The following is a 57,671-nucleotide window of genomic DNA, read 5'->3' on the forward strand; positions in this document are numbered from 1 at the left end:
TTCGAAATACGGCCACTTGAATGGAGCGACCTCGTGTCGCACCCGCTTGGTTCTCACGGATGATCTTCGTTGAGAGCTGATGGTGAAACTCGCGCAGCGCGTCGGCCACCTGCGCATGAGCGCGGGCCACCTTGATGCGGGCCTTGTCCCGGTTGTTGCTGCCCTTCGTCTTACGGCTCAGGGCCCGCTGTGCCTTCTTGAGCTTCTTCTCGGCACGGCGCAGGAAGCGCGGGGCTTCGATTTTCGTTCCGTCGGAGAGGACCGCGAAGTGCCCTAGCCCCAGGTCGATGCCGACGGCCTGATCCGATCCGGGCAGAGTGACCGGCTCGGTCTCGACCACGAACGATGCGAAATACCGGCCGGCGGCGTCCTTGATCACGGTCACCGTGGACGGGACCGAGGGAAGGCTGCGGGACCACTTCACCCGCACGTCCCCGATCTTCGGCAAGGACAGGTCCCCGCCGGCGGTGATCTTCCACCGGGCGTTCGCGGTGAACCTGACGGCCTGCCGGTTGTCCTTGCGGGATTTGAACCGGGGCGCGCCCATGTGCGGGCGCTTGCCCTTCAGCCCGTCGAAGAAGTTCCGGTACGCGGCGTCCAGGTCCCGCAGGGACTGCTGGAGCACGACAGCGGACACCTCGCTGAGCCAGGCGCGCGCCTCGGTCTTCTTGGCTTCGGTGATCAGCAGCCTGGACAGGTCCCCGGTCTTCGGGAACGCCTCACCGCCGGCGCGGGCGGTCTCACGGGCGCGGAGCGCGTCGTTGTAGACCACCCGCGCACACCCGAACGCCTGGGCCAGCGCCGAGCGCTGAGGGCCGTTCGGGTACAGGCGGAAGCTGTACCTCAACTGCATGCGATCACCGTACTACCGTTGGTTATGGCCGAGTATCAGAACATCCGCACTGGTCGTCACTGTGCTTTCGCTCTTCACGCGCACTTGGTTTTCGTGACGAAGTACCGGCACAAGGTCTTCAAGGACGCCCACCTGACACGCATGGAGGAGATCATGCGGGCCGTCTGCGCCGACTTCGAATGCGAACTGGTCGAGTTCAACGGCGAGAACAACCACGTCCACCTGCTCGTGCCCGGACGAAATGAGCCGCTGCACATGGTTGTTGGCAAGCTGCCCGTCGTCCTCCAGATCCTCCGCGAACTCCCGCAGGGCGTCCGCCATCTCCCGGTACGCGTCCTCGTCCACATTCGGCCAGGACACGCCGATCAGATCCAGCAGAATGTCGGCCCACTCCGGCACCGTGACAGCCACGACCCCAACCCCCCGTACACGTTGGCGCGTTCACAGAAATGCTCGCGCGAAGAGCCTGACATGCCCGCGTCGAACGGATCAAGGCGACGTGGCCCGGGCGGAGAGCGTGGTCTGTAGGACCTCGTCCAGGGGCGGTTTCCAGGAGGGCCACGCTCGACCGGGCGAACAGGCCTCTGCCATCGACCTGGCTGTAGGCCAGCGCGAAGAGGCGGCGTCCGCCTTGCTGGAGTACCGCGACCGTGCCGACCGGGTGGCGGGTGAGTTTGCCGTAGCGCTTGGTCTCGCGGTGCTCGTCCTGTCCGCGCATGTCGAGGACAGCTACGCCACCGAACTGCTGGCCGACGGCAGAGGCGGCGTGGGATATCTGCTCAAGGAGCGGGTGGGAAAGGTCGCGGATTTCCTCGAAGCGCTGGAACGGGTGGCCGCGGGCGGTACGGCGATGGACCCGGAGGTCGTCGCCCAACTGCTCGTACGCCGCCGCACCGACGACCCGTTGCACAGTCTGACTCCGCGGGAACGCGAGACGCTGGCGCTGATGGCCGAGGGCCACTCCAACGCGACGATCGCCGGCCTGCTGAAGGTCAGCGACGGTGCGGTGCACAAGCACATCGGCAATATCTTCAGCAAGTTGGGAATGCCGACGACGGATGCCGGCCACCGGCGGGTGCTGGCGGTGCTCGCGTATCTGAAGGCGTGAGTTCAGAAGGAGCCGCTGAGGATCCATCCAGCAGCCGCTGAGGAGCCGCCGAGGAGCCGTCGGCGAAGAATCTTCGCGAGAGCAACACACAGTCGACGCACGACCTCCCGCGCGTGCCGTTACGTTGTTGCCCGCTCGATCCTGAGTGCGAACTTGAACAGGTCGCCGGATTCCCTGGTGGCGCAGTCAGCACAGAAAGATCGCGGATGGACTACTGCTCCTCGTGCCGTCGGACTCTCAACGGGGCACTGGTGTGCCCCGGGTGCGGCGCGTACGCCCCGGACATCGCGCCTCCTGGCCACCGTCTCCACGACCCCCACGACCGCAACACGGCGCCGGCGACCGTGCTGGCGACGGAGGTGTGGCCCACTCAGGAGCCCGCGGCGGCCTGGGCGCCTCACCTCGACGCGGAGCCGACCGTATCGACTGCATCGACCGTGCCGGACACGCCGTACGCCGTGCCGTCGAGCGGCGCCGAGCACACCGATCCCACGACACAGGGCCGCGCCGCCCGGCGCCGCCAACTGGCGCGCTGGAAGAAGCAGCGCCGCCGGGCGGCGGTCGCGTCGACCGTCGCGCTCGTCGGAGGCGGTCTGACACTCGCCGTACTGCCGTCCCGCCCGTCCACCGGCCACGACGCGCAGGCATCCTCGACACCGGAGCCGCAAGCCACGGCCACCACCCTGGCGGACGCCACCGACACCGACTCGTCCTCCATACGGCCAAGCACCCGCGATCAGCAGGACTCCACCACCGTCACCGGCACCGGCACCGGCTCCCACCTGTCCGCGATCACGGGCCCACCACGGAAGACCACCACCCTGGTGGCCTCCACCACAACAAAGAACCCACGCCAAACCACCGCTGCTGCCGCCGCCCGCACCACCGCAACAACAGTCCCCCAGCCACGCACCACCACCCCCACAGCCCCCACCGCCGCCCCCACCACCAACCCCGCACCCCCACAAACAGCCACACCCACACCCCCACCGCCGTCCTCGCCACCCAACAACTCCACCGCAGACACCCCACCCCCACCCTCCACCCCAACACCCCAGCCCCCAGACCGAATCTGCGTACTGGTCCTCTGCGTCGGCTGACCGACGGCAAGCCCGGTCATCGGTCATGGCGCCGCTGACGGCGTGCACCACGATGCGACCGAGAGAGAGTTCGGCACCGTAGTAGCCGACGGCGTAAGTAGCCGGAGGCGTGCGAATCACCGAGCCAGTCGCCCCGCAAGTTCCGTGCGAGCGGTGGGATCATAGGCCCGTTCAAAGTCACGAACGGGGGGTCCGTGAAAGAGGCCAGTCGTACAGCACTGCTCATCGGAGTGGGCGACATCCCAGCGGCGGCGCACCGCTTCCGCCCGCTGAAGGATGCGGTCACCGCGGACCTCCGTGAACTGACTGCCGCTCTGCGAGGTGCCGGTTATCAAGTCGAGATCCTGCGTGACCCTTCGCGTAACAAGATCACCGAGCGCATCACCGAGATCTCGACGCACGCTCCCACCGGAAGCACCCTGCTCCTGCACTTCACCGGCCATGGCGTCCGCATCGGCGACACCGACTATCTGGTACCCGCCGATGCTCGCGCGCCCCTCGACGACAACCCGGCCGCCTGGGAGCAGCCGCACATCCGTGAGTCCCTGCTCGATGCCGACATCAGCAAGTACTTGACCTGCTGTAGTGCGGGCACGGTGCTGTGGCTGATCGATGCCTGCCGTTCGCCCGAGGACGGGGGCGCGACCGCCTTCGGCAGCAACGTCACCAAGGGCCCGCCCAGTGGTGGCTTTGCCGTGATGTCGGGCTGCGCACCTGGGCAGCGGAGCGGTTACTCGGGGACAGGCAGTTTCTTCACCCTGGCCTTGGCGGAGGCGTTCGATCCACTGACCGAGGCCACAACCGTGGAGGACGTGTACCAGACGGCCCGTCGGCTCACCCGGCAACTGGCCCTGCGCCGAGGAGCGGAACCACAGGATGTGCGGATCCACTACGGAACCGATCTGGAGCAGGAGACCAGAGCCCTGGTGGTCGCCAGAGGCAGACGGCTGCTCGAGTCATGGCGGGAGGTCGTACGTGAGCCGGCGCTGTGGGAGCGCGTACCGGAGTCAGACGCCGATAACGTTCCTCGCTTCCAGGAATGTCTGATCACGCTCGCCTCGGAGGCCGCCCGCCAGGTCCACCGCGCTCAGGAGCGGCTCCCCGACCCATGGGCCGACGACGACTTTCCGGTACGTCTGCTGCGCGACCGGCTGCCCCGGCTCCTGGCCAAGGACGCCGAACTGTCCGCTCTGGAGGTCACCTCACTGATCGCGGGGGTGTTCCTGCACGAGGCGGCCTGGGCCAGCCGGCTCAGCCAGGCCGCCGAGGTCACTCCCCACTCCGTACACCATCAGGACGACGGCAACGACCAGCGTCGGCACTACGAGCAGATCGTGGAACATCACCCCCAGATCGCGGAGAAGCTCTCGGGTCGCCTTTGGTGGCGCGACGACCCGGCTCACGAGCTGGAGGCCGTCACGCTTTGGCTGGTGCACCGTTGGATCGCCGAACGCTTCGAGACCGACGAGCAGGCCGTGCCGCCCGCCGTGGCCGACGGATTCGCCGCACAGCTCTTGAACGCGGGTGCGCCCAGCAGGGACGGACGGACCAATGGCCGGGCGGCCGAACTGTCGACGGCACTACGGACGGTCGCAGGCGGCCTCGCCCTCGGGTCTCCACCCGACGACCAGCAGCTTTCCTTCCCGGACCGATACAGCGTGTCGGACAAGCCCCAGAGACTACGAGTGCGCCCTCTCGCGGCACTGTTGCACCTCGCCGCGCTTCTGGCCTTCGACACCCGTACCCTCCCCGAGGTTCTCGCCGAGCATCTCGCCGTTTCCGACCCTGTGCTGCCCCGCGAGGTGATCGCAGTACTGCGGGACGCCTTCTGGAACGCCGAAGACGACGGGACTACGGCCGAGGACCTGCACCTCGACGCGGTGTGCCCGCATCCTGCGGTCCATGCCGCGCTGGGCACGATCGTCGAGGACGCCGACGAACTGGGCTACGCGCTGATGGAGACGGCACGCCGGCTGCCCGCACCCGAGGCCGCGCTGCTCAAGGCTCTGCCCGCACGGGTGACGGACCGACGGCTGAGACCGCACGAGGATCGAGGGCGACGCGCGTACGACGTGCCTTTGCTCCGCTTCTCCCTCGCGCAGACCGAGGTCCGCCGACTGCTCATGGGCGAGAAGCTGTACGACGGGGAACCCGCGCTCGCGGTGCGGGAGTTGTATCAGAACGCCATGGACGCCTGCCGCTACAGGCAGATGCGCACACGCTATCTGCGCGGGCGCGGAAAACAGCCCGCGCCATGGGCGGGGAACATCCATATCGAGACGGGCTCGGACACCCGCGGCCGGTATGTCGAGTGTCGGGACAACGGCGTGGGCATGACGGTCGACCAGCTCAAGAACACCTTCACCCGGGCCGGCCGCCGCTTCGAACAGTCACGGGACTTCCGGCGGGAGCAGGCGGGCTGGCTCCGGCAGGATTCGTCGCTGCGGCTGTACCCCAACAGCCGCTTCGGCATTGGAGTCTTCAGCTACTTCATGCTGGCCGACGAGATGACGATCGTCACCCGGCCGGTTGACGTGCACGGGATTCCCGCCCGGAAGGCACTGCGAGTGGACATTCCGGGGAGCGGAAGTCTTTTCCGGGTTCAGGAAGACGATGGACAGAGCGGCGAGGTACTTCCGGAAGGTGGCACACGCGTACGGCTCTATCTGCGCGACACGAACACTCTGTCCGGGGCCTCATGCGAGTCGGTGCTGCGCGCACTGGTGCTCATCAGCGAGTTCCGGCTGGAGGTGCGGAGCGAGTCCGGCCGAGAGCGAGTGTGGTTGCCCGGCATTCTACAAACCGGTACCGGTCAGTTGAAGATCGCAGCAGACACAGCTATCGAGGCCGTGCCGGGAACGCTGTGGTGGGTGAAAGGCAACGGGGCAATCCTGTGCGACGGCATCGCCAACAATGAGCGGCCCTTCGGCTATGTCCTCAATTTGACGGGCCCACACGCAGGTGAGCTGAGCGTCAATCGCAAGAAGCTGGAGAATTACGACGTTCAATGGGCTCGGCAGCAATGGCGCTTGGGGGCCAGAGCCCTCGCGACCTGGTCCGAGCTGGACCTTGCATGGCTTCACGAATTGGAATCCTACAATCTCTCTGCGGCACGTGTGATCTGGCAGAAGTGGAGCGGCAAGGGCCTTGGTGTCAAGGCTGACTACAGCAAGACGGTGGACCTCGATGCAGTCGGCTGGTTCCGCTTGGACGAACTCGTCGGCGATGAGGAGTCCGACACCAACGAGGAACGTGCTGTCCAGGATGCCGTCCAGCCTTGGCGTTCCGCAGCGCTCGGGAGCGCTTACCGGACGCCTGGCAAAGAAGCAGGTCCACTGTCCTTGGCAGGTCATCCGGTGCCTCAGCCAGGCTGGGCAGACATTGCGACAGAGATCAGGAGGGACTGGCGTTCCGTGATCTCGCTCGCCCATGACCAGCAGATCACAGTGGCGGAGGCGCTGCGCGTGGCCCGAGGACTACGTATCGTTCATCCCCGGCTGGCCGGACCGGCTGTATTCGATGGCGACCTGGACTGGACGCCGACCTACATCGACGCGCGAATCATGAGAGGACTGCTGGGTCCGGAGCAGAGCTGGCAGTTCCGCACCGAGAATAATTACCGTCACGCTCCCGGAGACCTGAGCGGCATCGTCCGCGCTTCCGCCGACAGCGCACAGTCCCTCGGCGAGTTGGCCGCTGCCTGCGGACGGTACGCGCCTCTCGTCAGGCAGTCGCTGGGCGAGGTGCCCGGGTACCACCGAGATCATGTCTGTGACGACAGCGATCTCGTCCTGCTCTACGTGCAAGAGGATGGAGGGTCCTGGAGGCCAACTTCAAGACCCTGGGATATTCCAGGGGTAGCCGACCGCTTGAGTATCACTCCCCTCACAGCGCTGAAGCACATCTCTCAGTTCGCCTGGCTGGGTCAGCAAGCACCCGACGCCACCCTGGTCGCCCGTTGGGCAGACGCTCCGGGCGACCTCCTGCCGATCCTTCTGCGCTACGTCGACGACGCCAAGGGTCGCCCCCTGCTGCCCTGGGCCGCCACCATCGCCCTTGCCTCGGAGTGGAAGATCCCCCTGCGCAAGGCGGAGAAAATACTTGCTCGGGCGGCCGAGCACCTGGGCCTGGCCCATCAGCGACGGTACACATCTGGATCAGCAGGGCATGACTTCGTCCCTGAGCCCGGGATGGCGTCGCTCGTCACCCACCTCCACAGCGCGGGGCTGCGGTTGGAAGCAGGCGTCTCCCTCCGCGATCTGACCTTTACCCGCTCATATCAGACAGAGCGGGAAGAACTCGCCCAATCCGTCAATGATTTGCGTACCGCTGGGGTGGACGCCCCTGACGCTGCAAACCTGCTACGGGCCTGGGAGGAACTACCGATGGCCAGCCGGTACGCCTTCTCCGGCCAGAATGCCTCCATCGACGCGACTGACTATCCTGCACTGCCGACCTCGGATGTGCTCTTCACCGCGAGCCAGCAATTGCGCGAGAAACTCTCATTCACGTGGAAGACAACACGGAAAGAAGTCCGACGCCTGGGCCTCGGCCCGGAGTTCTCTTCACCCGTCCTGGCCGATGAGCTGAAAGAGTACCGGCCGACACGGGACGAGACCGAGGTATTGATCGAGTGGGACTACGATGAATACGGGTGGATGAAAAGTCCTCGCTGGACTCCGCTGACCGCGGAGCGGCTCATCGGCTACGCCTGCGCCAAATATGTCAGCACGCGCAAAGCCTTTGAGCTTCTGCAGCCATTACGCGCCATCGGTGCGTTGGTACCCGAACTGACCATGGCGGCCGTCGCCGGTCTCCCTGACAGCATGCCGGGCCTCCATGACAAGGTAGCCCTCGACCCGGAGTACCGCGTGTCCGGACCGGGCGAATCGCTCGTGCCTCTTGACCTCGTCAGCATCGCCGGCCGCCTCGGCGAATCCATCGCCCGTACGTGGCAGCGCATCACACCGTATCTGGCCCTGGAGCCCGCGCCGTCCCTGATCACCGTGGCCTCCGATGTCCTGCCTCTCTGGCAGGATCTGGCGATCCTCTCCGAAAGGCTCGACGGCATGCTCCCAGCGATCGCCGGCCGGATCACTCCCGAGCGACTGGCCTTTGCCGCCGCGGGAGTCGGGGAGTCGACCGAGTGGGTACGGGAACGGCTCGGGCTCTACGCCGAGATGTTCGGACTGGAGCTCCCGCCTGTCGACGAGGACAACGATCACTCATGACGCAGCAGCAGCCGCACGACCACGACAAGCCCTACTCCGAGGAAGATCTCGGGGAACTCGACGCCCCCGCGTTCACCCAGCGGCCCTCCCCGGACGGCGGTGGGCTGACAGTGACGGGGACATGCCCGCGCTGTCGTGGCCGTACGGAGACGGAATTCCGGCGAGGGCTGCCGGGAACCGGGTCCAAGGGGCTGTTCGACCGGCTGACCCGGCGGAGTCCCTCCGTAACCGAGCCCGAGCCGCTGATCGGAGAAGTGCACTTCTGTGCGTGCGGGCACGCGCATCCGCAGATGCCTACGGACGCCCTCTTCATCGGGTGCGGTGCGAGCTGGCGGATCCGGCCATGAGCGGGCATTCCGACCGCCGTTGGGCACAGCTCGCGCGCGATCTCGAGTTCACTCGGCTTCCGGAACTGCGACGGCAGGCCGAGGGCTGGCGGACCGGACTGACAGGGCTGACGGCGCTGCTCGCCGTACTAGCGCTGCTGAAGGGCCGGGACAACTTGGCAGAGCTGCCAGCCTGGGCGCGGAACACGGCGACCGGCCTGCTGGTGGGAGCATTCGTACTTCTGCTGGCAGGGTCTCTGCTGGCAGTGCGGTCGGCGCACGGGATTCCGGGACAGGAGATCCTGCTCGGCGGCCAGTCACTGCGACGGTGGACCGAGCGGGAGGTGTCCCGGGTGACCCGAGCCCTGGCGTGGGCTTCGGCATGCTGTGTTCTTGGGCTGCTGCTGGTCGTCGGGGCACTCGCCCTGGCCTGGGTGACAACCGGGGATGCGCAGACGCATCTGATCAAGGTGAGTACGAACTCCGGTGATGTGTGCGGTGAACTGGTGTCGGCAGACCGGCACCAGGTGGTGGTCCGTACCGAGGCGACCAGTGGCAGCAAGGTGGCCGTACCGCAGGCGTCGGTGGTAACTGTGCGGCCCGCCAATGCCTGTAGCGTCGCGCCCTGATGTCTCCTGGCCCCCGGGTGTCTCCGTGTCCCAACTTGCGACGGGGTGAAGGACTGTTGCTGGTTCGGGTGGCCGGTGGTCAACCGTCGAAGCGTCTCCACGCGTAAGGTCCGGCATAGCCTGGGGCTTGCTGGCGAGGTCGGCGGGCAGGGGGTCGGCGGGAGCGAGTTCGGGCCTTTCGCGCTCGTAGGGCGCAGCATCGGCTCTCGTTGGTGAAGCGGCGGAGCATGATCGAGGTGGGGCGCATGACCAGCGCGGCACGCACCAACCGGTACGAAGGGCCGTGTGTCGGGTGCGGTGGGACGGTGGCTCCTGAGACCGGTGTGTTGCTGCGGAGCCGGTCGGGGAGTTGGGTGGTGTATCACCCGGCTCATGCGCCGGAGGCCGAACCAGGCGGATTCACCGGAGACGTCGCCGCGATGCGGAAGAACCAGCGGGACGGTGAGTGCGAGGTCTGCGGCGAACCGGTACCAGCAGGGCTCGGCGTACTGCTGTCGACTCAGTACGGCGGCTGGGAGGTGTGCCACCCGGACCATGTTCGCGAACCCGCGCCGCCGCCCCGCGGTACTCACCCCGGTTGGTACCGCCGACGCCTCATGGCCGTGGACATCGCCACGACCGGCAATCGGTACGGCATCGACCGAATCCTCGGAGCAGCCGTACGAAGCACGGACGGAACAAATCGAAACTGGCTGATCGATCCCGGGCCGGGCCCACTGTCTGTCGCGCCTCGCAAGCATCACGGCATCACGGTGGAGCAGGCACGGGCGGAAGGCATTCCCGCCGCTCAGGCCCTGGACGAGCTGGCCACCGTGCTTGCCGGTCATCTGACCACGAAGGAGCCGCTGGTCGCCTGGCACGCGCCCTTCGTGCTGACCACCCTGGAAGCCGAACTGCTGCGGCACAGGCTCGCTTCTCTCGCCGACCGCGTACCTCACGGCCTGTCACCGATCTGCGATCCTCTTGTCCTCGACCGGCACGCCGACCCCTTCCGCTCCGGCGGACGCGCCCTGGAGACGGTCACCGAGTGGTACGGCATACCGCACGACCATCCCGGCCGGCCGCATCACGACGCCGAGGCCGCGCTCGTCCTGGCGTACACCATCGGGGCCTGCTACCCGCCCGTCGGACGGCTGTCCCGCCCGGCCCTGCACCGCGAACAGGTGCGCTGGTACGAGCAGTACGCGGAGGAAGCCGAGGCGCGAAATCCTGGCGTGGGCAGAGACCGTCAGTGGCCCCTCGGGACTGTCGAAGTCTTGCCTTGGCAGGACCACAAGGCCGAATAGCCCCCTGGGATCCCTGGTCGAGCCCTGGCTGAGCCCTGTGTGGTGCCTTCTGTGCGGTGCCCTGTGCGTGGCCGGCGGACCGGCGGTGGCTCGGGCTTCTTCCTGCGATAGCGTCCCGCAGCATGCGGAGACACTGGGTGGGGCTCCTGGTGGCCGGCTTGATTGCCGTGCCGATGGTGATGTTCGTCGGGGAACCGATCAGGTATTTCCTGTTCACCTATGGGTGCAGGGAGGAAGAGGACCGGCTCGCGGAGGCGATCGCGGGGGATCCGGTGCTGGACGCGCTGCCCGCGGGCGCCGGGAAGGGGGAGACGTACAAGGGGTGCGACGACGACGATCTGTTCGTCTCCGTCGGTACTGAATTCCCGTACGACGCCTCTCGGCAGAGCGTTCTCGTCCATTACCGGGAGACCGCGCGAGCGAACGGCTGGCAGCCGCAGGCCACGGACGCGGACGGCTCGCCGTCCGACTGCTTCACCAAGCGGATCGGCGGCACAACCGCCTATCTCAGCGTGTACGGCCCGGACAACGGAAAGGCAGGGGTGGAGATCACTGCGGATCACTCCGGTTCGGAATGGTGCTGACTCTGTACGTGGTTTCCGTCCGGTTTCCGAACTCCACCGCACCGCCGCAACGCCGCCTCCTGGCGGACGTACTGGCCGCAGGCGGCACGTATCCTCTCGTACTCGCCGGTGACTACGCCGTCCACGCGCACGGCCTGGTCAACCGGCTGAGCCGGGATCGGGGCCGGGACTGGGACCGGTGTCGGGACCTGAGCGTCGCGACGGAGAGCCCGGAACGCATGGAGACCATCGCCACCGCCGTGCGAGCAGGGCTGGAGCAACGCGGTTGGCACGTAAGGGCCCTGGAGACGGATCCGTTGTCCGCGCAGCTGATCGTCACCGATCCCGCCACCAGGCAGGAGCGGCGGTGGCAGGAGCAGTACGAGGTCGACATCCGCAAGGAGACACTTTGGCGACCGCCCGTCCCGACCGAACACGGCTTGGTTCTCTCCCTCGAAGACGTCATCGGCACCAAGGTCCGCGCACTGGCCGACTACGGACTCGCCCGTGACCTGATCGACGTACAAGCCGCCGCACACCACTGGAGCCACCCGGAACTCGAAGAACTCGGACGCCGCCACACCCGCGTCCCCTTCGACCTCACCGACCTTCAGACACGTCTCTACGGAGCCGACTGGATCGACGACACCGACTTCGCCGCCTACGGACTGGACGAGTCCGCGACCACCGCACTGCGGCAGTGGGCACAGGAATGGGCCGCCGACATCGCCGAACGACTCCTGGAAGAGGAAGCACCCCACGAAGACTGACGCCCAACTGGCGCTGACAGAGGAGCTGTGGCCGCAATCCGGGGAGGAGCACGACGGCTTCGCCACGACGGCATTGGCCGTCGCGCTGGGCAGTCGGGGTGAACGGCCGAGTTCTGCTCAGTATCGCCTCGATATAAGGTAGTTCAGGCGTCTATGCCTCCAAGGAGGTGCCTTGAATCATGACCCTCGCACCACTCAAGCACCGCCTCAAGAGTCGAACCAGTAGCTTCGGCGCTCAGACTCACCTGAATGAAATGACACTTGACCGCTGACAAACGCCCAGGCCAACAGGGTCGGTCCCGCGTATGCGGGGATGGTCCTCGGCGCGGCGGTTGACAAGAAGTTGGTGCGGCGTCGGCCCCGCGCATGCGGGGATGGTCCGGCGTTGCGGGACATCTTCGCGGCCGGTGGCTGGTCGGCCCCGCGCATGCGGGGATAGTCCGCTGTCGTAGTAGCGGCTGAGTGCCTCCATGCCGTCGGCCCCGCGCATGCGGGGGTGGTCCTTCGAGCTGCACCGTGGCGACGGGGTTGTGAGCGTCGGCCCCGCGCGTCTCGGGGGGGGGAGACGCGTGGTGGCCACCTCGCGGGAGAACTTCGACCGGGTACCTGCTTGGGTCGTTCGCGTGTCACCACGCGTGACTGTGGTCGTGGCGCACAGGAGCCCCGTCACAGCCCTGCGCGAGTGTGTACCGATCCGTGGCAAGCACGAACTGGTCGCGCCTCGGTCGGATTCCGGGAAATCCCGGTCTTGGTACATGGATCAGATCAAGGGGAGGCCGGCGAACATCGAGGATGCGGCCCACGTGCTGAGGCGGCGGTCGGCGGCGTCTTCATCTGGTGACGTGCTCTGCCAGGATCTGACGAAGGTCGGCCGGGACGCCGTCAAGCGGATGAGTACCGACAGCACGGTGGCGAGGTCGTACCGCGCGAAGGTGTCACTTGCTCGCCCAGGACCACTTCGAGGTGTTCGTACCTCGCGTCCAGGAAAACGGGCAGGTCAGGTGCGTACGCGCGGACCGTCTTGCCGACGGCCTGGCAGAGAAAGCAGGAAGGGGCAGGGGCCTTTTTCCGCAAGCCCCGGGATCCCCCGGGGTCCCGAAGAGCGGCCCTTCTGCCGCCCGTCGGCCGGTTCGGGTACGTTGCGGCGGAAGCCGCTGTCTTACCGGAACCAGCGCACGCACTCGCCGCCGTCGAACCCTGCCAGGACGCCAGATGGGCTTCGCTCTCCGCCACGGCGCCTCGGACACTGGTTACGGCACCGCGACCGTACGGCTCCTGCTCGACGTCGGCTTCCACGAACTGAGCCTCCACCGAAACATCCGCCATGAACCATGCAGGCAGCCCGGATGGTCGAAGAGGGCCGCATCCGCGAGAAGCGTCAAGTGGGCGGGGCCATGGGTCCGTTGATCCAGGACGAGATACCTCTCCCCCGCGATTCGGAACGGTGAGCTGCTGATGACGGGCCAGGTGGTTGGGAGTTGCCGACCCGGCGCTCGGTGCGCCGATCACCTCCGGCGCGCGGCCCGGGCGCCGTTATCGGGTGGAAGTGGGTGTGCGGGGAACGCGCCTTCTCCGTGGGCGTCGACCGCCCGCGCCTGCTCGCGGCGTACAACGATGTGGGACGGCTGACCGGCCCACCCGCACCATGAGTGGCCGGGTGGTCTGTACACCGCAGGTCGTAAAAGCGGGAGTCCTGGGGCGGGCAAGCCGGCCTTGTCGTCCCGGACCGTGCGCCGCTTACGCTGCGGGTGGTGCCGTGCAGCGCGGTGACCTGCTCTCCGACGAGCAGCGGGCCATCGGGTCCCGGCCGGGCAGACCACACGCCAGGTGGTTGGGGCACGTCGGTGTACGCGAAGACCGGCAGCACGATCTCCCTTTGCCCGCACGGCTCAGTGAGTTCCTCCGGTCGTATGAGGCGGAGGCGGAGGCCGAGCCCCGGCACGACCGGAGCGCACGACCGGAGCGGCGGATACTCGTACGCCTCTTCCCGGCCCGGTCCAGGCATACAGCACGTTGCAGGTGCAGCCGCACAGCGGCCTTCGATATAACCCGTCTCCGTCGTGGGCGCGGCCCCCTCGATCGCGTATCGGACCGTACCTGCCGATCGGTGGCTACGGCCCGTACCCCGAGCGGCTGCGGCAGCAGTTCGAGAGCGTGATCTGGCGGTTCGCGACCAGCGGGCAGTGGCGGGAGACGCCGGGGGAGTTCGGTGCCTGGTCGACTGTCCACAACCGCTTCCGGCAGTAGCGTGCCGCAGGCGTCTTCGAGGCCCTGCTGGAGGCCCTGATCTCGGAGGCCCTGATCGCGGAGACCGCGAAGCCCGAGAGAAAGCGTGCTAATCTCACCGGCCGTGCACACTTGGTGCCAGAGGCGTGAGGTCCGCCTATATTGACATCTCAACCACAGGAGTCGGCTTGGCACTTCGTGCGGGAACCGGCCGTTGTGCCGCACTGCTGCTGACGGTTGCACTGGCGACCGGAGCTCTCACCGGATGCGATTCCCTTCTTCTGGACGCCGCGCTCGACCGGGGTTGCGAGAACACCGAGAGCCGTGTCAAGGAGCTGGAGTCGTACGACATCCTCGACTCCCGGCCCGAAGGAACCGTCGTACCTCAGGGCTTCGAGGACCTCGAGTCCGGCTGCTGGGCAGACAGCGGCGACGCCTCGGTATACGCCGATCGGACCTACGTATTCCCCGGTGAGAAGGCCGAAGTGATCCAGTACTACCGGGCGGCAGCGGAGCGCGACGGCTGGGAGTTGTCTCAGACCCTCGCGAAGTCGTCGAAGGCAGAGCGGCCTGCGGATCTATGCTTCACCCTCGACAAGGGGGACGGCACGACGATGCTGGACGTCTACTTCCTGACCGAGGAAATCCTCGACGCGGAAGGGCGCAAGCCCGGGCCCGAATTCAACTCTGGATCCGGCTACCGTGTGTCCATCACCTCCCCGGCAGACGGTTCTACGACCAGATGCTCGGACTGAAGCCAGCCCGCTACGCGGAAGGAGCCGGGGTCCGGGGATCCGCCTTGCGCATGCCCTCGAACTGCTGCCGCAGCCGCTCGGGGTACGGGCCGTAGCCACCGATCGGCAGGTACGGCCCGGTGAACTCCGTCTCCGCGTCCGTCAGTTGCACTCGCGTCATGCAAAACGATCTACCTGGTCAAGCCCCGACACACGGGCGAATCCGCGGATTGATCACGACTCGATACGCGACTTAGTTGGTCGGTCCAAGGCGAGGCGTACGCGCCGAACAGCACCTGGCCGACGGCCAGTTCGACCCAGTCCTCGCGCGTTCAGTCGGCCTGTATCCGCATGAGGAAGACCTCGGGCTTGCCGTCGGGCCTGGTACGGCCGGGCACAGTTACGGATGGCCTCGGCGAGTCGGTGCCGGAATTGGCGCAGCGCGTCCTGCCGGAACCGTCCGGTACGCACTCGCCGCCACCTTCGCCGATACGGAAGCGGCCGGGCACGAACCCGCCGTACTGCTGGCCGAGGCTGTCAACCGGCGCGAGCTGGACACAACCGCTTCGATCAGCGACGCGCTCCCGCCACCCGTCATGTGACGCAGCCTGCTACTGCTGCCGCGTCAGCCCGGTGGCCCTTGGGTAGCGGCAGGCTTGGCGGTCAGCGAAAGGAGCCGCAGTGGAACTCGGTACCCGGCGTATGCGCGCGAAGCGCGCGGGAGCGGCAGCAGGGAACCGGCAACAAGACGCAACTCCCGCCAGGTCGGCCTCAGTACATTCGCCTTCGGACCGCCATGAGTCTGCGCCGACAGCGCTCGGTTCGCGGGTGTGCCTCGCCATGAGGCCGACGCGGGAGAGCACCGTCGGAAGTAGGCTGTCGGCAGTGGATAAGGCCATGTTCACGGCACCAGGTGAAGTCGAGGACGCCAACATCACGGTTTACCTGAAATGACACTTATGACGGAATTCCTGAAAGTAAGTAAAAACGGGTCTCCGCCCATGTAAAACAGCAGGTCAGCTCCTGTGGTCCCCGCGCACGCGGGGTTGGTCCCACCTGGATCGTCACCAGCCTGGCCGTGTCGGGGTGGTCCCCGCGCACGCGGGGTTGGTCCCTTCGGTCGGGAAGAGTCCCTCTGTAGGAGTCTGTGGTCCCCGCGCACGCGGGGTTGGTCCCGGCGTCCCCGCCGGCACCCGGGCCATGGTGCTGTGGTCCCCGCGCACGCGGGGTTGGTCCCACGATCTACCAAGAGCGAGATACGTTGCGCGCTGTGGTCCCCGCGCACGCGGGGTTGGTCCCTCGCCGGATCCCATGCCCGGCTCGGTGCCGTCGTGGTCCCCGCGCACGCGGGGTTGGTCCCTCAAAGCCCTGCCCGGACTTGCCTCGGGCGTAGTGGTCCCCGCGCACGCGGGGTTGGTCCCGCCGCGCCCCGCAAATCGCCGCCGACTACCTCGTGGTCCCCGCGCACGCGGGGTTGGTCCACCCAGTCGGCGCAGTCGAGCGTCGCGCCGTACGTGGTCCCCGCGCACGCGGGGTTGGTCCCCTACCTGGTGATCGGCCGCACTCCATGGAACTGTGGTCCCCGCGCACGCGGGGTTGGTCCCCATGTTCCCAGAGCGCCCCCTTTCTCGTGTCCGTGGTCCCCGCGCACGCGGGGTTGGTCCCTCCTGGCGGACCAGGTCGAACAGTTCGTGCTGGTGGTCCCCGCGCACGCGGGGTTGGTCCCGGCAGCGTGTCGGTCGGCGGCGGCGGCGTGTGGTCCCCGCGCACGCGGGGTTGGTCCCTGACGTTCAAACCCGTGCAGGAAAGCGGGTGGGTGGTCCCCGCGCACGCGGGGTTGGTCCCCACTGCCCGGAGTGGGCTGGGGCGCAGTAGCCGTGGTCCCCGCGCACGCGGGGTTGGTCCCGCCAAGCGTTAGTCGGACGTTAATGGCCTGGTGTGGTCCCCGCGCACGCGGGGTTGGTCCCAGGCCGCTGAAGACTCCGCGGAGGCTCATACGGTGGTCCCCGCGCACGCGGGGTTGGTCCCAAGCACTACTCGACAGGCACATCCAACGCGTAGTGGTCCCCGCGCACGCGGGGTTGGTCCCGACGCCGTACGTGGTGCAGGGAAGCGGAAACTGGTGGTCCCCGCGCACGCGGGGTTGGTCCCGACGCCGTACGTGGTGCAGGGAAGCGGAAACTGGTGGTCCCCGCGCACGCGGGGTTGGTCCCTCTTCAACGTCCAGTTCACCTGCCCGCCGATCGTGGTCCCCGCGCACGCGGGGTTGGTCCCATGATGATCCGCTCGCGGCTGTCGGTCATGCCGTGGTCCCCGCGCACGCGGGGTTGGTCCCTTGCTCAGGCGTACGCTGACGCCGCGAGAGCTGTGGTCCCCGCGCACGCGGGGTTGGTCCCATCCTCGACATCCTCCGCCGCACGGACAACGGGTGGTCCCCGCGCACGCGGGGTTGGTCCCCTGTCCTACGACTGGACCGTCCTCACCCGGGAGTGGTCCCCGTGCACGCGGGGTTGGTCCCCACAAGCTCTTGCCCGCGAACGTGGCTGGTCTGTGGTCCCCGCGCGCGGGGTTGGTCCCAGGCTGATCAGGTGCGGGTACGTCCGGTCCTTGTGGTCCCCGCGCGCGCGGGGTTGGTCCCTCCCACACCGACTGCCAAGTGGCCTTGGTCTTGTGGTCCCCGCGCGCGCGGGGTTGGTCCCATCACATGCTCGTTATCGGTGTCGGCGCCCCGGTGGTCCCCGCGCACGCAGGGTTGGTCCCTACATCGTGCAGGTGGAGTTCGTGGACAAGACGTGGTCCCCGCGCACGCGGGGTTGGTCCCTCCTTGTCCCTGGAGTTGAACACCGCCGGGTCGTGGTCCCCGCGCACGCGGGGTTGTTGGTTTCTGGCTGGGGCTCGCGCGATGTGGGTCTGGCGGCACATCGGTCGATCTCCGGGCGTTGGGGGTGCGGTTGGCTCGGGCTGGCCCCGGCCCCCTGCCCCCGGCCCGAATCGTGTGGTTACCGCTGCATTGGCGGTTCGTAAGCGCTATTCTGCCGCGACGGAGTTCTGGGGGGCGACGTGGCAGCGGGGTCGGCGCGGGCGGTTTTAGTTGAGGGGGCGTCTTACAACGACCCCTTCTTATCTCTGCCACCGGGGATACGAAGAAACGTCGCCGAGGTGCGGGACGTTCTCGCGGATCCGGTGATCGGGGCGATCGATCCCGAGAACTGTGATGTGGTGTTCTCGGACAACGGTGACGAGGTCCTCGACCGGGTCGCCGAGGCGGCGGCCGAGGATGGTCCGCTCATCGTCTACTGGACCGGTCACGGAGCCCTGACCGACGGTGAGTTGTATCTCGCCGACCGGAACTCCGACGGTACCGACCTCGGCACATGGGTGTCAGCTCTTGATGTCGCCGACCGTATGACGTCGTCGTCATCTCCTGGTCGCGCCGACGGCGGCCGGGCCGATCGGCTGCTCATTCTGGACGTCTGCTTCTCCTCAGGACCCGAGCCCGGCCAGGTGCGTCCCCGTGGTATCCGGCGCGCTCTGGACCGGCTCGCCCGCGAGGGCATCGCCGTCCTCTCCGCCGTCGGGACGAGTGCGCTGGGCTACGCGGTCAACACGTACTCGACCTCCGTCTTCACCAGCCATCTGGTCACACTGCTGCGCGCGGGCATGAACTCCAGGGAGCGCACGCTCCATCTGGGCTCCCTGCACCGCCAGTTGGCCTCCATGCTGCGCAACGGCGGATATCACGCCGCCTTTCTGCGCAACGCCGCCGGCTACCGGTCGTCCCTCGTGCTGAACAGGGCCCTGAACGAGCAGGAGTCCACGTATCTGCCCGCGCGGCTGGCCGCCGTATCGCTGCGCAGGGAGAGCACACAGCGGCATGCCCTCGCTCTCGGGCTCGCAGCGCCCGCGCCATCGCCTGCATCCAGACCCGCATCCGGACCCGCGCCCTCGCCCGCATCCGTCGGCACCCCGCCCGAGCGCGGCGTCAAGCCGGTCCGGCCGGCCGAGGACGCCGGTGCGTTCTACAACGCACTGCTGCGCAGCGGTTGCGGCTTCTCGCGGTCGAGTACGCATCTGCTCCAGGAGCCGGGCTCGTGGGACGACGTACGGAACAACCTCAGAACCGTCGTGGACGAGAGCGACAACATGCTCCTCGTCTATATCGCCGCGCACGGTGTGGCCCGGATGGGCGACGGCGGGCTCGATCTGCTGCTGACGCTTTCGCAGGGCGCGACGGTGCCGCTGAGCGATGTGGTCGGTGAACTGAGCCGTTCCCTGGCGGAATCCGTCACGCTCATGGTCGACCTCAGCCGTACCGATGCCGCCGAGCACACCACCGGTTACGCCCGCGCCGGCGGCGGCAGCGGCGGCGGTTTTCCGCATTGGCGACGGCGGACCGGGCTCAGCTGCCTCGACATCACCTGGCGCAACTCGGCCGACGGTGTGCCGGTCACGGTTCCGGACGCGGTGGCGCTCGGCGGCGAGCCGCATCTCGCGATGCTCAGCGCTCCGAGACGGTCGGGCCTGTTCCTGAACTCCCTGCTCCCAGGCGGCAGAGTCGCCGAAGCCTCACCTCCGTGGGCGTTCGCGTCGCCGGGCCGGCACGTGTACGCCTTCGACCGTTCGGGCCCGCTCAGTCCCTGGAGTGCGCTGCTCCAGCTCACCGCTCCGGAGCTGCTGTCCCGTGGGCCGCTCGCGGAACGGGCCCTGGACTGGTCGGAGACGGAGACGGAGATGGAACGGTTGCTGCCGACACCGGCGACACAGCCGACACCATCAGCAGCAGAGCCTGCACACTCACCGCCATCCGCTCCAGCTCCCGGTGCCACTCCCGGTGCCGGTCCGTCGAACGACGAACAGCCCCCCGACGGCGGCGCCCCCTCCGGCACCCGCCGTCCACCCGCCGCCGACCGGCCCCGCAAGCGCGGCCATCGGGCCCGCTTACGGGTTCCCGACGACGCGCTGCCCGCCCGGCCCGGCGCCGAGATCACGCTCACCTTCGATCTCCAGCCGCTGGACGAGCCCTGGGAGCCCGATCCGGCCACCGACGCGACGGACGAGCGCCCGCTCGACATCACCGTCCGCATGGACGCCTCGTCGGCCGAGGTGAGTCCCTCGCTGATGCATCTGCGCCTCACGGACGCGCGCGGGACCGCGCCGGGTGACTTCCGTATCACGCCCACCTCCGCCGGGCCGGTCAAGCTGTTCATCGACGTCCTGCGCCGTGTCGACGGTGCCGTGATCCAGGAAATCACGGCCGAATTGCCCGCCCTCGACGCGGAGGACCTGGAACCCTCACGATGACGCGGGACATATCCTTCAATACTGGTTTCGACGGATTCGACGATTACCGCGAGGTGCCGAGGTCCAACGGCGGAGTCGCCAACCGGACCATCCATCTGTTCTTCGAAACGCGCAACAGCGCACCCGACACCTTTACCGTACGTATGCACGGTGACGCCGTTCCCTACGACGGAAACGGCGAGTGGCGCGGGACCATGCGCCGTAAGCCCTCGGAGATCGCCGCCGCGGTCCAGACCGCGCTCTCCTGCTGGTTCGACGGTGTGGTGCGCTACCGGATCCCGGAAACCCGTAACTCGTACTACTACGAATCCCTCCCGGTCGAGTCCTTCGGCGCCGCGACCGCCCAGGAACTGCTGCGGCCCGTCGGTCTCAAACTGGCCAAGGCCGGCCATAAGTTGCTGCAATTCCTGTTCACCGAGGGCGACGACGGCCTGAAGAGATTATGGGAGTCCCTGAAGGGCGCCCTGCGCCAGGGAGAACAGATCATCACGGTCCACTCCGCGGATGTTTTCATCCCTTGGGGAATGCTCTACCTTCCGCCGGATCCGGCGACGAAACTCAACGGCAAAGACGCGAAGTGGGAGCCCGGCGGATTTCTGGGCTATACGCATCTGATCGAGCACAGCACCGGGCATGCCGAGGGATATCACCATGTGATCAACGAGGACGGTGACGCGCTGCGGTCCGGGCTGCACTTCGACACCCGTATCCAGAAGCCCGGAGAGACTCCGGCGATCATCGACACCGTCCAGGGCCTGATGGAGCGGCACTCCGATGTCGCGCTGCGCACCTCCAAGGACGAGGTGGAAGAGGCCTTCTGCGATCCCGGTGTGAATGAGCACGTGCTGCTCTTCGCCGCGCACGGCAGCGCGCTCACCTTCGATGCGAACGGTCCGGTCGAGGCCCGTGTCGTCCTCAGCGACGACGAACCGATCCGCTCCTCCGATTTCGAGTACTGGCGCAGCGAACGAAGCGAACGCATGGCCAGCCCGCTCTGTTTCATGATGGTCTGCGCGGGCGGCAGAGCGACACCGGCGCTGCACGAGGGACTCGGGCTGGCGCTGCTGAATCTTGGCGTCGGCTGTCTCGTCGGACCGCAGATCGACATTCCCAGAAAGTTCGCGAGTGACTACGCCTGCCGATTCTTCGAGGAGTTCTTCAGGCCGGGCACCCGGGTCGCGCCGATAGCGCGGAAGCTCGCGCGGCACTATCTGGACGAACAGGCGACACCGCTCGGGCTGGCGTTCACGCTCCTGCGCGGTTTGGACAATCACATAGCGGCGGATCCGGCGGAGGCTGCTCCGGCGGAGGCTGTCGCAGCGACGCAAGCCGTTCCGGAGAAGGCGGGAAATCTATGAGACCCATGGTGGATCTGCTGGATCTGGACGATCAAGGGAATCTGCTCGACCCCGACGGGCAGCATTCGATCGTCCCCCGCGATGACATAAACGCCGTACTGGAAGAGCGTCTTCATCTGGACGAGGGCGCGACGGACATCTTCGTATACGTGCACGGCTGGCGCACCTCGAAGAAGCGGTCCCGGAACTCCGCCGGGCGGCTCTTCGAGCTTCTCACGGAGCTGTACGAGAAGCAGCCCGCGCGGTATCCGGAACTCGACGGATTCCGGCCGCATTACATCTGCGTACGGTGGCCGTCGTACGGCGGCTACAGCACCGTCAGGGACCGCGCCGCCGCCGTGTCGCGCGAAGGGCGGGCCGGCCGGGTGCTCGCCGGGCTGCTCGGCTATCTCAACGACCGCCGTACGCTGCCCGAGCCAGGACCGGACATCCTGCGGAACGTCCACGGGCAGTATCTGCACTGTGTGGGCCACTCCTTCGGCGGCCGGTTCCTCACCACCGCCATCATGGAGACGAGCGCACGTCTGCTGGACGGCGGTCCGGACACACTGTCCTGGCCCTGGCGCGACGAGAACTACCCATGGACGGTGGACAGTCTGACGGTCTTTCAGATGGCCGTCCCGGCCGACGCCTTCGCCCATCCACCGTTCTCCGCCCTGCTGGAGCGGAACATGCTCAACGCGCCGATCGCGTTGACGTTCAGCCCCCGCGACCGCGCACTGGGCCGCTGGCACCGGCTGGCCGAGGGCGGAGCGAACGCCGTGGGCTTCCGCGGGACGACAAAGGCGGCCGGCCCGGTCCATACGACACTGCTGCGGCCCACGACCGTCCCGTACGAGTTCCCCGATCCCCCGGCCAGGATCATCAATGTGAACGCCAGCCGCCATTACCGCAGCACGCTCGGATTCGCCGGAGCCCACTCGGACTACTTCCATCCCGAGTCGGCCCATCTCCTGCTCTCCCTGGCCGCCGCGGCCCGCTGACGGTCTCCGTCAATCTCCGCGTCGATCTCCGCTTCAATCTCCGCGCGATGAGTTCGGCGCCGCGCAGCGCCCGTCAGGACGCCGCGCAGTGCCCGTCAGGACGCCGCGCAGTGCCCGTCAGGACGCGTAGTCCTCGACCAGGCTGCTGATGAGTGCAAGCAGGGCGTCGGCTCGGTGGCGGTCCTCGCGCTGGGTCCGCAGGGCCTGGTCGAGCGCCCGGAGCCGGGCCAGGGCGGCCGGCTCCCGGTCCCTCACCTCATCGAGCAGCGGCGAGGTGACGAGGTCCATGCACGCGGTGAACAGGAGCCGGGTCGCCGGGACCGAGGGAGCCGGGTCAGGGGCGGCGAAGCCGGTGGTCAGGTACCGCGCGGGGTCGGTGAGGCTCCAGCCGACGACGGTGGCGCCCTGGACGAGGAGCGCCACGTCGGGGGCGATGCCGATACGGGCCTCCAACGGCGCGTCGAGGACGTCGAGGTCGCGCAGGCAGGTGAGTACGGTATCTCCGGGGGCGCGGCAGAGCTCCGTGCACATCTCCAGCCGGAAGTCCCGGACCTCGTCCGCACGAAGCCCGCCCGGGCGGACAGGGGGCGTGGCGGGGACACGGGCGGAGTCCTCGGCATCGGCGGCCTCATCGGGCAGCTGAAGCTCGGCGCCGACCAGTTCGAGGCTCCCTTGGTCGAACCGGAGCTCGTCCGGGATGTCCCACAGCCACGGCTCACTGCCGAAGGTGTCCCGCAGGAACCGATGGCGTTCCTCCACGTTCGCATACTCCGCGATGCGCACACGGAAGTCCCGGAAATCGAAGCGCGGGGTGATGCTCAGCGGATCGCCCGTCACCGTCGCGTTCCAACTGTCGTCGATGGTGAGTTTCATGGTGAATGCCGCCTCATCGGATCTGCACTGCGGGAGCCATGTAGCCGTTCTTGGCTGGAATCCTGCCCTCCACCACATCCGCATGCGTAATCGGCCCACCGGGGTCGGTGGGCAGGCCGCCCAGCGCTGTGGCCCCGGAGTCGCCCTTGATGCCCGACGGGCCGTATGCCGTGATGACATTGCCTGCCCCGACACGGTCACTCCGGACCACCACGATGTCCTCCCCCTGCCGGAAGAGCAGGTTTCCGCTGTTCGCCGTCGAGTGGTACACCGCGTCCGGCTTCTTGAGGACCTCAAGGACCCGCTCGTCACTGAAGCCGTGGTCTGAATCCGCGTGGTAGTTGCCAGCCTTCTTCATCTTGTCTCCCTGCGCCCTCTCGATGACCTCGTCCATGGCCTTGAGGGCGTCTTCCCTGGCCTGCTGGGCCTTCTCCTCCTTCGTGTACTTGGGCATCAGGCCCAGCGGGTCGCACCCGGTGTACGGGTTGTCCACGTAGGCGACGGGATTCGGCGCGGGAGCGAGGCCTAGGGGGTCCGGGGAGGCGTAGCGGCCGGTTTGCGGGTCGTAGTGGCGGAAGAGGTTGTAGTGGAGGCCGGTCTCGGGGTCGTAGTACTGGCCGGGGAAGCGCAGAGGCGTGTACGTGCTGCTGCCGCGGGCCCAGGCGGTGGTGCCCCACAGGGTGGCCTGGGAGCGCCACGCGATGTCGCCGGACTCGGCGATCAGTTCGGTGGGCGTGCCGATGAGGTCCGTGGCGATGGCGAAGAAACGGCGGTCGATCTCCTCCTGGCGGTCGTCGGCCGTGAGAATGCGCTCGGTCTGGGCCAGGGGGACGTCGGCACGGTGGTCCCAGGTGAGGGCGACCGTGCGCGGGACGCCCGGCTGGTGGCTGGTCTGTTCGCACAGGGTGAGGCCGTCCCAGGTGAAGCGGACCTCCTCGACCACGCTCTCGCCGTCGGCCGCCAGGCGCTGCTTCGCGCTGCGGCGGCCCAGGGGGTCGTAGCGGTACCTCCACCGTGTTCCGTCGGGCGTGGTCACGGAGGTGAGGCGGTTCTCCGTGTCCCACGCGTAGCGCCAGGTGTCGGGCTTGCGGGAGAGGCGGGTCTTCTGCCGGAGGGTGAGACGGCCGAGGGCGTCGTGTTCGAAGCGGACGCCTCCGGCGCGGGTGATGGTGGTGCCGGTGTAGGCGCGCGATCCGGTGGCCTCGCTGCCGGGGTGGCGGGACGGCCAGGACGCCGAGGTCTGGTTGCCGGCGGCGTCGTAGGCGTACCGCTCCGTCCAGCCCTGGGCGTGGACGGCGGTGACCCGGCCCGCCTGGTCGAGGTCGAAGGTGCGGGTGCCCGACAACTGGTCCGCGATGGAGGTCAGATGACCGTCGGCGCGGTAGGCGTAGGCGCGGCTGTTGACGGCGCGCGTTCCGGCGGTGATGTGCTGCGCGGAAAGCCGGCCGGCCTCGTCCCAGGCGGAGGTCACGGTGACGGCGTCGCCGAAGACGCGGGCGAGCTCCCGGCCTGCGGCGTCGTGGGTGAAGTCGACGTGGTGACCTCCGCTGGTCAGGCGGTGGCGCTGTCCGCCGGCGCCGTAGGCGTAGGAGGTGACATGACCGGTGGGTGTGGTACGGCATTTACGGCGGCCGAGTTCGTCGTAGGCGTAGACGACGGGACGGCCGTCCACCAGCTCGGTCTTGACGTGGCCGCGACGGTCGTACTGGTACCGGAGTTCGCTGTCCGGTCCGACTGCCTCCACCAGGCGTCCGGCCCTGTCGTAGGCGTAGGCCGTCACCCGGCCGTCGACGTCCTTGCGGATCACCTGGCCGAGCTGGTCGCGGACGAACGAGATGGTCCCGCCGAGCGCGTCGACACGGGCGGCGAGCCGTCCCGCGGCGTCCACCCGGTAGGTCAGCGTGCGTCCGTCGAAGTCGGTCTCGGAGACGATGTTGCCGGCCGCGTCGTACTCGTAGGTCCAGGTCAGCCCCTGCGGGTCGGTGACGCGGGTGAGGCGCAGGGCGGCGTCGTGCTCGAACTCGTAGCGTGCGCCGTCGGGCCGGGTGCGGGCGACCGGCAGATCGAAGTGGGTGTACTCGAAGCGGGAGACGCCACCGGACGCGTCGGTGTGGGTGAGGCGGTTGCCCTCGCCGTCGTAGGTCCACGACTCCGTGGCACCGTCGGGGTCCGTGCGGTGCGCGAGCTGCCCGTCGACGTTCCATCCCAGCCGGATGACTCCTCCCACCGGGTCGGTGACGCGGACCGGGCGGCCGAAGGCGTCGCGCTCCGTGCGGGTGGTGGAGCCGGCCGGGTCGGTCACCTCGACGGGCAGCCCTGCCGCGTCGCACACCACGCGTGTCGTGGCTCCGAGAGCGTCGGTGACCGAGGTGAGCCGGCCTGCGTCGTCGTAGGTGTAACGGGTGATGGAGCCAGCCTGGTCGGTGACCGCCGTGCGGTTGCCGCGTTCGTCGAACTCGTAGACCGTGCGCGTGCCGTCCGGCGCCACGATCTCCACCGGCAGACCGAACGGGCCGCGTACGATGCGCAGTTCGCTGCCGTCGGGGCGAGTGGCGGCTAGCAGCCGGCCCTCCTCGTCGTACGAGAAGGCTGTCGTGAGGCCCAGCGGGTCGGTGCGAGTCAGCAGATTGCCGCTCGTGGCGTAGGTGAAGCGGATGGTGTGGCCGAGTGGGTCGGTGGTGGCCAGGACGCGGCAGCCGGCACCGATCAGATGGCGGGTGGCACGACCGTCGGCGGTGGTGAGCGTGGTGGTCCGGTGGCCGGTCCCGGGGTCCGGTTCGGTGTACGCCAGGGTGATCTGGACGTGGCCGGCCTCGCCGCCCTCGGCGATGACGCGGTCGCGGTCGTCGTAGACGTAGTCGTAGCGGCTTGCGTTCGAGTCGATCCAGGCGATGACACGGCGGCGGTCGTCGTAGACAAAGGTGGTGGTGGCGCCGGAAGGCCGGGTGACGGTGGTGAGGTTGCCGTCCTCGTAGCCGTAGCCCATCAAGGGCAGGTCCGCGCCGTCCTCGCCCGCACCGGCCAGGGACAGGGCCGTGACCCGGCCGTCGGCGACGGACAGCTTCACCTGGTGGCCCGCCGAGTGGACCAGGGCCAGCGGCATGCCGTCGGCCGTCCGGTCAAGGGTAATCGTGTGGCCGTTGCGGTCGCTGATCTGCGCGAGCCACGCCTCGCCGTCGTAGCCGGGCTCGGCCCCGGACGGCGCGGTGAAGTGCCGTACCAGCCCGGAGTCCGGATCGGTGACGGTGTAGTCGCCGCTCTCCTCGCGGGCCAGAAGGTGCCGTGAGGTGCCGGACCCGGGCAGGGTCGGGACACCGGGCACGGGATGCGGGTAGGCGAGCAGCAGGCCGTCGGCGGTGACATGGACGACACCGTTCGCGTCGACCTCCAGGCGTTCGTCCACCGTCGAGGACCAGGACGGGCCGAAGAAACGGCCCGCCCGGTAGCCGGATTCCACCCGGCGGGTGAAGACCAGCGGCAGGATGCCCGGGAGTTCGACATCGGTCTGCGGCAGGAACATCCGGCCCGAGGCCAGGTCCACCGGGTCCGTGCCATCGGTGGTGCGCTCGTCGGGCGTGCGGTCGTGGGTGCCGTCCGGCGCGTCATCGATCAGTCTGCGGGCGCGGTTGGCGTCGGCGGCGGCGTCCGCCGCGTCCATCGCCAGCCGGGCGCCCTTGACACCGGCTCCGCCGCCTCCGGTCGCGGCGGTCAGCACCAGATCGGGAACGAGCCGGCCGAAGCCCTCGGCCGGGTCCTTCATGAAGTCGGTGACCATCTGACGGCCCGCGCCCCACGGGTCGTTCGCCACCTGCACCAGCCCGGCGGCGGTGCTGTTCAGCGTGGTCAGATACTCCGCCGGATGCGTGATGTTGTACGGATCGGTCGGGTTGATCCCGCGTACGAACGTGACCAGACCGGCGGTGCCCTTGACGATGCCCGCGCCGAAGTGGGTCCGCATCACCTCCAGTTCGTCCATGCCGTCCTGGACCTGCTCGGCGTACGAAGGTTTCGGCGGGGCCGCGTCCCGTGCCGCCCGTACCGCCGTACGGGCCGTCTCCGCCGCCGAGTTGCGCTGCCGCCGCGCCTCGGCCAGGAGCTCCTGCGCCTCCTCCATCCGTGCCCGGCCCGGATCGGTGAACTCGCCTGGCCGCGCCGGCAGGGAGGAGGGATCGCGCTGGTCGGCGGGCTGCGCGTTGTAGCGGTCGGCGGCCTGGTTGTACGCGTCGACGCGCGCGTTGTGCGCGTCCCGCGCCGACTCCGACGCCTCCGTACCCGCCTTCCACATGTCGATCGCGGTCTGCGCCTGCCCCTGCGCCCACTCCACCGTCCCCGCGAACGACTCCAGCGCACCGGCCGCCTGCTCGCACGCGTCCGCCGCCCGCAGCCACTTCGGCGGCTCGATCGACACCGTCTCCCGGAAGGCGTCCGCCGCCTCGCCCTGGAGCGCCTCCGAGTCCAGACCGCGCAGGCCTTCGCCGACCTCGGTGAACGCGCCCTGGAAATCGCGCAGATGGGAGGCCGTGCTCCGGATCTTGCCCGGACTGCCGTAGACCAGCTTGGTCCTGTCCTCGGTCTGTCCAAGATCCAGCTCATCGACCTCGGCGCCCATCCGGTTGGCCAGCGAACCGGACTGCTCACGCACCCAGTCCGCGCCGGACTGCCAGCCCACGTCGTCCAGCCGGTCCGCCGTCCACCGCCCGGCGTCCTCGATCCGGTTGCCGGCCCACTCGGTGGCGTCCTCGACCGCGTCCTCGATGACATCCGGGACGAAATCACCGATGCCCATGGCTCAGCTCCCCCCGCCCCCGTTGCCCTGCTGCCGCTGCTGCTGGGCGCGTTCCTCGGGAGACGGCCCGAACGTGTCGTCCAGTGCCTGGTCGAAGGCCTCCTGATCGACTCCGAGCATTTCGTTAAGAATCCGCGACTGCCGGCCGCCCTGGCCCTCCGTCAGCACCGTCCGCCCGGTGTCCCGCCAGGTCTGCGCGGCCTCGTCGCCCGCCCGTTCGAACGACTCCGCGCTGTAGTCCGGGCTCAGATAGTCCGGTGTGAACACCTCGCCCCAGCTCTGCCCGGTGATCTCCTCCTCGGAGGCATGCGGATTGCCGACCGCCGCGTTCACGGCGATCTTGAACGTGCCCTGGAGGTACTGGTCCTCCTCCCACACCAGCCCGGCGGCCAGTCCGAGTGTCGAGGCGATCGTGTTGGCGTCCTGGACGAGCGCCCGTACGCCCCACTCCCAGCGCTCGCAGAAGTCCTCGAAGTCCGCCGACAGACCGTGGTGTCCGCTCTCCATCCCGGTCATCGACAGGTCGGAGAATCCCTTGCCCAGCACCGCGCCCGTACCGGTGCCCACATCCCGCAGCTCGCCGACCGCGGCCCGCAGACCCTCGGTGATCCGCCGGACACTCTCCTCGTCGAACCGCAGATCCCCGACGCCGCCCATCAACCACGCACCCCGCGCGGTACGTCGGCGTCAACGGCGACCGCCTCCGGCACGATCCCCGCCACCGGCGGAAACAGCATCGACCCGTCCGGATCGGCGATATTGACGGCCACCCCGGCCGGTACACCCATCGCCGGAACGATCTCGTCCAGCAGCCGCGCCCCGCGCAGCTCAGCGAACTCCCACTCCCGGCCGGCGAGCTGCCCGTCGCCCTGGTCCCGCTGATCCCGCTGATCCCGCACACGCGCGAACCGCGCCAGCGCCGCCTCGTCCGTAAATCCGCAGATCCAGCGCACGCCGCCCAGCTCGGCGGTCCACAACCCGCCGCCGTCGAACGGCACCAGCACCAGTGCCCGCCGTAACTCCCCCACCAGCGCCCGTGGATCCCCTGTCCCGGCCCGCCGCTCCGCTATGCGCTCCTCAAGCGCCGTCCCCGTAGCCACCCCGGCCCCCCAAGCCCCGCTGTCCGCCGACCGCCCATCGGCCCGTGCCCATGCCCGTACCCCGTGAAGACAGAACGACTCGCGCGGAAAGACGGTTCCGGACCGGTCCCACGTACGGTCGGGTTCAGGTGCGTGTCGCGCGTTCGTTCAGGTGCGTGTCGCGCGTTCCGGGTGGGTGGCGTCCGGGCCCCAGCTGGCGAGGAGGCGGAGGGCCTCGGCGGAGGGCGAGCCCGGTTCGGCGTGGTAGACGACGAGGGACTGCTCCGCGTCGTCCGGCAGGATCAAGGTCTCGTACGAGAGTGTCAGCTCGCCGACGAGCGGGTGCCGCATGCGCTTGACGCCGTGGCCCTTCTCCTTGACGTCGTGCGTGGCCCACAGCCGCCGGAACACCTCGCTCTTCACGGACAGCTCCCCGACCAGCGCCGACAGCTCCGGATCGTCCGGATGGCAGCCCGCGTCCAGCCGCAGATAGCTGACGATGTCGGTCGCCTTGGAGTCCCACTCCACGAACAGTTCGCGGTAGGCGGGCGAGAGGAAGACCAGCCGTGCCCAGTTGCGCTCCCGGACCGGCAGCTCTCCCCAGTCCTCGAAGAGCGCCGCGGCCGTCCGGTTCCAGGCGAGGATCTCGGAGCGCCGGCCGCCGACATAGGCGGGCACGCCCTCCAGCGAATCCAGGAGCGTGCGCAGCGCGCCGCGTACCTGCTGGGGCCGGGAGGACGTCTGCCGCTTCTTCTTCGGCTTGGGGCTCGCGAGATGGACGAGATGGCCGTGCTCGGCGTCCGTGAGCCGCAGGGCACGGGCGATCGAGTCGAGCACCTCGGCGGACACATTGCGCCCGTTGCCCTGCTCAAGCCGGATGTAGTACGCCACGGACACTCCGGCGAGCTGGGCGAGCTCCTCGCGCCGCAGGCCCGGTACGCGCCGGTGCCGGCCGGCGTCGGGCAGCCCGACGTCCTCCGGCTTGAGCCTGGCCCGTCTGGTGCGCAGGAATTCGACCAGCTCCGCCCGTCGGTCGAGCGGCTCCGGTGCGCGGGACCTGGCTGAGACACGGGACTCGGCCGAAGCGCCGGACCCGGCCGAGGCCTCGAACCCGGACGGGCCGCCGGACCCGGACCCGGACGGGATCGTCTGATCGTCCATGCCTCCAGTATTCCTGGCCTATTCCTGGTCGTACGCATATCAGCCTGATCCCGTCAGTAGTACGACCGCTGGACGTACGTAAAGCGGTGATCTGGGCAAACGAAGGCGCGCGGGCGAGGCTGGGGAGCGTGCCCGGACAACACGGTTGCGGGCACGGAAGAGTTTCCAGGAGACCTCAGGCATGACCACCGTTGCCGCATACGCCGCTCCCGCCGCCAAGGCACCGCTGGAGCGCACCACCATCGAACGCCGCCCGGTGGGCGAATTCGACGTCCTGATCGACATCAAGTTCGCCGGGATCTGCCACTCCGACATCCATCAGGCCCGTGACGGCTGGGGCGCGGGCATCTTCCCCATGGTCCCGGGCCACGAGATCGCCGGTGTCGTCGCGGAGGTCGGCCCCGGCGTCACCAAGTTCGCCGTGGGCGACCGTGTGGGCGTCGGCTGCATGGTCGACTCCTGCCGTGAGTGCGAGAACTGCCGGGCGGGCCTGGAGCAGTACTGCCTCCAGGGCAACACCGGCACGTACAACGCGCTCGACAAGAACGGCGAGCCCACCTACGGCGGCTACTCCAGCCAGGTCGTCGTCGACGAGAACTTCACCGTCCGCATCCCGGACGGCCTCTCCCTCGATGTCGCGGCGCCTCTGCTGTGCGCGGGCATCACGACGTACTCACCGCTGCGGCACTGGAACGCCGGTCCCGGCAAGAAGGTCGCGGTCGTGGGGATGGGCGGCCTCGGCCACATGGGCGTCAAGATCGCGCACGCGCTCGGCGCCGAGGTGACCGTGCTCAGCCAGTCGCTCCGCAAGAAGGACGACGGTCTGCGGCTGGGCGCCGATCACTACTACGCGACCAGTGACGAGACGACCTTCAAGAAGCTGCGGGGCACCTTCGACATCATCCTCTCGACGGTCTCCGCACCGCTCCCGCTCGACGCGTATCTGTCGCTGCTCAGGACGGACGGCGCGCTCGTGAACGTGGGCGCTCCCGAGGAGCCCGTCTCGCTCAATCTGTTCTCGCTCCTGGGCGGCCGTAAGACGCTCGCGGGCTCGGGCATCGGCGGAATCCGGGAGACCCAGGAAATGCTGGACTTCTGCGCCGAGCACGGCCTGGGCGCGGAGATCGAGCTGATCGGCGCGAGCGAGATCAACGAGGCCTACGAGCGCGTCCTGGACAGCGATGTGCGCTACCGCTTCGTGATCGACACGGCGACGATCTGAGACGCGGCGCACATTCTCCGAGCTGCGGCGTGGTGCCCGGAACCGGCTGGTTCCGGGCACCTCTCATTTTGTGCTCCGGCCGGCTCGGACGCGGGCTCGGGCCTTGGAGCGGAGTACGTACGTCACCAGGGCTCGGACCGGCGCCGGTGGGCGGCGGACCTGGAGCGTTCTGCTCAGCGAGGCGTCCAGCAGGGACGCGGCCACCGTCGGCGCGAGTCGCGCCAGGGCGGACGGGAGTCGGGCCGCCAGGAGACCGTGGCTGGCCGAGTGCCAGAGCGCGCGGGCCTCCTTCGTGGGCGCGAAGTGACGGGCCTCGTAGCCGCGCATCCAGCGCTCCACGCCGTCCAGGCCGTCCAGATCGCCGCCGCCCGGAGGCTCGGACAGGTCCAGCGCGTCCGACAGGCCGAGATGGAACCCGTACGCCGCCGCCCGTTCCTCCTCCGTGACCGGCCGGTGGCCATGCGTGTCGATGAAACGGAGCGGGCATACGGTGAAGCAGGCCAGGACGTAGTGCATCAGCTCGGGCGTGATGTCCGGCCGGTCGTGGATCCGGCGCAGCGCGTCGACGGTCGAGCGTCCCTCCGGGCTGTCCAGCCCTTGTCCGATCAGCGTGAACATGGCGACGCCGGTCGCCTTGGCGCGGGCGCGCGGCTCGCTGGTCATACGGCCCGTGCCGTACAGCACGCGGGCGATGTCCGGGATGCCGAAGGTACGGATGAAGCCCAGGGCCAGTCCGACGCGGGACTCCTCGGGCATCGTCTCCAGGACGAGCCGTGCGTAGGCGTGGTGCGTGCCACGCGTGCCCGCGGTCATCCGGCCGCGGTGGCGACGGCCAGCGCCTCGCCGGTCAGCGGCGCGTAGAGCCGGCGGGCGACCCGTACGAGATGGGCCCGCTCCTCGGCCGGTTCCGCGTCCAGTCCCGGCAGCGGCACCTGCTCCTCGCGCGGGAGTGGCGGGATCCCGGCGTTGAGCGCGTCGACCGCGAACCGCAGCGCGGTGGCGACGATCAGGGCCGCGCGGTCCGCCTCGTCCAGCCCGGCCCGTTCCGCCGTCGCGGTGGCGGCGGTGACCACCGCGGGATCGACCCAGGGCCGCAGCGTGAGCTGGCCGTCGCGGATCTCCAGGCCGCGCCTGGCCGTACGCCACTCCAGATCCCGGAACGCCAGCCGCTCGGTCCAGGGCGACGCGGGCTCCTCCAGCGCGAGGCGCTCGTCCGCCCGGTACGCCAGGTCCCACAGCGGGCGCAGGGCCTGGTAGTCGCGGCGCCGGCGCCGCCAGGCGGCGACGGCGGGCCCGGCGAATCCTGCCGTGATCAACACGGCCCCGAGCGCGGCGAACACCGGCCCGAGGGCGGTGCTCAGCCACTCCGTACCGCCGATCTCCGCGAAGGCCGCTCCGATCGCGATCAGCTTGCACACGACATAGCCGCAGGCCACGAGCCCGCCGGCGGCGATCAGCCGGATGCCGCGGCGCAGCGGTCCGTGCGGCAGCCGGGAGGCGTGCCCGAGACAGACCCGGCTGATGTCGAGCAGGGCGAAGCCGAACAGGGCCTGGTAGAGGACGAGGAAGAGCGCGATCCCGGGAATCGTCGCGAAGCTGGTGTCGAAGGTGAGCGGAGTCTCCGGGCTGTCGGCTCCGCCCGTGAGGAACAGGACGATCATCACCGGCGCCAGCACGGCGAACACCGCGAGCCGCCCGCGCACCTGACGCCAGGTGTCCGCGCCCGCCGCGTCCCACACCCGCTCGTCGGCGCGCTCCTTCGGCGGAGTCCACATACGGGCCAGCACCACGGCGCCGGCGGAGAAGCACGTGATACCGAGATAGACGAGCAGAGTCGCCAGATTGCCGCGGTGCGCGATCCGGTCGATCAGCCGGTAGAGCACCGGCGCGGCCACCACGAACGCGGTCGACGGAGCCGCGATCGTCAGCGCGACGACGAGCAGTCCCGGCGACGGATCCCGCCGCCAGGCGCGTATCTTCAGTCCGGCCACGATCCAGGCCACCGTGCCGATACCGAGATAGACGATGTTGAACGGCGTCTCGGACACGAACGGTGCCTCGGACACGAGCGGCGCCTGGGACACAAACGACGCATCGGATATCTCGAACGCTGCCTCGGATATGCCGGAAACAGCCGTACCGGATGCGCCAGTTACGTCAGACATGCTGCCCTTTACGGTGTTCCAGCGCGGGCGCCAGTTGCGAGGTGGTCCCGGCGCCGGGCGCCAGTACGAGCGTGCGCGTCAGCTCGGCCCCCAGGATCTCCGCCTCCTCCTCCGCCGCGCCATCGTAGTGGGAGCGGCCGAGCACCAGCCGGATCATGTCGGCGTCGATGGTGGGCAGTTGGACCTCGGCGGCGGTCTCGTCCGGATCCGGAGGCTCGGCGAGATGCCCGCACAGCAGATGCGCGAGTTCATGGCAGATGATGTGCGCCTGGTGCAGGCCGGAGGTCTCCTGCTCGAAATGGATCACATCGGCGTCCGCGCGGCGTTCCACGAATCCGGACGGCTCGCCCAGCCGCATCCGCCGCGGTACCAGCCGTACGGGACGTCCGGCCCGTACGGCGACCGCGGCGCAGAGCTCCTCCACCGTGCTCATCTCCGGCAGATCGAGCTGTCGGACCATGGCCCGCATCCGGCGGCGGGTACGTCCAAGATCTCGCACGTCGTTCCCATCAGCCGGCCGCCAGTGCCCCAACGGCGTTTGCTGGTACTCAGTCACGTACTCGGTCACGCTTCCGGAGCCTCGGCGGCCCTGGGAGCTTCGGAAGACTCGGCGGTCCCGGGAGCCGCGGCGGTCCCAGGAGCCTTGATGGTCCCAGGAGCCTCAGCGGCCCCAGCAGCCTTGGCGGTCCCAGGAGCCCCGGAGGCCCCGTCGCCCTCGGAAGCCTCAGCGCCCTCGGGAGCCTCCGGCAGTCCGACCGCCTTGCGCAGTTGCTCCACCACCGTGAGGGCGGCGTCCTGCATCGCCGGAGGCAGCCCGGCCGCCCGCATCGCGATCCGCTCCACCCGGGCGTCCCGCAGCGCCTCTATCTTCCGCAGATCGCGCTCCACGGCCCGTGCGGTGGCGGAGTCGCTGAAGTAGTTCAGCGGTACGCCGAAGAACTTGGCGATCTTCACCGCGTTCTCCAGGCTGGGCTTCTGGGTGCCCTTGCGGAGATTGCCGATATAGGTGCCGCTCAGACCGGTGCCTTCGGCGATCTCCGAGTCGCGCCAGGGACGGCCCAGATCCTTCGGGTAGATCACCGAGATCACGCGCCGGAAGCGGGCCGCGAAGTCCAGGGAGCCCGTCGGCTCCTCCCCGTCGCCCGGTCGAAGAGCCGACGCCTCGAAGCGTGGAGAATCGGTGGCCATGGGCCGGATCATAGGACTCTTCGGCCGTCAGCGGGGATCTTGCCGTCGCACCGGATTACACGATCGTGGCGAGTAGGCGGGTAACAAGCCCGTCGAACCGTGAATCACCGTCAACTATCCATCCGGCAATCAACTTTAGTTGACTTATCCGCGGGACAGGGCGCAGGATCGAGAGCGCTGGCGCAGCACCTCAAGGCCGTTCCCCGGCCGCGCCCGGCATCACGGGCGCTGGGCGCCGCTGCCCCACGGGGGTGGGCAACAGTGCCCGGCGCCGGGGCCCTTCGGCCGATGCGCCGGGCACGGACGCGGACACGGAAGTGACGCGAAAGTGGGGGAAGGCGCCCACCGGCTCCTCCCCCCACTCCTCTCGCGGCCCTCGTCTCACACGCCCCTCAGCAAGCGGGCGTCAGAGCGTCAAGTCCGCTCAGGTCCGCTCGGATCAGGTCAGCTTCACCTGCTTCTTCGGCGAGGTGCTGCCGGAGAAGTTCTTGTCTCCCGCGTAGACGGCGGTGACCGTAGCCGTGCCCTTCACGTTCGGCAGCTTGACGGAGAAGCTGATCACGCCCTTCTTGGCGGCCGTCAGCGTGACCTTGGTCGTGGTCGTCTTGCTGCCGACCTTGGCCGTGACCGTGATCGTGCCGGTCGGATAGGCGGCGCCGCTGTGGCCGCTCACCGAGACCTTGACCGACTCGGACTTGCCGTGCGCCAGCGTGGTCTTGGAGAGCGTCAGCGACGTCGTCGTCTTCGCCTTCACGACCGTGAGCTTCTGCGAGGCGACTCCGCTGGGCTCCACGAAGTCGGTGCCCAGATACTGCACGGACACCGTGTGCGCGCCGACGGAGAGCGACGCGGGCAGCTTGAACGTGCCCGCTCCGGACGAGCCGACCTTCGCCGTCAGCGATCCGGTCCCGTACGAGACCTTCACAAGGCCGTCGCTCGCTCCGGCCACCGAGAAGACGCCGGAGACCGGGTGACCGTAGCTGATCGACTTGACCGTCAGCGCCATGGCGATGGCGCTGCGGCCCTTGGTCAGGACGAGCTGCACCGGGTCCGACGCCGAGGTGTCGGCCGACGCCGTGCCGCCGAAGGCCGCGGTGAAGGTGTGGGTCCCGGCCTTGAAGCCGGCCGGAATCCGCAGGGACGCCGTTCCGCCGGTGGCCGCGGCCGTACCGAGGACGGTGGTGCCGTCCCGGAAGGTGACCGTTCCGCCGTCGGAGCCCGCGCCGGTGACCGTCGCCGTCAGCGTGACCGCCTGGCTGATCCCGGGTGCGGCCGGGTTGAGGGCGAGCGCCGTCGTGGTGGTCGCGAGGACCTGGACGCCCGCCGTCGCCGTATAGCCGGAGCCCGCGCCGACCGCGCTGATCGTGGCGCTGCCGTACGGCTGGTCGGCCGGGACGGCGGCCTGGAAGGACACCGTGCCGTCGCTCGCCGCGACCGCGCTGCCGAGTACGGCGGAACCGAGCGTGAACGCCACGCTCTCGCCGTCGCGGTAGCCGCTCCCGGTGACCGTGACCGTGGCGCCCGGCTCGGGCTTGGTGTCGGCGACGGTCAGCGCGCCCGGCCGGGAGAGCGCCGCGTACTCGGCGCAGACGTCGCCCTGGACGCCGACCACGGGCGCGGGCGTCGCCGTCCCGGTCAGGCCGTCGTCCTCGCGCACCGTGATGGTGCCGAAGTCGCCGCTGCCGAGCACCGCGTTGGTGGAGTTGGAGACGCCGACCTTGTAGGCGGTGGTGGGCGTCGCTCCGGCCGCGGTGTCGCCGGACGCCGGGATGTCGACCACCTGGCAGGTCGTACCGGGCGCGAAGGTGACCTTCTGGACGGCGAGTCCGACCTTGCCGGTCGCCGAACCGACCACCGTGACATAGGCGGAGACCGGAGTGGCGCTCGTACGCGACAGATAGACCGCGGCCTGGGCGGCACCCGGGCCGTTGCCCTCCTCGGTCCTGGTCGACGCGATGTTGACGGCGGGACGGCCCTGCGGACTCGGCGTACCGAGGCTCTTGTTCTCGAAGACGAGATCCGAGAGATAGACACCGCCGGTCGCGGTGGCGTCGGCGCCGGTCGCACCGGTGAAGGTGACCTTGGTGATGTGCTTCAGATCGAGACCGGCCTCGGCCAGGGTCGCGGTCGGGACCGCCACCTGCTGAAGGACGATCTTGCCGAGCTGAGTCGCGCCGCTGGCCGGCATCTTGGTGACGCCCCAGGGATTGAGGGCGGAGACCGGGCTGCTCCAGCTGTGCCCGGCGGAGTCGGCGACGCTCAGCGTCATGTCGGTGCCCGTGACGACGCTCTCGTCGGGCGACATGTGCACGGTCATCTCGTCGTAGCCGGACACGTTCTGCTGGGCGGACGGGAGCGTCACACCGAGCGCGCCGGTCGTCGCCGTCCAGGTCAGATGGGTCATGACGTTCAGCGGTACGTTCGGTGCGAACGAGGCCGGAGTCCAGTGCGGCAGCTGCTGGTTGGTGAGCGTGCTGCCCGGATTGGTGCAGAGCGGATACGGCTGCGGCACCGTACGTCCCGACTTGCTGGCGCAGATCACGGCCGTGGCCGTCGAGGTGGTGCCGATCAGCGGGCTGGTCTTCTTGAACGAGGTGATGTCACGGCGGGCCGAGGACGGCTGCTGTGCCACCGTGCGTACGTCCGCGAAGGCGGCCACCGACGGCGGTGTGAGCTGCGAGCCGTCGAAGTAGCCCTTGAACTGGGTCCGGCCGCGCAGAGTCGCCTCGAAGAAGCCGGATATGTACGCCGCGCCCAGCTTGTACTGCTGCTCGGCCGTGATCCGGAGGTTCTTGCCGGAGGCCAGGGCAGCCGCGCTCGTACCGCACACCGGGTCCGCGGTGTTCGACCAGTCGTCGGAACCGCCCGGCGAGGGCGGTGTCCACTGCGAGTTGAAGAAGTTGTGGTCGGCGCCCATGACCCAGAAGTTGGAGCGCAGCACATCGTCGGAGAACGCGTCCCGCGAGTCCGCGTAGAAGTGCTGGCCCTGCTGGTCGGAGACATCGCCGTCGCAGTACGGCAGCAGCGTGGTCATGACCACGTCCGGCAGCGTCGTACGGGTGAAGTCGACCGGTGCCAGCGGGAGTACGGACTTGATCTGCCACGGGTTCGGCAGAGCCGCGTTGAGAGCACCCGCGGAGACGACGCCCTCGCCGCCGCGTGAGTGGCCCATCAGCCCGATCGAGCTGAAGTCCATGGAGCCGACGAGCTGGGCGGCGGTCACCGTGGAGTCCGGGTAGGTGGCCTTGCCCGCGGTCAGCGCCTGCTCCAGCGTGACGTCCTGGTCGGTGACCGCGTCGTGCTGGACGACGGGCTCGCCCGCGTTGGCCTTCTTCAGCATGGTCAGCGTGTCGAGCACGAGCTGGCCTCGGCTGGCCGCGCCGTTGTCCGGCGAGAGCTGGTTGTCGTTGGCGTTGATGGCGTTGGCCGAGATCGACACCACCGTCACACCGTCGGCCGCCAGCGCCTCGGCGGCGGCGTCGTAACCGGCGTAGCTGAGGATCGGCGCCGTGCCCGCCGCACAGGGCCAGCCGCTCGCGCCGCGCAGCGTCGTGAGGTTGTAACAGGAGCTGTGGCGGCCGTGCAGGAAGACGGCGACCGGGTGCGGCTTGCCGTCGGTCGGCAGATAGATACGGCCCTGGAACTCACCGCGGATTCCGCCGATGTCGGTGAGCGGGATCGACTGCGCGCCGAAGTTGTAGTCGGCGATCGTGTACGAGCCCGTGCCGATGGTGGTGGGATCGTCGGCCGTGGTGTCCGTGCCCTCGTCCGCCACGAGCGCCTTGGACTCGGTGAGCTTCTGCGCCTTGGCCTGGGCGGAGGGCGACAGCAGGCTGGTGGGCCCGGTGGCGGTGCTGTCGCCGCCGCTGGACCACTGCCAGCTGATGTCCTTGGCCGCGGCCACCGAGTCGTCGGCGGTCGTGACCGTCAGCGTGTGCCCGTCCGCGGACTCCGTGGCCGGACCCAGGTCCGTGCCGTCCGCGACGAGTTCGGGCGCGTCGTTCTTGACGGGAAGAGGCGTGTCCAGCTCCAGCGACACGACATATCCGCCGGCGGCCCGGGAGACGGTCCATCCGTCGCCCGAGCGGACCACGGGTGAGTCGGAGTCCGTCGCGGCGGACGCGACCGGCGCCCCGAGCACCGACAGCGCGCTCAGCGCCATCAGTCCCGCGACGCCGGCGGCAAGCGGACGCAGCCGCGCCGTCCGCATGGGTCTTGGTATGTCCACGAGTGCCTGACCTCACTTTCGAGCACGCCGACGACAGCCGTCCGCGTGCGACGCGTCCGAGGACGCGATGCATCGATTGATCGAGAGCCGGGCAAACGTTCACATCTCATCCATCTTTATTGGGTAATGAAACCCAGATGTTTCATATTTTTGATCTCTACGTCATCGAAAACGGACTGAACGATGACGTACCAGATATGTCGCCCATCCGCCCTGACCTGCGCTTTCGTGAAACGCGAAACAAAGGCGGAACGCGCCCTTCCGGGCCATGAGTTGCCTGGAGTGCCGCGAGTTGTCTGGAGTTGCCTGGGGTTGCCTGGGGTGTTCAGATGGCCATCGCCTCCTGGACCCAGCGGTTGACGCGGTACGGGAGCCACCACTCCAGCTCGCCGACCTGGAGTACGAGTCGCTCCTGGTGGAAGTCGGCGAGCGCGTCCGGCGCCACGGAAGCGGCGGCGCCGCCGTATGCCAGGCGCGCTATCGCCTCCCGGTAGTGCGGCTCATCCGCGGTGAAACGGCGCAGGTCGCCCCAGCGGCGGTCCCGGATCTGGACGAAGCCCGGTCCCTGCCGCCAGAGGCACTTGCCGAGATAGTGGGCGCCGCGCCAGACGCGCAGTGCCTCGTCGGCGGCGGGCTCGTCCGGGCCCTCGATCCGTTGCGGCGGCTGGAGATGGCCGAGGATCCGGGAGGTCTCCTCGTCCTCCGGGTCCACGCGGAGACTCCACTCGACGAGTACGGCACGGGCCGTCAGATCCCTGATGACGCTGAGGGCCTGGACGGCGCGGGCTGAATTGATGGTGGCTGAGGCGGTGGCGGCTGTGGCGGTGAGATCCACTACGCCGGGCACACGTACGCGTCGCGCGCCCATGTCCCAGAGACGGTCGCACTCCTGGTCGACGGGACCGGTCAGTGCGATGTCGCCGAGGAACATGCCGGGCAGGGCACAGGCATCGAGGTCGTAGTCCCGCCAGGCGGTGACGGTGAGAGTCGGGCTCATCGGACTGGTCCTCCTGGTCTCCCGGTCGCGCCGGAGCGGTCGTACGGATACGTCAGACGCGGACGTCATACGGATACGGGGACGGCGGGCTGACCGGCGGCGACCGGCGGACCTTCGACTGGCGGGCCCTCCGGCCGGGCGGTGTGGAGGTGCCGCATGAAGTCCAGCCGCAGCAGGTCCTCGTTGACCGCCGACGGCGCGACATGCACGTACTGCCCGCCGTCCGTGAACAGCAGCCCGAGCCCGAGCCAGCGGTCGAGCACCGCCATGACCTCGTCCTCCTCGCGCGCCGCGCCCGGCAGCCGGGCCGCCGCCTTACGCGTGAGGGCCGCCGGCGTGTGCGGCTGGTCGAGCAGACGGAACAGCACCAGCTCGTACGGATCCGTCAGCTCCATCGCCCGCCACGCGAAGGCGCGCCGCCTGCTGACCAGCACGATCCGGTCACCGAGGTCGGCCTGCGTCAGCCGCGCCTCGACATGGTGCTTCTTCCACGCGGCGAGCGCGTCGTTGAGCGCGGACACGGTCGGTTCGCCGATCCCGCGCTCCGGCGCCTCGAAGACATAGGCCAGGTCGTACAGCTCCTTCTCCGGAAGGTCGTAGGTGAAGCGGTAGTGCGCTTCGGGCCGGAGCCCGGAGAAGCCGAGTTCGGGACGGTTGAAGTACGGGCTGAACCGCTCGATGGCGATACGGGCCGAGAGATCGACCGGCGGATTGAGATGTTCCAGCGCCGGTATCTGCGCGATCACCGGGTCGTAGTCCTCGGCGGTCTCGCCCGGAAAGCCGTGCAGATAGTTCCAGGACACCGACAGTCCGGTCTCCGCGCCGTCGCGGAGCATCCGTACGTTCTGGCAGCCGCTGACGCCCTTGTCCATCAGATCGAGCACCCGGTTGTTCAGGCTCTCGATGCCCGGCTGGACATAGATCAGTCCCGCGTCGGCGAGCGTACGGAGCTGGGACCGGCGCATGTTCGCCTTGATCTCGATGTGCAGCCGCAGGTCATAGCCGCTCTCGATGATGCGCGGCAGCACGGTGGAGAGATAGCCCATGTCGAGGATGTTGTCGACCACGTACATGTCCAGGACGCGGTGGCGGCGGGCGAGATCCATGATCTCTTCGTAGAAGGTGTCGGGGCTCTTGCTGCGGAACTGCATGAAGGAGCCGTTGAGTCCGCAGAACGTGCAGTGGTGCTTCTCGCCCCACCAGCAGCCCCGGGCGCCTTCGACCACGAGTTTGGGCTCGACCCAGTTACGGGCGACGGAGGAGGCAAGACGCTCGAAGTAGCCGCTGTAGTCGGGCGGCAGGATGGTGGCGGGCGGCAGCGGGGCCGTGGCCATGGCGTTGACGACGCTGGTGCCGTCCGCGTCACGGTGGCAGAGCCCGGATATGGCTCCGACGGCGGGCGGCGCGTCGGAGGAGTCAGAGGGGTCGGAAGAGCCGGAGGAGTCGGACGAGTCGCCGAGCGCCTTCAGCAACTGCGGGAAGGCGGCCTCTCCTTCACCGCGAATCACATAGTCCACGAACGGGAAGTTGCGGTGGACGGCCGCGCCCTGTTCCGCGTCGCAGTTGGCGCCGCCCATGACGGTCACGATGTGCGGCGCGAGCCGTTTGACGTGCCGCGCGGCGGCCAGGGCCGCGGTGTTCTGCTGGAAGGTGGAGGTGAAGCCGACGACATCGGGCGCGTACTCCACGATGCGCCGGGCGATCTGCTCCACGAAGGCCGGTACCTCGCGGTGGAGTTCACGGGTCATCCGCATCCGGGACTTCCGCAGTCTGCCGCTCATCGACGCCGTGAACTCGTCGTCCCGCCAGGAGGGATCGTCGTACAGCGCGGAGGAGAAGACCCAGTCGCCGCAGCCCATGAAGTAGGAGGACAGCGCGTAGTACTCGTAGTCGTCGGCGGTGAATTCGGTACGGCGGGTGATCCAGTCGGTGAATTCGAGATTGGCGTGCAGGACCTCGGCGGTGGCGCCCGGCACATGTTCGTCCACACTGCGCTTGAGTATTCCCAGCGCCAGGGATGGAAGATCGATGGGCGACCAGGGCATGTTGACCAGCAGTACGCGCACGTGAGCTCCTCGGGAACGGCCGTCTTCAGAAGAACGGCCGGCCCGGCGGCGCGAACCGCCGGGCCGGCCGACGAGAACTGGTCGAACGGGTCGAGCTGGTTCAGCGGGTCGGACTTGTCCGCAGGGCGGGACTAGTCCTCTTCGCCGTCCTCGGCGTTACGGAACGGAACGGTGACCGTGATGCCGATGCCCGGCTTACGGTTCTCCTCGTCACCCGCGAGCGGGTCGTTGTTGATGATGTCCTTCTCCATGAGTCCTTCTCCTCTCTATACGTGTTCTGCGGTGCCGGTCCCGGCCGCTGGTCCGGCGCGGACAACTGGTCCGGTGGGGACGCGGGCGGGATCCTCCCTCCGGCCGGAGGGAGGCGTCTTGGGGGTGCGGTCGCGCGCGGAGGTACGGTCGCGCTTCGAGTCGCGGTCACGCCGGCGCAGTTCGCGGTCGAGGAAGACCATGGCGCGGCGCAGTACGGCGACGTGGTCGCCGCCTTCGTAGCCGTCGTGACCGGTGTCCAGCCACATCGACTCGTGGCGCGCACCGGCGGCGCGGAGCGCGGCGAGATAGCCGCGCACCTGGCCGGGCGGACACTTGGCGTCCCGGGTGGCGGCGACGACGAGCAGCGGTGCCCGCACGCGGTCCGCGTACCGTACGGGCGAGCTGCGCGCGTACCGTTCCGGGACCTCGTCCGGTGAGCCGCCGAACAGCCGCTCGTCCAGGGCACGCAGGGCGGGCGTGGTGGTGCGGTACGCGGCCACGCTGTCGGCGACGGGCTTGACCGCGACGCCCGCCTGCCACAGCTCCGGCCGGGCGCCGAGGGCGAGCAGGACGAGATAGCCGCCCCAGGAGGTGCCCCACAGCCCGACGGCGTCGGCGCGCACCAGCCCACGGGCGATCAGATCGGCGCGGACCGCGACCAGATCGTCGACCTGGGTGAGGCCGACGCCGGCGCCGAAGGCCCTGCGCCAGCGCGGCCCGTAGCCGGTGGAGCCGCGGTAGTTGACGCGGGCGACGGCGAAGCCGGAGGCGACGAGGGAGTGCACGACGCCGTCGTAGGCGTCCCGGTCGTGGTCGGCGGGCCCGCCGTGCACCAGGAAGACGGCGGGCGCGGGAGCGTCATTCTCTTTGGCCGGAGCGGGGATGGCGGGGAGTGCGGGGAGGCTGAGCAAAGTATGTACGGGCCCGTCCGGGCCGGGCGTCCAGATGTCCCGGTGGTCGCCGGGGACCTGTCCCGGGATGGTGCTCAGCGGTGGCAGGGCCGTACCGGCGGTGGAGTGCATACGCGGCGGATGGGCCGTGTCCGTCCACAGGTAGTGGATATCTTCCGCGCCGTCTCCGGTATCTCCGCCTGCGCGAGGTGCGGCGTCCAGCAGGCTTCCGGGCGGGGTCGGCAGCCGGGTGAGAGTACGGTCGGCCGGCCGGGCGCGGTGGAGGACGCTGCGGCCGTGGCTGTCCTGGCGGATCAGTACCGTACGGCCGTCGGGATACCAGCGGGCGGTGATCTCCGTGTCGAACGCGCACCAGTCGTGGACGACGACGCCGGTTCCGGGACTCCAGCAGGCGAGCAGATAGCGGTCACCGGCCTCGCGGACGAGGAGCAGTTCGTCGCGGTCGGCGCGGGGCGCGAAGCCGAGGGACCAGAGTCGGCCGTACGCGCCGGGCGCACCGGACACTTCAGGGCGCCGACCGTGGTGCTCACGGGATGCGCCGGACAGCACGGTGTGCGGCGTACCGTCGGCGGTCAGGACCGTCACCGCGCGGTCCGAGCCCGCGGGACCGCTGATCGCCAGCAGTCCGGCCCGTGGGCTGACGCCGGAGAGCGTGACATGCCCGTCGACGCGCGTCACCTCGCATGCGGGACCTCCGCGTACACCCCTGTGGATCGTGGTCGTGGAGCCGTTGCCCACGCCCATGGCGACGCTCCCGTCGTCGCCCACGGCCAGACCGCGTGAGGTCCCAGGCGGCACGCCGGTCAGCCCGAGGCGGTCGGGCCCGCCCTGGAACGGCTGGAACCGCCAGTGGCCCTCGCCGTGTACGTCCTCGTCGAACCACCACACGTACGCGTCCGGGTCGATCGTCCCGTGCGGCGTGCCGCCCTGACGGTCCGTCACCTGACGGGCGCGGCCGGTGGCTGCGTCCCAGGTGAACACCTCGCACCGGCCGTCGGCGTCGGCGGTGAACACCATGAGCGCGGGATCGGTGGCGCAGACATCGGGCAGGGCGGCGCGGTAGACCTGGTAGCGGGCCGAGGTACGGTCCGCTCCCGCGCTGTTGCCGGTGCGGGGCTTGTGGGCGACGGCCTCCTCGGGACGACGGCCGACCGGGCCCCGGGAGCCGGTCATACGGCCCGTCCCTTCGCCGAAGCACCGGTCGCCGGAACACCGGTCGCCGGAACACGCGTCGCCAGAGCACGGGCGCCGCCGAAGGTCAGCCGGCCGGCCAGGAGCGTCAGCAGCGCGGCGCATACGAGCGCGGGCGCGGCGTTCCCGGCGTGCGCGGCCAGCAGCCCGGCCAGGGCCGGTGCGAGGGCAGCGGCTCCGCCGACGGCGGTGGCCAGTACGGAACCGGCGCGGGCCTGTAACTCCGGTGGTGTGCCGTGGATGGCACGGGCCTGGAGGACCACCGTGGCGAGCGGCATGATCAGACAGAATCCGCCGAACAACGCGCCGTAGCTCCATGGTTCCGCCGCCGTCGCCAGCAGGGCCGCGAGCGGGACCATCAGCCATGACACTCCGACGAGCGTTCGCGAGGCGCTGAGCCGGACGGCGAGCCGTGGCGCGGCAAGCGAGCCGACGAGCCCGGCGGCGCCGGACACCGCCAGGACCAGGCCCATCGGCGCGCCGCCGTGGCCGCTCTCCTGGAGCGTGAAGACGGCGTCGTAGTACAGCGCGGCCAGCACGCCGTTGACGGTGGTGGTCCACACGAGCACCAGCCGCAGCAGGGACGACGTACGGACGAGCGCGAATCCGGCACCGGCCTCGGCGACGAGTACGGCACGGGAGTGACGTACGTACGGGCGCGGATCCGACCGCAGATCCGACCGTAGGTCCGCGCGCAGATCCGAGCGCATGGATCCGACGCAGACGGCCGTGACGGCGTACGAGAGGGCGTCGGCCAGGAACGGCAGGGCCCGCGACACCTGGTAGAGCATGCCGCCCAGGGCGGGACCGACGACCAGCGCGCCTCGGTCGCCCGCCTCCAGCCCGGCCACGACGCGCGGCAGACCGCCGGGCTCGGAGATCAGGGCGACCGTGCCTCGGGCGGCGGCCTCGTAGCAGGCGGTGGCGGTCCGTTCCACGAGCACGGCACCGAGGAGATGGGCGAGCGACGGTCTGCCGCCGGCGACGGCGAGGGCGACGGCCACGGAGGCCATCGCGAGCGCCGAGACCGTCGCCGACCAGAACATCACCTGCTTACGCGCGCCACGGTCGGCCGGTACGGCGACCAGCGGCCCGAGCACCAGCCCGGCCGCCGTGGAGACTCCCGCGACGAGTCCCACCACCGCGGGCGAGTGGCCGAGCCCCAGGAGCAGCAGCGGCAGGACGACTCCGGACGCCTGACTGCCGAGGGAGTCGGCGGCGTTGGCGCACCACAGGAGCTTTACGTCCCGGCCGATGCAACGGGCGGGCTTGGAAGATTCGGCCGCCGTCGGCGGCCACGGTAAACCGGCTTTCTCGACGCCCGAGGCGCCCGAGGCGCCTGTTTCAGGAACTGTGGATTCCACGCGGCCCCCCGGTTCAAGATGAGCGGAAAACGTGCAGGAATCGAAACGATCGGGAGCCTAATCAGGCTCCGCCGTGGAGGACAAGGACGCCCGGAGGAGGATGTGTTCGGTTTTCCCCAGACGCCATGACGGCCGTTCCGCGCCCGGTACGGCACCGGGCGAGCGCACCGGTTCCGGCGCGCGGACGGCCACGGCCATCCGCACATCCACTGTGGATATGCGTGGCGGCGACGGCGTGTTCGCGGAATTCCCGATTCGCGTTGGCATTCGTACCGCCTGGTGTGTCAGGAGTGCACCGCGCCGGAAGAAATCATTCCGTGCCATTCACGCGCGACCGGATCGGACCGGATCGGCGGAAGAACGGAATACGCCGATCCGCGCGCGGCGAGGCATCTCAACTGCGCGGGGCCCGGGACCTGTGACCGCCGGGCACGGCCCGTACGCCTACGCGCGTCGCTTCCGGCGCGGATGACCGCCGAGCCTCCGGCCGCCCGGGCCGCCGACGACGTCGCTCCTTCCCGGTGGCGAACGCGTTACCGACCGTCAGCGGGCAGCGCGGCACGGGCGCTGCCCCAACGGGAGATGTGCGGAAGGAGAGTTGGGCGACAGGTGGAGATCGTTCCGGACCACCGGGCGCGCCAGGAGCCCCTTGGTGGATCACGCCGGACTGTTGCCACTGGTTCAACTTATTGGCCGGAAAAGCACGAGATACGTCAGTGCGCCGACGGGCCGGTCAGATCGTCCAGTTCAGCGGCGAAGAGCAGCGCCGGGTCGAATCCCATCCCGGTGAAGTGGCCGGCGAGTTCCAGGGACAGGGCGCCGTGGATCCGGGTCCAGACGGTCAGGGCCCGGTGGAGGACCGCGGGCGGGGCCGGATGGTCGTCCGCCCACTCGCGGTGGTCTTCAAGGTGCACGGCGAACGGTGTCACGGGCCGGTCCGACGGCAGCGCGGCGCAGGCGTCGAGCAGGGTCGCCATGATCTCGGACGCGATCAGGGTGACGTCGTCGGGTGCGTGGTAGCCGGGGACGGGTGTGCCGTAGATGAGGAAGTACCGGTGTGGGTCGGCGAGCGCCCATGCGCGCAGGGCGTGTGCCAGCCCGGCCAGGTCGGCGCCTGACTCGTGGGTGGCGGCGCCGGACTCGTGGGCGGCGCGGACGGTGTCGGCGAGGCTTCGGTACGCGTCCTTGATGAGCGCGGTGATCAGCTCGTCGCGGCCGGCGAAGTACCGGTAGAGCGCAGGCCCGCTCATGCCCATCTGCTTGGCGATCGCGTTGAGCGAGAGCGCGGACGCGCCCGCCGTGGCGATCTGCTCCCAGGCCCGTTCCTTGATCTCCTCGCGCACCTGGGCGCGGTAGCGCTCGCGCGGGGTCTTCGTGCCCGTCTCTGCCATGGCCTGCACCTTTCCACACTCTGCCCAGCTACAGACTCACGATCCAGTTAGAAGCTATCACGAAGCCTATTGACACTCACCTTCACGCATAGTTATAACTTCTAACGAACGCGAAAGCGAGTAACCCAGCACGGAACTCGGTGGAGGTCGTCATGAGCACTGAAGTGAACGCCGAAGGACTGGTCGAGATCGTCCTGCCGGGCAAGGTGGAGCCGGAAGGGCTCCAGATCCGGCGCGGCGCCGTGCCCGCCGCGGGCTCGGGACAGATCGTGATCCGGATGGAGGCGACCGGCGTCTCCTTCGCCGAGCAGCAGATGCGCCGCGGCCGGTACTACGACCAGCCGGCGTTCCCGTTCGTACCCGGCTACGACCTGGTCGGCACGGTGGTCGCGACCGGCGAGGGCGTCGCGCCGGACCTGGCCGGCACCCGGGTGGCCGCGCTGGTCAAGGTCGGCGGCTGGGCCAGCCATGTGCGCGTCAACGCGGCGGACGCGGTCGAGGTTCCGGCCGGGATCGGCGCGGCGGAGGCGGAGACCTTGGTGGTCAACGGCATCACCGCCTGGCAGATGCTGCACCGCAAGGCGCGGATCCGCGCGGGGCAGACCGTGGTGGTGCACGGCGCCAACGGCGGCGTCGGCTCGGTCCTGGTCCAACTCGCCCACGCCGCAGGCGTGAAGGTGATCGGTACGGCGTCCGCCCGCCACCACGACGCCCTGCGGGAACGAGGCGTCACGCCCGTCGACTACCGCACCGAGGACGTCGCCGCGCGGATCCGCGAGCTGGCGCCCGGTGGAGTGGACGCCGTCTTCGACCATGTCGGCGGCCGGGGCATCGTCGGCTCCTGGCGCCTCCTCGCGCCCGGCGGGACGCTCGTCTCGTACGGCAGCGCCTCCACCCGGGACGACGAGGGCTCCAAGCAGTGGCCCGTACTCAAGCTGCTCGGCCGCGTGTGGCTGTGGAACGCGCTGCCCAACCGCCGCCGCGCCTACTTCTTCAACGTCTGGGCCGGGCGCGCGCTGGCGAAGAGCCGGTTCCGCGCCCGGCTGCGCGCCGACCTCACCCAGGTCTTCGCAGCCCTCCAGCGCGGCGACGTCACGGCCCAGATCGCCGCGCAACTCCCGCTCGCCCAAGTCGCCGAGGCCCTGCGACTGGCCGAGTCCGGAACGGTCGCCGGAAAGGTCGTACTGAAGCCGTAACGGGCAGGCCCATCCCCACTCACCCGCAAGCCCACAAACCCACAAGCCGATAACAAGGAGAGCCCATGTCCAGCTTCAGCATGAGCCCGTCGACGTCACGAACCGTCCGAGCCGCCGCGCTCACGGTCGCACTCGTCGGCGCTGTCGGAATGACCGTCCCGCCCGCCCAGGCCGTCGGCCACCACAGCGGTCCCTCCGCATGCCGCGGGGAAGGCGTCGACAGCACCGCCGTCATACGCTACGAAACCGACGTCGTGATCAACGCACCGCTGAACACCATCTGGAACCTCCAGACCGACGTGGAGCGCTGGCCCTCCTGGCAACCGCCCATCACCACCGCCGAACGCCTCGACTCCGGCCGCCTCCGGAAGGGCTCACAGTTCCACTGGACAACTCCGGCGCCCGCCACACCGACAACTCCCGCCACCACCCTGAACATCACCTCCACCGTCCGCCAGCTCCAGCGCCACAACTGCATCGTGTGGAGCGGCCCGGCGATCGGTGAAGGCCTGCGGATCGACGAGGGCGTCCACCTGTGGACCTTCAAAAAGGTCAAGGACGGCGTCCGCGTACACACAGAGGAAACCTGGACCGGCGCCCAGGTAGAAGCAGACATCCCCACCGCCACCGCAGCACTCGGCGCGGGCCTAGAAGCGTGGCTGCGCGACCTGAAAACCACCGCAGAAGCCCACCCCCACAACTGACCACGCGACACCGACGCCGGGTGGCCGACAATGTCCCCGAGGACAAGCCCGACGGACGCCAGGATGAGAAGAAACAGGAGCTACGCCGGTTCCCAAGAACCCAACCAAACCCAACCCACCGCCCAGATAAAACCCCAGCCCACGAAGTGTCGTCCCCACGCAGGCGGGGTTGGTCCGGGGGCCACGGCCGGTGACCCGATGACGCACGCGGGGTTGGTCCGACGCACGAGTACTACCGCAAGTCCGACCCGGAGTCGTCCCCGCGCAGGCGGGGTTGGTCCTCAGGACGGCCGCTTCACACCGGGCAACGCCCCGTCGTCCCCGCACACGCGGGGTTGGTCCACCGCCATCGCCAGGCACGACGACCAGCCGGGGATGGTCCCCGCGCACGCGGGGTTGGTCCGGCGTTTCGGTTCCTCGTGTGTGAGGCAGCCTCGTCATCCCCGCGCACGCGGGGTTGGTCCCTACTGGCGCGAGTCGCGCGGCCTCGGCGGCAAGTCGTCCTCGCACACGCGGGGTTGGTGCCGGCGTCGTACGGGTGAGCGTGTCCAGGGCCTGATGATCCCCGCGCACGCGGGGTTAGCCCCGAGGACTTCCGCGTCGTCAGCTTCACGGCTGAACGGTCCCCGCGCACGCGGGGATGGCCCCGACCTGCACTTCGTCCACGTGCGACTCATTCGGTGATCCCCGCACACGCGGGGTTGGTCCTCACGGTCCGGACCGATGGCTGCGGGAGGACGAATGGTCCCCGCGCACGCGGGGATGACCCGCTGGACGTCCTGGTGGAGCGATCCGAGCACACGGACCAGCGGCTCAGCGCGGCGGAGACTGCGGCGACCGCGCCGACGGCCCGGGGCTCGGCGCTGGAGCGCCGGATTTAGACTGCCTCCGGCATCGCTGCGACGCTCGGGGGGCGGGGTCGGGGGCGGGATCCTCGCTACGGCCTCGGCGGACAGCAATACGCCCACAAGGCCGGACAGGGGGCGCCTTCGTCATGTTCGGGGTGTCCGGAGGCTGGATAGGCTCCCGGCCATGACTGACCTTGTACAGGTGTCCACCGCCACCGAGACCCGTGACCAGGCCCTCCAGCTCGCGCAGTCCGCCGTGCGCGAGCGCCTGGCCGCCGGGGCGCAGATCATCGGCCCCGTGACGTCCGTGTTCTGGCACCACGGCGAGTTCGGTACGGGCGAGGAGTGGCAGCTGCTCATGAAGACCCGCGCCGACCGGTACCCGGCCCTCGAAGCGCACCTGCTGGAGCACCACCCGTGGGACAGCCCCGAAGTGAGCGCTGTTCCCATCGTGGCCGGGGCGGAGACATGCCTCCGGTGGGTGGCGTCCAGCACTCTTCGGACCGCCCGGTAAACGGGCCATCCCCGCACGGGCGGGGAGGAGACTTCGACACGGCAACCCGTCCGGCCGTCGGGCAGGGTGTGGTCGTGTCCTTACAAGGAGGACCGGTAGAAGATCTTCCCAGCCTGGGGCTTCGCTCCCAGTGCTTCGTAGAACGCGAGGGCTGACGGGTTGTCTGCATCAGCAGTCCACTCGACACGAGAGCAGCCGGCCTCTGTTGCCACCGCCTCCAGCTTTGCCATGAGAGCACGCGCGACACCGCGGCGCCTCGCGCGCGCTCGTACGTACAGCTCTTTGAGATACAGGGACGTCTCAGCCCCGGCCGCCGGCCAGAGGAACGTATAGCTCGCCATCCCAAGGACTTCAGCCCCATCACGGGCGAGCAGGACGGTCGCTGCGGGGCGCTCGCCGAACAGTGCAGCCCGTACCTCGGTGAGGTCACCGGGGGCGTTGTCGCCGCCGTAGTACGCCTCGATCTCACCGAGGATCGTGGCGATGATCTCAGCGTCCGCCTCGGTCGCCTGGGTGATCTCCACTGTGTCCGTTGTCCCTCTCGCCGGCGGGCAGCGCCAGGACCTCCCGCAGCACCCGCACCTCTGACACTGCTCGCGCCTCGGGAACCTTAACGGCAACATCGCGGGCGCGGAAGATGATCAGAGGTGATCGGTGCTCCGGCGTCAGATCAACAATCACGTTCGTAGCGTGCGACGCAGCCGCCGCGGTATCGCCGTCGGCGGCCAAGCACATCGCCTGATCGAGACGGATCAGCGCCCGGTCCGTGTGATCGGCAGTCGGGTACAGCTCCAGCGCACGGTCCTGCTCCTCGCGCGCCCGACGGGTGATCCCCAGGTGCGTCAGTGCATTCCCTATGTGGAAGCGCAGTTGGCTTTCCGAGTAGCCGAACGCTGACTCCGTACGCTCTTCCGCGGGGAGCCGTCCCAGTGCTGTCTCCGCAGCAGCCAGGGCCACGGCCGTTTCCTCCGGGCGCCCCAGCAGGGCATGAGCCCGCGCCTCCAGCGGTGCCGCCAGGGCGGGGCCGGCGCAGGGCAGCCCGCCGGCCAGTGCCTGCGCGCGCCCGGCCAGCTCCACGGCGCCCGCCAAGTCGCCGCTGTAGTAAAGCTGGTACGCCTCCTGCGCATACATCCATGACAACGTCGCCCGGTCCTCCGCCGCGGCTGCGGCGGCCCGCCCGGTTCGCCACCAGGCGCGCGAACGGTCGTCCTTCATCTTCAGCAGGGTGAGCGCCATGAGGCCAGCCATACGGGCGGTGGCAATCAACAGGCGCTTACGGACGGGGGCGGACTGCCGTCCCGTCAGCATCAGGCGCAGATCGCCGAAGTCCGCGAGCAGCTCGGGAAGAAGACGCACCTCGGGCCGGTGACGGGTGGCACGCCCGTGCCGGGCCACCGTGTAGTCCACCTCATCAAGGCTCGTGCCGGTCAACGGCCCTGCGGCGAGCGCCTCGTGGAGCCCCCGTTGAAGGGCGTCCGCCTGCGCGAGCGGATCCAGACCGGGGCGTACGTCGGCAAGCGCGATCAGCTCCCCATCGGCGCCGAGGGCCGCGTCCAGAGCGGCAGCCAGGGCGCGCGTGGGTCGGCGCTTACCCAGCTCCAGGTCGGAGACGTGGCTCTTGCCACAGCTCGCGAGACGCGCGACATCGCGCACGGATCGGCCGCCACGGAGGCGCCGTAATGCCTCGCCGAAGGACTCGGTCATGAGTGCTCCCCTGTCCGCCGTCCGCAAGGGTGCGGACGCGGGCGGACACGATGCGTCTGTGCCTGGCGGTCTGTGTCGGAAACGCTACTGGCCGGACCCGGCGGTCGTCCCACGGCCTCGGGCGCGGCCAACGCCAGAAGGAGCGTCGACATGCCTGAAAGTACAGCGAAAGAACCCCCGCCCGACAGCGATTCCCTGCCGCTCGACTTCGTCACGATGGTGAAGGCGGCGCGGCAGGTGGTCGACTCGGGTGCCCGAGTGCTGGAGCCGGGGGTGGCCGCGTTGCAGTTGCGTGGCTTTCTGGGGCTGCTGGTCCCGGAGGCGGAGCAGCAGCTCGGGAGTTTCTCCCCGGCCGGTATCGAGGAGGCGCGGCGGCGTATGGACGCCGGTCCCGGGCCGCTCGGGCCGGTTCGGTACGTGCATGCCCTGGCGCGGTCCGTTCTCGCGCTGTGCGCGTACCTGGGTCACGGTCAGGGGCTCGGCGTGCCTGAGTCCCCGCGGGCCTGGGCGCCGCCGGCCGGGACGGCCGTGGTGCTGGTGGGCGCCGGGCGGTACTGGGACGCCGTACGGGTACGCACCGATGTCGGCGAGCGTGTGATCAGGCGCCTGGGCGGCAACAGCGGCGCGGTCATCCAGGACATGTACGGGGCGGCCCTCTACTGGCTCGTGGCTCCGGGTACCGCGGATAAGTGGGCCCTTCCGTCGGAGCAGGTTGTGCCGCTGGGCGTCGCGACGTTCGTGGCGGTACCGCCCGCACATTTCACGGACACGTCCCGCCGCATCCGCTGGGCCGTCCCGCTGACTGCGACGCGCTACCTGACCGACGCTGAGCTGCTGCACGGTGCCCTGGCCGCAGAGGTCACGTAACCGCATGACGACCGAGCCCACACATGATCTCCCGTCCGCCGCTGACGAACCGCGGCGGACGGGCTCCCGGCCGAGGCTCACCCACCCATCTGAGAAAGGCGCAGCTTGAGTACCGCAGCCCACCACCCGCCCGGCAAGGCGACCGTCCCGCCGCAGCTTGCGCGTCAGCTCACCGCGTGGGCCAAGGGGCACATCCCGAATCAGGCAGGCGTGGCCGCACTGCTGGAGGAGGGCACCCTCCTGGCCCGGGAGGACATCCAGAAAATCCTTCTCCGCGGAACCGGCCCAGACCAGTTCTGCTACTGGACCGGCATGGAACGCCAGCTCTTCCGCGTACGCAAGACCGCCAGCGAACACGCCTTCCTCCAGCTCGTGATATCGCTGGCCAGCCCATACACAGTGCACATCGGCCAGGCACTCAGGAACCTCGACGAGCACCACCAGTCCGTGATCTTCAAAGCGATGAGGAAAGTGGCCCGGGAACCCGCCACCACAGCCGACGGACAGACGTAAGGCCGCACGCCTACCACCCCGGCCGGGCTGGTCCTCCCGTACGAGGTCCTCGATCGGGACGTCCAGCCCTGCCGCGATCAGCACGAGATCGAAGAACTGCGTATCGTTCACCGCGTTCTCGTACCGCTGAATGCTGCGGCGTTCCAGGCCAGCACGGTCAGCGAATCGTCCCCGCGCACGCGGGGTTGGTTCTGAGGCGCAGGACACGAACGACGTTCTGGCCGAATCGTCCCCGCACACACGGGGTTGGTCCCGACTGGCTGACCGCCAACGGCGGTGTTCTGGCGCCGTCCCCGCGCACGCGGGGTTGGTCCCGGGGTGAGCCCGTCCGGCATCCACTCCAGCAGGTGGTCCTCGCGCACGCGGGGTGTTCCGTCTTCGGCTGGTCTGCCTCCCTGCCACTCGCTGAGCGCGGTCGCGGTCTCCGCTGATGTGGTCGGCCGGATACAGGCCGACGGCGCGGTCTCGCCCACAACTCCGGGCCGTCCGCGTCCTCGCCCAACAGCCACAGCGTCCCCTCAGGACTACGTCTGGCACAGCAGCTTCCGCATCGCCCGCCGTTACCGCAGGAAATGCACCCGACCGAACTCCGGCCGGCCGTCCACAGGCCGGAGTTCCGAGGACCAACAGGAGATGTACGGCACCGCGCATCCGGCCACGGGAGCGCCCCAACCGAACGCTCACCCACCGACGAGGTCACGAGCAACCGGCCTCGCCAGGCCGTACGAGCGGCATCGACAACGCGGCCCACACCGCCTTCCCCGGCCCACCTCGTTCGGCCACCCCCCACTCGTCCGCCAGCGCCTCCACCAACAACAGCCCCCGCCCGTCCGGCGCATCCGGGTCCGGCGTACGCCGCTGCGGACGCTTCGGCGAACCGTCGTGCACCTCGATCCGCAAACCACCCGGCCTACGGAAGTAGCGCGTTTCGATGCTCTGTTCCGGCGTCACCTGCGCATGCAGCCGGGCATTGCTGAGCAGCTCGGACACAATCAGGACCGCCGAATCCTCCAGCACGGACAGTCCCCAATCCGCCAGCGCCTTCCGCAACTCCACCCGCGCCAGCGCCACGCACCTCGGATCCCGACTCCACCGCAGGACAACAACGCTGCAATCCGTTGAGTTCAGGTGGTCGCACAGCGCGAGCACGGACTGTGCCAGGCACTGCGCGTACCAACGCGGTCCGAGCGGTCCCGACTCGCCGTCCAGGCGCCGCCGGGCCTCCTCGATGCCGACCGGGGCAAGACGCCCGAGACGGTCCTCCACCTCCGGAATCAGCAGCGCCAAGTGGCCGCGCAACCGAAGGACCGCCATCTCCAAGTCCTCGCCCGATAACTGAGCGCCCGAGTCGACCACACGCCGCGCGGTCTTCACCATCGTGGTGAAGTCGAGCGGCCAGGATTCAGCGTCGGGCGCGGTTGTTCCGGCTGTGGATTCGGGCATGTCGACGCTCCTCGCGCGTTGGCGGCCCCTGGGGCCGTAACAACGGCCGCCGGGACTCGTGCGGGGACGCGAGAGCCGAACGCGGGCGGTGAGTGCGTCAAGCAGCGCGTCCTCGCTGTCCGTCCCGGGTTCATCGGTGATCGGATGAGTCCAGGGTGACCGCCACGCAAGGGCCCAGCGCTCACAGATTTGTGAGCGCTGTGAGCACTACAGGCCAATCCATGAGGCGAGGTTCGTGAGCGTGTCGAGAGTACGGCGCGAGTGGTGCACGAGACCGGAGATCGTCTCCCGCGCCCCAGGGTGGTACCGGGTCTGTTCCGAAGCCGCGCGTCGCGCCTTGACGATGGTCTTGAGCGCCGCCTCCGTGCGGCCCGTCTCCATTTCCGAGCGCGCCCGGTCGATCAGGAAGTGCGCCCGCCGCGATGTCGCAAGATCCGCCGGCAGGTGAATGCTGCCCGCTTGGCTGAGTGCATCCTCGTAGTGACGCATCTCGACCGCCGCACTCATCTTGTGCATGGCCACGTTGGTGGGCCCGAACGAGAGCCAGTGGACATCCGAGGCATCCCCGATCCGGTCCGCGATTTCGGCAGCCTGGCCGATGTGCGAGGCGAGCGCGGACTCGTTCCGGGCTCGCGCGGCGATGACCGTGGCACCCAGGTGGAGTTGGCCTGCGACAGCCTGCGTCTCACGGGTGTCACCGGCCTGGGCAAGGACGTGGTGGCCGACTGAGATGAGGCGCTGACTGATGGTGTACTCGCCCTCCCGGAAGTAGACGAGGGCGCGCATGTACTGGCGGATGGCCGCGAGGCACGGGTCGGAGGCCCGCTGAGCCGCCCAGTCCATACGGTCCAGAGCGACCGCGGAAAGGTCGTAGTAGCCGAGCTTCACCGAAACGTCGTGCGCGGTCCGGTAGGTGGAGGCGAGTGCCTGCCAGAGCTCGGTGGACGGTGTGCCCCACGCCGTCGAGGTCAGTTCGGTGATGACGGCCGGCAGCGCGCGGGCCGCGTTACGCAGACGAGCGGCACGGACCTGGGCGCAGAGGTCGTCCGCCGCTGCCAGGAGCTGCGGAACGGGACGGATGGTGATCGTGTCATCGGCCCCGAGGTCGTACAGGTCCAAGGCCTCGCGGATCGGGCGAACCAGCTCGGCAAGCCGGTCTCGTTGCAACTCGGTCACGTACGGCTGTCCGGTCAGCACGGTGACGTCGACTCTCAAGGCGTGTGCGACAGCCGCGACCAAGTCGGGGGACGCGGGCCGGGCCCCGCACTCGACTTGGTTGAGGAGGCTGTACGAGAACGGAATGCGGGCGGCGAGTTGACGCTGGGTGAGGTGGGCCAGCTTCCGTTCACGTTTGATGCGCGTGCCTGTGTGGTCGTCGTCGAGCGAGGACATAACGGTCTCCGTTCCTGACTCGTCGTCCGGAACGGTACTCGCGCCCGCCCTCGCAGCCGCCCGGTTCGGAGGCGTTCGCATGTGGTCGACTGGACGGCATGACGAGGACGAGGACTCTGTACTTGTTCGGCACCGCCGCACCGCCCGTGCTGGACATTGCCGACGTCATCAGAGAGGCACACGCCCGGGGGTGGAACGTGCGGTTGGGGCTGACACCGACCGCAGCCCGATGGCTGGCCGCCGGTCTTCCCGAACTGGCAGAACTGACGGGCGCCCCGGTCCGGTCGGAATACAAACTCCCGGGCGAGCCGGACGTATGGCCGCCGGCAGACGCCATCCTGCTGGCGCCTGCCACGCTGAATACGATCAATCAGTGGGCGCTCGGGCTGACGGAGAAGTTCGTGGTGGGCGTCGTTGCGGAAGGGATCGGCAAGCGGATCCCGCTGGTGACGATGCCCTGCGTGAATGCGGCCTATGTGCAGCACCCGCAGTTCGAGCGGTCGATAGAGACGCTGAGAGGCGTCGGCGTGACGGTGCTGTACGGGCCGGGCGGGTTCGAACCGAATCAGCCGGGCGAGAAGAAGCCGTACCCATGGGCGGCTGCCCTGACAGCAGTGGGGATTGCGGCTGGGCCCGAACAGCGGGCCCTGGATCGCCGGACAAGGAACGCCGAATGAACATCCCGCGGGCCTGGACGGCGTGAGGCTGGTAGGTCCACTGCTTGCCCCGCCACGGGGCACCGTTGCGGCGCATCTTCCGGCTGATGGTCCAGCTCCGCCGCGGTGGCGTGGACGGACGCCTTCTCCCGCAACCGGTCGGCGATGTGGATGCGTTCGGACAGTCGCAGGTAGCGGCCAGGGCATGCCGAATAAGACTCCTGGCAGACCGGCGCGACCGCCTCCCGTAGGGGCTCGCTGCCATTCCCGTCGCCTGCAACGCCGCGTGTTGCGGCGGGGAAGGAAATGACTGCCGAGGCTGCCGCCATCGCCCGGGAACTGAGCAGTACGACCCGCTTGCGGGACCACGGTGGCGGGTTCAGCGCGGCGACGGTGCAACTGCATCTGATCTCGGCGGAGAACTTGACCAGCGACCCGGGCGCGGCACTGACGGCGGCCCACGCCCTGTCCCCGCAGAGCCTGCCCAACCAT

Annotated in this window: 42 protein-coding genes, 3 pseudogenes and 1 CRISPR repeat array (1 of these 46 running past the window's edge); of the genes and pseudogenes, 22 read left to right on the forward strand and 23 right to left on the reverse strand. The window is 69.2% G+C overall.

The annotated features are described in order from the left end of the window. Nucleotides 1-853: RNA-guided endonuclease InsQ/TnpB family protein (locus ACFV6H_RS21630; protein WP_385544483.1), on the reverse strand; the 853-nt coding region annotated here is incomplete at its 3' end. 24 nt (nucleotides 854-877) lie between these two features. Between ACFV6H_RS21630 and tnpA the strand changes: the two are divergent. Next, nucleotides 878-1,084, forward strand: a pseudogene (tnpA, locus tag ACFV6H_RS21635) (IS200/IS605 family transposase); the annotation flags it as partial. Here the strand turns inward: tnpA and ACFV6H_RS21640 are convergent. Then, a pseudogene (locus tag ACFV6H_RS21640) lies at nucleotides 1,082-1,264 on the reverse strand (hypothetical protein); the annotation flags it as partial. The pseudogenes tnpA and ACFV6H_RS21640 sit on opposite strands and share 3 nt — an antisense overlap. A gap of 106 nt (nucleotides 1,265-1,370) precedes the next feature. Between ACFV6H_RS21640 and ACFV6H_RS21645 the strand changes: the two are divergent. The 10 genes and pseudogenes from ACFV6H_RS21645 (at nucleotide 1,371) to ACFV6H_RS21690 (ending at nucleotide 14,847) form a co-directional block, all read left to right on the forward strand. Continuing rightward, entirely contained in the window at nucleotides 1,371-1,961 is a 591-nt protein-coding gene (locus ACFV6H_RS21645) for a LuxR C-terminal-related transcriptional regulator (RefSeq protein ID WP_385545054.1), read from the forward strand. 344 nt (nucleotides 1,962-2,305) lie between these two features. Then, nucleotides 2,306-3,061, forward strand: coding sequence for a hypothetical protein (locus ACFV6H_RS21650; RefSeq protein ID WP_385544486.1), 756 nt, complete (start codon nucleotides 2,306-2,308; stop codon nucleotides 3,059-3,061). 194 nt (nucleotides 3,062-3,255) lie between these two features. Continuing rightward, the gene (locus ACFV6H_RS21655) at nucleotides 3,256-8,292 is read left to right on the forward strand and encodes a caspase family protein (RefSeq protein WP_385544489.1); all 5,037 of its coding nucleotides are present in this window, start codon (nucleotides 3,256-3,258) and stop codon (nucleotides 8,290-8,292) included. Beyond that, the gene (locus ACFV6H_RS21660; RefSeq protein ID WP_385544492.1) at nucleotides 8,289-8,639 is read left to right on the forward strand and encodes a hypothetical protein; all 351 of its coding nucleotides are present in this window, start codon (nucleotides 8,289-8,291) and stop codon (nucleotides 8,637-8,639) included. The genes ACFV6H_RS21655 and ACFV6H_RS21660 overlap by 4 nt, the downstream gene beginning before the upstream one ends. Continuing rightward, the gene (locus ACFV6H_RS21665; RefSeq protein ID WP_385544495.1) at nucleotides 8,636-9,247 is read left to right on the forward strand and encodes a hypothetical protein; all 612 of its coding nucleotides are present in this window, start codon (nucleotides 8,636-8,638) and stop codon (nucleotides 9,245-9,247) included. The genes ACFV6H_RS21660 and ACFV6H_RS21665 overlap by 4 nt, the downstream gene beginning before the upstream one ends. Nucleotides 9,248-9,603: 356 nt before the next feature. Further along, nucleotides 9,604-10,533 (forward strand): 3'-5' exonuclease, encoded by a 930-nt coding sequence (locus ACFV6H_RS21670; RefSeq protein ID WP_385544498.1) that lies wholly within the window; start codon nucleotides 9,604-9,606, stop codon nucleotides 10,531-10,533. Between the two features lie 149 nt (nucleotides 10,534-10,682). Continuing rightward, entirely contained in the window at nucleotides 10,683-11,117 is a 435-nt protein-coding gene (locus ACFV6H_RS21675; protein ID WP_384979005.1) for a hypothetical protein, read from the forward strand. Next, entirely contained in the window at nucleotides 11,108-11,866 is a 759-nt protein-coding gene (locus tag ACFV6H_RS21680) for a nucleotidyl transferase AbiEii/AbiGii toxin family protein (protein WP_385544501.1), read from the forward strand. The genes ACFV6H_RS21675 and ACFV6H_RS21680 overlap by 10 nt, the downstream gene beginning before the upstream one ends. A 2,085-nt stretch (nucleotides 11,867-13,951) precedes the next feature. Continuing rightward, nucleotides 13,952-14,110, forward strand: a pseudogene (locus ACFV6H_RS21685) (transposase); the annotation flags it as partial. 170 nt (nucleotides 14,111-14,280) lie between these two features. Next, nucleotides 14,281-14,847: a hypothetical protein gene (locus ACFV6H_RS21690; protein WP_385544504.1), complete on the forward strand. Its 567-nt coding sequence runs from the start codon at nucleotides 14,281-14,283 to the stop codon at nucleotides 14,845-14,847. Between the two features lie 10 nt (nucleotides 14,848-14,857). Here the strand turns inward: ACFV6H_RS21690 and ACFV6H_RS21695 are convergent, their stop codons facing one another. Both ACFV6H_RS21695 and ACFV6H_RS21700 read right to left on the reverse strand, forming a co-directional pair. Next, entirely contained in the window at nucleotides 14,858-15,007 is a 150-nt protein-coding gene (locus ACFV6H_RS21695) for a hypothetical protein (RefSeq protein ID WP_385545095.1), read from the reverse strand. Nucleotides 15,008-15,158: 151 nt separating this feature from the next. Then, a complete protein-coding gene (locus ACFV6H_RS21700; RefSeq protein ID WP_385544507.1) occupies nucleotides 15,159-15,335 on the reverse strand; it encodes a hypothetical protein in 177 nt (58 codons plus the stop codon). Nucleotides 15,336-15,851: 516 nt separating this feature from the next. Then, nucleotides 15,852-17,708: a CRISPR direct-repeat array (repeat unit 29 nt; unit sequence GTGGTCCCCGCGCACGCGGGGTTGGTCCC). Between the two features lie 277 nt (nucleotides 17,709-17,985). On the opposite strand from ACFV6H_RS21700, the gene ACFV6H_RS21705 reads away from it, so the two are divergent. The 3 genes from ACFV6H_RS21705 to ACFV6H_RS21715 are packed head-to-tail and all read left to right on the forward strand — an operon-like array spanning nucleotide 17,986 to nucleotide 22,468. After that, the gene (locus ACFV6H_RS21705) at nucleotides 17,986-20,127 is read left to right on the forward strand and encodes a hypothetical protein (RefSeq protein WP_385544510.1); all 2,142 of its coding nucleotides are present in this window, start codon (nucleotides 17,986-17,988) and stop codon (nucleotides 20,125-20,127) included. Beyond that, nucleotides 20,124-21,485 carry a hypothetical protein gene (locus tag ACFV6H_RS21710; protein ID WP_385544513.1) on the forward strand — a complete coding sequence of 454 codons (1,362 nt, stop codon included), beginning with the start codon at nucleotides 20,124-20,126 and terminating at the stop codon, nucleotides 21,483-21,485. Before ACFV6H_RS21705 ends, ACFV6H_RS21710 begins: the two co-directional genes overlap by 4 nt. After that, the gene (locus ACFV6H_RS21715) at nucleotides 21,482-22,468 is read left to right on the forward strand and encodes a hypothetical protein (RefSeq protein WP_385544516.1); all 987 of its coding nucleotides are present in this window, start codon (nucleotides 21,482-21,484) and stop codon (nucleotides 22,466-22,468) included. The genes ACFV6H_RS21710 and ACFV6H_RS21715 overlap by 4 nt, the downstream gene beginning before the upstream one ends. A 117-nt stretch (nucleotides 22,469-22,585) precedes the next feature. On the opposite strand, the gene ACFV6H_RS21720 is transcribed toward ACFV6H_RS21715, so the two are convergent. From ACFV6H_RS21720 to ACFV6H_RS21740, 5 genes are all read right to left on the reverse strand, one after another. Beyond that, nucleotides 22,586-23,341, reverse strand: a complete 756-nt coding sequence (locus ACFV6H_RS21720; RefSeq protein WP_385544519.1) for a hypothetical protein — start codon at nucleotides 23,339-23,341, stop codon at nucleotides 22,586-22,588. Nucleotides 23,342-23,354: 13 nt separating this feature from the next. Next, nucleotides 23,355-28,127, reverse strand: coding sequence for a putative T7SS-secreted protein (locus ACFV6H_RS21725; protein WP_385544522.1), 4,773 nt, complete (start codon nucleotides 28,125-28,127; stop codon nucleotides 23,355-23,357). 3 nt (nucleotides 28,128-28,130) lie between these two features. Further along, nucleotides 28,131-28,784: a hypothetical protein gene (locus ACFV6H_RS21730; protein WP_385544525.1), complete on the reverse strand. Its 654-nt coding sequence runs from the start codon at nucleotides 28,782-28,784 to the stop codon at nucleotides 28,131-28,133. Continuing rightward, complete coding sequence (locus ACFV6H_RS21735; protein ID WP_385544528.1) at nucleotides 28,784-29,227, reverse strand: hypothetical protein; 444 nt, start codon at nucleotides 29,225-29,227, stop codon at nucleotides 28,784-28,786. The genes ACFV6H_RS21730 and ACFV6H_RS21735 overlap by 1 nt, the downstream gene beginning before the upstream one ends. Nucleotides 29,228-29,374: 147 nt before the next feature. Continuing rightward, on the reverse strand, nucleotides 29,375-30,367 hold the full coding sequence (locus tag ACFV6H_RS21740; protein ID WP_385544531.1) for a helix-turn-helix domain-containing protein: 993 nt from the start codon (nucleotides 30,365-30,367) through the stop codon (nucleotides 29,375-29,377). A gap of 181 nt (nucleotides 30,368-30,548) precedes the next feature. Here ACFV6H_RS21740 and ACFV6H_RS21745 point away from each other — a divergent pair, with 181 nt between their 5' ends. Beyond that, nucleotides 30,549-31,589 carry an NAD(P)-dependent alcohol dehydrogenase gene (locus ACFV6H_RS21745; protein WP_385544534.1) on the forward strand — a complete coding sequence of 347 codons (1,041 nt, stop codon included), beginning with the start codon at nucleotides 30,549-30,551 and terminating at the stop codon, nucleotides 31,587-31,589. Nucleotides 31,590-31,652: 63 nt separating this feature from the next. Here the strand turns inward: ACFV6H_RS21745 and ACFV6H_RS21750 are convergent, their stop codons facing one another. From ACFV6H_RS21750 to ACFV6H_RS21795, 10 genes are all read right to left on the reverse strand, one after another. After that, nucleotides 31,653-32,402 (reverse strand): DUF2236 domain-containing protein, encoded by a 750-nt coding sequence (locus ACFV6H_RS21750; RefSeq protein ID WP_385544537.1) that lies wholly within the window; start codon nucleotides 32,400-32,402, stop codon nucleotides 31,653-31,655. After that, nucleotides 32,399-33,655: an MAB_1171c family putative transporter gene (locus ACFV6H_RS21755; protein WP_385544540.1), complete on the reverse strand. Its 1,257-nt coding sequence runs from the start codon at nucleotides 33,653-33,655 to the stop codon at nucleotides 32,399-32,401. The genes ACFV6H_RS21750 and ACFV6H_RS21755 overlap by 4 nt, the downstream gene beginning before the upstream one ends. Before the next feature lie 91 nt (nucleotides 33,656-33,746). After that, nucleotides 33,747-34,214, reverse strand: a complete 468-nt coding sequence (locus tag ACFV6H_RS21760) for a hypothetical protein (RefSeq protein WP_385544543.1) — start codon at nucleotides 34,212-34,214, stop codon at nucleotides 33,747-33,749. A gap of 104 nt (nucleotides 34,215-34,318) precedes the next feature. Beyond that, nucleotides 34,319-34,942: a helix-turn-helix domain-containing protein gene (locus tag ACFV6H_RS21765; protein WP_385544546.1), complete on the reverse strand. Its 624-nt coding sequence runs from the start codon at nucleotides 34,940-34,942 to the stop codon at nucleotides 34,319-34,321. A gap of 439 nt (nucleotides 34,943-35,381) precedes the next feature. Next, a complete protein-coding gene (locus ACFV6H_RS21770; RefSeq protein WP_385544549.1) occupies nucleotides 35,382-39,170 on the reverse strand; it encodes an Ig-like domain repeat protein in 3,789 nt (1,262 codons plus the stop codon). Between the two features lie 325 nt (nucleotides 39,171-39,495). Next, nucleotides 39,496-40,167, reverse strand: coding sequence for a DUF5825 family protein (locus ACFV6H_RS21775; protein WP_385544552.1), 672 nt, complete (start codon nucleotides 40,165-40,167; stop codon nucleotides 39,496-39,498). A 65-nt stretch (nucleotides 40,168-40,232) separates the two neighbouring features. Next, the gene (locus ACFV6H_RS21780) at nucleotides 40,233-42,233 is read right to left on the reverse strand and encodes a RiPP maturation radical SAM C-methyltransferase (protein WP_385544555.1); all 2,001 of its coding nucleotides are present in this window, start codon (nucleotides 42,231-42,233) and stop codon (nucleotides 40,233-40,235) included. Nucleotides 42,234-42,499: 266 nt separating this feature from the next. Continuing rightward, nucleotides 42,500-44,569, reverse strand: a complete 2,070-nt coding sequence (locus ACFV6H_RS21785) for an alpha/beta hydrolase family protein (protein WP_385544558.1) — start codon at nucleotides 44,567-44,569, stop codon at nucleotides 42,500-42,502. After that, a complete protein-coding gene (locus ACFV6H_RS21790; RefSeq protein WP_385544561.1) occupies nucleotides 44,566-45,951 on the reverse strand; it encodes an MFS transporter in 1,386 nt (461 codons plus the stop codon). Before ACFV6H_RS21790 ends, ACFV6H_RS21785 begins: the two co-directional genes overlap by 4 nt. Nucleotides 45,952-46,664: 713 nt before the next feature. Beyond that, nucleotides 46,665-47,342 carry a TetR/AcrR family transcriptional regulator gene (locus tag ACFV6H_RS21795; protein WP_385544564.1) on the reverse strand — a complete coding sequence of 226 codons (678 nt, stop codon included), beginning with the start codon at nucleotides 47,340-47,342 and terminating at the stop codon, nucleotides 46,665-46,667. 152 nt (nucleotides 47,343-47,494) lie between these two features. Between ACFV6H_RS21795 and ACFV6H_RS21800 the strand changes: the two genes are divergently transcribed. The 3 genes from ACFV6H_RS21800 to cutA all read left to right on the forward strand — a co-directional run bounded on the left by ACFV6H_RS21800 (nucleotide 47,495) and on the right by cutA (nucleotide 50,604). Beyond that, nucleotides 47,495-48,538, forward strand: coding sequence for a medium chain dehydrogenase/reductase family protein (locus tag ACFV6H_RS21800; protein WP_385544567.1), 1,044 nt, complete (start codon nucleotides 47,495-47,497; stop codon nucleotides 48,536-48,538). A 65-nt stretch (nucleotides 48,539-48,603) separates the two neighbouring features. Further along, the gene (locus ACFV6H_RS21805) at nucleotides 48,604-49,242 is read left to right on the forward strand and encodes an SRPBCC family protein (RefSeq protein WP_385544570.1); all 639 of its coding nucleotides are present in this window, start codon (nucleotides 48,604-48,606) and stop codon (nucleotides 49,240-49,242) included. A 1,032-nt stretch (nucleotides 49,243-50,274) separates the two neighbouring features. Next, entirely contained in the window at nucleotides 50,275-50,604 is a 330-nt protein-coding gene (gene cutA / locus ACFV6H_RS21810; protein WP_385544573.1) for a divalent-cation tolerance protein CutA, read from the forward strand. 80 nt (nucleotides 50,605-50,684) lie between these two features. On the opposite strand, the gene ACFV6H_RS21815 is transcribed toward cutA, so the two are convergent. Together ACFV6H_RS21815 and ACFV6H_RS21820 are read right to left on the reverse strand one after the other, a co-directional pair. Further along, the gene (locus tag ACFV6H_RS21815) at nucleotides 50,685-51,128 is read right to left on the reverse strand and encodes a GNAT family N-acetyltransferase (RefSeq protein ID WP_385544576.1); all 444 of its coding nucleotides are present in this window, start codon (nucleotides 51,126-51,128) and stop codon (nucleotides 50,685-50,687) included. Then, on the reverse strand, nucleotides 51,094-52,308 hold the full coding sequence (locus tag ACFV6H_RS21820; RefSeq protein ID WP_385544579.1) for a helix-turn-helix domain-containing protein: 1,215 nt from the start codon (nucleotides 52,306-52,308) through the stop codon (nucleotides 51,094-51,096). Before ACFV6H_RS21820 ends, ACFV6H_RS21815 begins: the two co-directional genes overlap by 35 nt. Nucleotides 52,309-52,458: 150 nt before the next feature. Here ACFV6H_RS21820 and ACFV6H_RS21825 point away from each other — a divergent pair, with 150 nt between their 5' ends. Further along, the gene (locus ACFV6H_RS21825; protein ID WP_385544582.1) at nucleotides 52,459-53,175 is read left to right on the forward strand and encodes a DUF6415 family natural product biosynthesis protein; all 717 of its coding nucleotides are present in this window, start codon (nucleotides 52,459-52,461) and stop codon (nucleotides 53,173-53,175) included. A gap of 105 nt (nucleotides 53,176-53,280) precedes the next feature. Beyond that, nucleotides 53,281-53,688, forward strand: coding sequence for a hypothetical protein (locus ACFV6H_RS21830; protein WP_385544585.1), 408 nt, complete (start codon nucleotides 53,281-53,283; stop codon nucleotides 53,686-53,688). A gap of 696 nt (nucleotides 53,689-54,384) precedes the next feature. On the opposite strand, the gene ACFV6H_RS21835 is transcribed toward ACFV6H_RS21830, so the two are convergent. Beyond that, nucleotides 54,385-55,131: a DUF6415 family natural product biosynthesis protein gene (locus ACFV6H_RS21835; RefSeq protein WP_385544588.1), complete on the reverse strand. Its 747-nt coding sequence runs from the start codon at nucleotides 55,129-55,131 to the stop codon at nucleotides 54,385-54,387. Between the two features lie 207 nt (nucleotides 55,132-55,338). Next, nucleotides 55,339-56,523, reverse strand: a complete 1,185-nt coding sequence (locus ACFV6H_RS21840) for a helix-turn-helix domain-containing protein (protein ID WP_385544591.1) — start codon at nucleotides 56,521-56,523, stop codon at nucleotides 55,339-55,341. A gap of 98 nt (nucleotides 56,524-56,621) precedes the next feature. On the opposite strand from ACFV6H_RS21840, the gene ACFV6H_RS21845 reads away from it, so the two are divergent. Continuing rightward, nucleotides 56,622-57,200, forward strand: a complete 579-nt coding sequence (locus ACFV6H_RS21845; protein ID WP_385544594.1) for a flavoprotein — start codon at nucleotides 56,622-56,624, stop codon at nucleotides 57,198-57,200. Between the two features lie 285 nt (nucleotides 57,201-57,485). Continuing rightward, nucleotides 57,486-57,671: the 5' portion of a hypothetical protein gene (locus ACFV6H_RS21850; RefSeq protein ID WP_385544597.1), read on the forward strand. Its footprint extends 27 nt past the window's final position; 186 of the gene's 213 nt are visible here — the first part of the coding sequence; the start codon lies at nucleotides 57,486-57,488; its stop codon lies off the right edge, out of view.

Origin of the sequence: Streptomyces sp. NPDC059743, from assembly GCF_042732975.1 — a bacterium.
Lineage (GTDB): Bacteria > Actinomycetota > Actinomycetes > Streptomycetales > Streptomycetaceae > Streptomyces.

Excerpts from the sequence above, each read along its gene's own strand:
- ACFV6H_RS21660 (WP_385544492.1), top strand. The coding sequence starts at position 8,289 with ATGACGCAGCAGCAGCCGCACGACCACGACAAGCCCTACTCCGAGGAA.
- ACFV6H_RS21665 (WP_385544495.1), top strand. The coding sequence starts at position 8,636 with ATGAGCGGGCATTCCGACCGCCGTTGGGCACAGCTCGCGCGCGATCTC.
- ACFV6H_RS21680 (WP_385544501.1), top strand. The coding sequence starts at position 11,108 with ATGGTGCTGACTCTGTACGTGGTTTCCGTCCGGTTTCCGAACTCCACC.
- ACFV6H_RS21695 (WP_385545095.1), bottom strand. The coding sequence starts at position 15,007 with ATGACGCGAGTGCAACTGACGGACGCGGAGACGGAGTTCACCGGGCCG.
- ACFV6H_RS21710 (WP_385544513.1), top strand. The coding sequence starts at position 20,124 with ATGACGCGGGACATATCCTTCAATACTGGTTTCGACGGATTCGACGAT.
- ACFV6H_RS21715 (WP_385544516.1), top strand. The coding sequence starts at position 21,482 with ATGAGACCCATGGTGGATCTGCTGGATCTGGACGATCAAGGGAATCTG.
- ACFV6H_RS21720 (WP_385544519.1), bottom strand. The coding sequence starts at position 23,341 with ATGAAACTCACCATCGACGACAGTTGGAACGCGACGGTGACGGGCGAT.
- ACFV6H_RS21725 (WP_385544522.1), bottom strand. The coding sequence starts at position 28,127 with ATGGGCATCGGTGATTTCGTCCCGGATGTCATCGAGGACGCGGTCGAG.
- ACFV6H_RS21730 (WP_385544525.1), bottom strand. The coding sequence starts at position 28,784 with ATGGGCGGCGTCGGGGATCTGCGGTTCGACGAGGAGAGTGTCCGGCGG.
- ACFV6H_RS21740 (WP_385544531.1), bottom strand. The coding sequence starts at position 30,367 with ATGGACGATCAGACGATCCCGTCCGGGTCCGGGTCCGGCGGCCCGTCC.
- ACFV6H_RS21745 (WP_385544534.1), top strand. The coding sequence starts at position 30,549 with ATGACCACCGTTGCCGCATACGCCGCTCCCGCCGCCAAGGCACCGCTG.
- ACFV6H_RS21750 (WP_385544537.1), bottom strand. The coding sequence starts at position 32,402 with ATGACCGCGGGCACGCGTGGCACGCACCACGCCTACGCACGGCTCGTC.
- ACFV6H_RS21760 (WP_385544543.1), bottom strand. The coding sequence starts at position 34,214 with ATGGTCCGACAGCTCGATCTGCCGGAGATGAGCACGGTGGAGGAGCTC.
- ACFV6H_RS21765 (WP_385544546.1), bottom strand. The coding sequence starts at position 34,942 with ATGGCCACCGATTCTCCACGCTTCGAGGCGTCGGCTCTTCGACCGGGC.
- ACFV6H_RS21775 (WP_385544552.1), bottom strand. The coding sequence starts at position 40,167 with ATGAGCCCGACTCTCACCGTCACCGCCTGGCGGGACTACGACCTCGAT.
- ACFV6H_RS21785 (WP_385544558.1), bottom strand. The coding sequence starts at position 44,569 with ATGACCGGCTCCCGGGGCCCGGTCGGCCGTCGTCCCGAGGAGGCCGTC.
- ACFV6H_RS21795 (WP_385544564.1), bottom strand. The coding sequence starts at position 47,342 with ATGGCAGAGACGGGCACGAAGACCCCGCGCGAGCGCTACCGCGCCCAG.
- ACFV6H_RS21800 (WP_385544567.1), top strand. The coding sequence starts at position 47,495 with ATGAGCACTGAAGTGAACGCCGAAGGACTGGTCGAGATCGTCCTGCCG.
- ACFV6H_RS21805 (WP_385544570.1), top strand. The coding sequence starts at position 48,604 with ATGTCCAGCTTCAGCATGAGCCCGTCGACGTCACGAACCGTCCGAGCC.
- cutA (WP_385544573.1), top strand. The coding sequence starts at position 50,275 with ATGACTGACCTTGTACAGGTGTCCACCGCCACCGAGACCCGTGACCAG.
- ACFV6H_RS21820 (WP_385544579.1), bottom strand. The coding sequence starts at position 52,308 with ATGACCGAGTCCTTCGGCGAGGCATTACGGCGCCTCCGTGGCGGCCGA.
- ACFV6H_RS21825 (WP_385544582.1), top strand. The coding sequence starts at position 52,459 with ATGCCTGAAAGTACAGCGAAAGAACCCCCGCCCGACAGCGATTCCCTG.
- ACFV6H_RS21835 (WP_385544588.1), bottom strand. The coding sequence starts at position 55,131 with ATGCCCGAATCCACAGCCGGAACAACCGCGCCCGACGCTGAATCCTGG.
- ACFV6H_RS21840 (WP_385544591.1), bottom strand. The coding sequence starts at position 56,523 with ATGTCCTCGCTCGACGACGACCACACAGGCACGCGCATCAAACGTGAA.
- ACFV6H_RS21845 (WP_385544594.1), top strand. The coding sequence starts at position 56,622 with ATGACGAGGACGAGGACTCTGTACTTGTTCGGCACCGCCGCACCGCCC.